This is a genomic window from Shewanella sp. (assembly GCF_047975355.1).
Classification (GTDB): Bacteria; Pseudomonadota; Gammaproteobacteria; order Enterobacterales; family Shewanellaceae; genus Shewanella.
This window is the reverse complement of the sequence record NZ_JBKEDJ010000013.1, coordinates 173,014-230,684: the sequence shown is the minus strand read 5'-3', so window position 1 is coordinate 230,684 and position 57,671 is coordinate 173,014. Positions and strand designations below refer to the sequence as shown.

44 protein-coding genes (2 of these 44 only partly in view) are annotated in these 57,671 nt (G+C 48.2%); 17 read left to right on the top strand and 27 right to left on the bottom strand.

Annotated features, from left to right (window positions below; translation table 11 throughout):
• Positions 1 to 148, top strand: partial view of a class IV adenylate cyclase gene (cyaB, locus tag ACK5NH_RS06215; protein ID WP_416918402.1) — the final stretch only. The gene continues 458 nt to the left of window position 1, outside the view; 148 of the gene's 606 nt are visible here — the last part of the coding sequence; the start codon falls outside the window, past its left edge; the stop codon is at positions 146 to 148.
• A 51-nt stretch (positions 149 to 199) separates the two neighbouring features.
• Here the strand turns inward: cyaB and ACK5NH_RS06210 are convergent, their stop codons facing one another.
• A complete protein-coding gene (locus tag ACK5NH_RS06210; RefSeq protein ID WP_011623867.1) occupies positions 200 to 379 on the bottom strand; it encodes a helix-turn-helix domain-containing protein in 180 nt (59 codons plus the stop codon).
• 95 nt (positions 380 to 474) lie between these two features.
• Positions 475 to 1,209: a DUF599 domain-containing protein gene (locus ACK5NH_RS06205; RefSeq protein WP_416918388.1), complete on the bottom strand. Its 735-nt coding sequence runs from the start codon at positions 1,207 to 1,209 to the stop codon at positions 475 to 477.
• A 711-nt stretch (positions 1,210 to 1,920) separates the two neighbouring features.
• Between ACK5NH_RS06205 and ACK5NH_RS06200 the strand changes: the two genes are divergently transcribed.
• Positions 1,921 to 3,594 carry an AIPR family protein gene (locus ACK5NH_RS06200; RefSeq protein WP_416918386.1) on the top strand — a complete coding sequence of 558 codons (1,674 nt, stop codon included), beginning with the start codon at positions 1,921 to 1,923 and terminating at the stop codon, positions 3,592 to 3,594.
• Between the two features lie 400 nt (positions 3,595 to 3,994).
• Here the strand turns inward: ACK5NH_RS06200 and putA are convergent, their stop codons facing one another.
• The 4 genes from putA to ACK5NH_RS06180 form a co-directional block, all read right to left on the bottom strand.
• Entirely contained in the window at positions 3,995 to 7,189 is a 3,195-nt protein-coding gene (gene putA / locus ACK5NH_RS06195) for a bifunctional proline dehydrogenase/L-glutamate gamma-semialdehyde dehydrogenase PutA (protein WP_416918384.1), read from the bottom strand.
• A 258-nt stretch (positions 7,190 to 7,447) separates the two neighbouring features.
• A complete protein-coding gene (locus tag ACK5NH_RS06190; RefSeq protein ID WP_416918400.1) occupies positions 7,448 to 7,996 on the bottom strand; it encodes a TIGR04211 family SH3 domain-containing protein in 549 nt (182 codons plus the stop codon).
• A gap of 195 nt (positions 7,997 to 8,191) precedes the next feature.
• Entirely contained in the window at positions 8,192 to 9,481 is a 1,290-nt protein-coding gene (locus ACK5NH_RS06185) for an inorganic phosphate transporter (RefSeq protein ID WP_416918382.1), read from the bottom strand.
• 25 nt (positions 9,482 to 9,506) lie between these two features.
• On the bottom strand, positions 9,507 to 10,187 hold the full coding sequence (locus tag ACK5NH_RS06180; RefSeq protein ID WP_011623862.1) for a TIGR00153 family protein: 681 nt from the start codon (positions 10,185 to 10,187) through the stop codon (positions 9,507 to 9,509).
• 231 nt (positions 10,188 to 10,418) lie between these two features.
• Between ACK5NH_RS06180 and ACK5NH_RS06175 the strand changes: the two genes are divergently transcribed.
• A complete protein-coding gene (locus tag ACK5NH_RS06175; RefSeq protein ID WP_416918380.1) occupies positions 10,419 to 11,930 on the top strand; it encodes an inorganic triphosphatase in 1,512 nt (503 codons plus the stop codon).
• A 27-nt stretch (positions 11,931 to 11,957) separates the two neighbouring features.
• Here the strand turns inward: ACK5NH_RS06175 and ACK5NH_RS06170 are convergent, their stop codons facing one another.
• The 8 genes from ACK5NH_RS06170 to ACK5NH_RS06135 form a co-directional block, all read right to left on the bottom strand.
• Positions 11,958 to 12,782, bottom strand: a complete 825-nt coding sequence (locus ACK5NH_RS06170; RefSeq protein WP_416918378.1) for an ion transporter — start codon at positions 12,780 to 12,782, stop codon at positions 11,958 to 11,960.
• Between the two features lie 135 nt (positions 12,783 to 12,917).
• Positions 12,918 to 13,247: a hypothetical protein gene (locus ACK5NH_RS06165; protein WP_011623859.1), complete on the bottom strand. Its 330-nt coding sequence runs from the start codon at positions 13,245 to 13,247 to the stop codon at positions 12,918 to 12,920.
• Between the two features lie 106 nt (positions 13,248 to 13,353).
• Positions 13,354 to 14,007, bottom strand: a complete 654-nt coding sequence (locus ACK5NH_RS06160; RefSeq protein ID WP_416918376.1) for a hypothetical protein — start codon at positions 14,005 to 14,007, stop codon at positions 13,354 to 13,356.
• A 142-nt stretch (positions 14,008 to 14,149) separates the two neighbouring features.
• Positions 14,150 to 14,839 (bottom strand): PspA/IM30 family protein, encoded by a 690-nt coding sequence (locus ACK5NH_RS06155; protein WP_374911325.1) that lies wholly within the window; start codon positions 14,837 to 14,839, stop codon positions 14,150 to 14,152.
• A gap of 12 nt (positions 14,840 to 14,851) precedes the next feature.
• Positions 14,852 to 15,265 carry a YjfI family protein gene (locus ACK5NH_RS06150; RefSeq protein WP_007645549.1) on the bottom strand — a complete coding sequence of 138 codons (414 nt, stop codon included), beginning with the start codon at positions 15,263 to 15,265 and terminating at the stop codon, positions 14,852 to 14,854.
• Positions 15,266 to 15,343: 78 nt separating this feature from the next.
• Positions 15,344 to 17,077: a polyamine aminopropyltransferase gene (locus ACK5NH_RS06145; protein ID WP_416918373.1), complete on the bottom strand. Its 1,734-nt coding sequence runs from the start codon at positions 17,075 to 17,077 to the stop codon at positions 15,344 to 15,346.
• Between the two features lie 4 nt (positions 17,078 to 17,081).
• Complete coding sequence (locus ACK5NH_RS06140; protein WP_011623854.1) at positions 17,082 to 17,981, bottom strand: DUF350 domain-containing protein; 900 nt, start codon at positions 17,979 to 17,981, stop codon at positions 17,082 to 17,084.
• 15 nt (positions 17,982 to 17,996) lie between these two features.
• Positions 17,997 to 18,974, bottom strand: a complete 978-nt coding sequence (locus tag ACK5NH_RS06135) for a hypothetical protein (protein WP_416918371.1) — start codon at positions 18,972 to 18,974, stop codon at positions 17,997 to 17,999.
• A gap of 257 nt (positions 18,975 to 19,231) precedes the next feature.
• Between ACK5NH_RS06135 and glnE the strand changes: the two genes are divergently transcribed.
• Complete coding sequence (glnE, locus tag ACK5NH_RS06130; RefSeq protein WP_416918369.1) at positions 19,232 to 22,096, top strand: bifunctional [glutamate--ammonia ligase]-adenylyl-L-tyrosine phosphorylase/[glutamate--ammonia-ligase] adenylyltransferase; 2,865 nt, start codon at positions 19,232 to 19,234, stop codon at positions 22,094 to 22,096.
• A 59-nt stretch (positions 22,097 to 22,155) separates the two neighbouring features.
• The gene (locus tag ACK5NH_RS06125) at positions 22,156 to 23,130 is read left to right on the top strand and encodes a diguanylate cyclase domain-containing protein (RefSeq protein ID WP_416918367.1); all 975 of its coding nucleotides are present in this window, start codon (positions 22,156 to 22,158) and stop codon (positions 23,128 to 23,130) included.
• A gap of 45 nt (positions 23,131 to 23,175) precedes the next feature.
• On the opposite strand, the gene ACK5NH_RS06120 is transcribed toward ACK5NH_RS06125, so the two are convergent.
• Positions 23,176 to 24,135 (bottom strand): sodium-dependent bicarbonate transport family permease, encoded by a 960-nt coding sequence (locus ACK5NH_RS06120; protein ID WP_416918365.1) that lies wholly within the window; start codon positions 24,133 to 24,135, stop codon positions 23,176 to 23,178.
• A 136-nt stretch (positions 24,136 to 24,271) separates the two neighbouring features.
• Between ACK5NH_RS06120 and ACK5NH_RS06115 the strand changes: the two genes are divergently transcribed.
• Positions 24,272 to 25,249 carry a LysR family transcriptional regulator gene (locus tag ACK5NH_RS06115; protein WP_416918363.1) on the top strand — a complete coding sequence of 326 codons (978 nt, stop codon included), beginning with the start codon at positions 24,272 to 24,274 and terminating at the stop codon, positions 25,247 to 25,249.
• Positions 25,250 to 25,451: 202 nt separating this feature from the next.
• Here ACK5NH_RS06115 and zapE read toward each other — a convergent pair whose 3' ends face one another.
• A complete protein-coding gene (gene zapE, locus ACK5NH_RS06110; RefSeq protein ID WP_416918361.1) occupies positions 25,452 to 26,654 on the bottom strand; it encodes a cell division protein ZapE in 1,203 nt (400 codons plus the stop codon).
• A 229-nt stretch (positions 26,655 to 26,883) separates the two neighbouring features.
• Here zapE and ACK5NH_RS06105 point away from each other — a divergent pair, with 229 nt between their 5' ends.
• Positions 26,884 to 27,723 carry a bactofilin family protein gene (locus ACK5NH_RS06105; RefSeq protein ID WP_416918359.1) on the top strand — a complete coding sequence of 280 codons (840 nt, stop codon included), beginning with the start codon at positions 26,884 to 26,886 and terminating at the stop codon, positions 27,721 to 27,723.
• A gap of 3 nt (positions 27,724 to 27,726) precedes the next feature.
• On the opposite strand, the gene ACK5NH_RS06100 is transcribed toward ACK5NH_RS06105, so the two are convergent.
• Positions 27,727 to 29,265, bottom strand: a complete 1,539-nt coding sequence (locus ACK5NH_RS06100) for a M16 family metallopeptidase (RefSeq protein ID WP_416918357.1) — start codon at positions 29,263 to 29,265, stop codon at positions 27,727 to 27,729.
• Complete coding sequence (locus ACK5NH_RS06095) at positions 29,262 to 30,677, bottom strand: M16 family metallopeptidase (protein WP_416918355.1); 1,416 nt, start codon at positions 30,675 to 30,677, stop codon at positions 29,262 to 29,264. The genes ACK5NH_RS06100 and ACK5NH_RS06095 overlap by 4 nt, the downstream gene beginning before the upstream one ends.
• Positions 30,678 to 30,839: 162 nt before the next feature.
• Here ACK5NH_RS06095 and ACK5NH_RS06090 point away from each other — a divergent pair, with 162 nt between their 5' ends.
• Positions 30,840 to 31,667 (top strand): M14 family metallocarboxypeptidase, encoded by an 828-nt coding sequence (locus ACK5NH_RS06090; RefSeq protein WP_416918353.1) that lies wholly within the window; start codon positions 30,840 to 30,842, stop codon positions 31,665 to 31,667.
• A gap of 98 nt (positions 31,668 to 31,765) precedes the next feature.
• Here the strand turns inward: ACK5NH_RS06090 and ACK5NH_RS06085 are convergent, their stop codons facing one another.
• From ACK5NH_RS06085 to ACK5NH_RS06075, 3 genes are all read right to left on the bottom strand, one after another.
• Positions 31,766 to 32,680: a L,D-transpeptidase family protein gene (locus ACK5NH_RS06085; RefSeq protein ID WP_416918351.1), complete on the bottom strand. Its 915-nt coding sequence runs from the start codon at positions 32,678 to 32,680 to the stop codon at positions 31,766 to 31,768.
• Positions 32,681 to 32,851: 171 nt separating this feature from the next.
• Positions 32,852 to 34,408 (bottom strand): nitric oxide reductase transcriptional regulator NorR, encoded by a 1,557-nt coding sequence (gene norR / locus ACK5NH_RS06080; protein WP_416918349.1) that lies wholly within the window; start codon positions 34,406 to 34,408, stop codon positions 32,852 to 32,854.
• A gap of 198 nt (positions 34,409 to 34,606) precedes the next feature.
• Positions 34,607 to 36,892, bottom strand: a complete 2,286-nt coding sequence (locus ACK5NH_RS06075) for a nitric-oxide reductase large subunit (RefSeq protein WP_416918347.1) — start codon at positions 36,890 to 36,892, stop codon at positions 34,607 to 34,609.
• A 619-nt stretch (positions 36,893 to 37,511) separates the two neighbouring features.
• Here ACK5NH_RS06075 and ACK5NH_RS06070 point away from each other — a divergent pair.
• Complete coding sequence (locus ACK5NH_RS06070; RefSeq protein WP_416918345.1) at positions 37,512 to 39,236, top strand: potassium/proton antiporter; 1,725 nt, start codon at positions 37,512 to 37,514, stop codon at positions 39,234 to 39,236.
• Between the two features lie 179 nt (positions 39,237 to 39,415).
• On the opposite strand, the gene ACK5NH_RS06065 is transcribed toward ACK5NH_RS06070, so the two are convergent.
• A complete protein-coding gene (locus tag ACK5NH_RS06065) occupies positions 39,416 to 40,342 on the bottom strand; it encodes an LpxL/LpxP family Kdo(2)-lipid IV(A) lauroyl/palmitoleoyl acyltransferase (RefSeq protein ID WP_416918343.1) in 927 nt (308 codons plus the stop codon).
• A gap of 102 nt (positions 40,343 to 40,444) precedes the next feature.
• On the opposite strand from ACK5NH_RS06065, the gene hldE reads away from it, so the two are divergent.
• The 3 genes from hldE to ACK5NH_RS06050 all read left to right on the top strand — a co-directional run bounded on the left by hldE (position 40,445) and on the right by ACK5NH_RS06050 (position 43,332).
• Complete coding sequence (hldE, locus tag ACK5NH_RS06060) at positions 40,445 to 41,875, top strand: bifunctional D-glycero-beta-D-manno-heptose-7-phosphate kinase/D-glycero-beta-D-manno-heptose 1-phosphate adenylyltransferase HldE (protein ID WP_416918341.1); 1,431 nt, start codon at positions 40,445 to 40,447, stop codon at positions 41,873 to 41,875.
• Positions 41,872 to 42,699: a hypothetical protein gene (locus ACK5NH_RS06055; RefSeq protein WP_416918339.1), complete on the top strand. Its 828-nt coding sequence runs from the start codon at positions 41,872 to 41,874 to the stop codon at positions 42,697 to 42,699. Before hldE ends, ACK5NH_RS06055 begins: the two co-directional genes overlap by 4 nt.
• Before the next feature lie 153 nt (positions 42,700 to 42,852).
• The gene (locus tag ACK5NH_RS06050; RefSeq protein ID WP_011623828.1) at positions 42,853 to 43,332 is read left to right on the top strand and encodes a TetR family transcriptional regulator; all 480 of its coding nucleotides are present in this window, start codon (positions 42,853 to 42,855) and stop codon (positions 43,330 to 43,332) included.
• Between the two features lie 113 nt (positions 43,333 to 43,445).
• Here ACK5NH_RS06050 and ACK5NH_RS06045 read toward each other — a convergent pair whose 3' ends face one another.
• The 3 genes from ACK5NH_RS06045 to ACK5NH_RS06035 all read right to left on the bottom strand — a co-directional run bounded on the left by ACK5NH_RS06045 (position 43,446) and on the right by ACK5NH_RS06035 (position 47,014).
• A complete protein-coding gene (locus ACK5NH_RS06045) occupies positions 43,446 to 43,835 on the bottom strand; it encodes a hypothetical protein (protein ID WP_416918337.1) in 390 nt (129 codons plus the stop codon).
• Positions 43,836 to 43,991: 156 nt separating this feature from the next.
• Positions 43,992 to 45,476: a Re/Si-specific NAD(P)(+) transhydrogenase subunit beta gene (gene pntB / locus ACK5NH_RS06040; RefSeq protein WP_416918335.1), complete on the bottom strand. Its 1,485-nt coding sequence runs from the start codon at positions 45,474 to 45,476 to the stop codon at positions 43,992 to 43,994.
• Positions 45,477 to 45,487: 11 nt separating this feature from the next.
• Entirely contained in the window at positions 45,488 to 47,014 is a 1,527-nt protein-coding gene (locus ACK5NH_RS06035) for a Re/Si-specific NAD(P)(+) transhydrogenase subunit alpha (protein ID WP_416918333.1), read from the bottom strand.
• A 416-nt stretch (positions 47,015 to 47,430) separates the two neighbouring features.
• On the opposite strand from ACK5NH_RS06035, the gene ACK5NH_RS06030 reads away from it, so the two are divergent.
• The 5 genes from ACK5NH_RS06030 (at position 47,431) to ACK5NH_RS06010 (ending at position 55,358) form a co-directional block, all read left to right on the top strand.
• Positions 47,431 to 49,242, top strand: a complete 1,812-nt coding sequence (locus ACK5NH_RS06030) for an assimilatory sulfite reductase (NADPH) flavoprotein subunit (protein ID WP_416918331.1) — start codon at positions 47,431 to 47,433, stop codon at positions 49,240 to 49,242.
• 74 nt (positions 49,243 to 49,316) lie between these two features.
• Positions 49,317 to 51,014 (top strand): assimilatory sulfite reductase (NADPH) hemoprotein subunit, encoded by a 1,698-nt coding sequence (cysI, locus tag ACK5NH_RS06025; protein WP_416918329.1) that lies wholly within the window; start codon positions 49,317 to 49,319, stop codon positions 51,012 to 51,014.
• Entirely contained in the window at positions 51,007 to 51,792 is a 786-nt protein-coding gene (locus ACK5NH_RS06020; protein ID WP_416918327.1) for a phosphoadenylyl-sulfate reductase, read from the top strand. The genes cysI and ACK5NH_RS06020 overlap by 8 nt, the downstream gene beginning before the upstream one ends.
• A 676-nt stretch (positions 51,793 to 52,468) precedes the next feature.
• Entirely contained in the window at positions 52,469 to 53,254 is a 786-nt protein-coding gene (mtgA, locus tag ACK5NH_RS06015; RefSeq protein WP_416918325.1) for a monofunctional biosynthetic peptidoglycan transglycosylase, read from the top strand.
• Between the two features lie 367 nt (positions 53,255 to 53,621).
• Complete coding sequence (locus ACK5NH_RS06010; protein WP_416918323.1) at positions 53,622 to 55,358, top strand: hypothetical protein; 1,737 nt, start codon at positions 53,622 to 53,624, stop codon at positions 55,356 to 55,358.
• Positions 55,359 to 55,409: 51 nt separating this feature from the next.
• Here ACK5NH_RS06010 and ACK5NH_RS06005 read toward each other — a convergent pair whose 3' ends face one another.
• Positions 55,410 to 56,957 carry a S41 family peptidase gene (locus ACK5NH_RS06005; protein WP_416918321.1) on the bottom strand — a complete coding sequence of 516 codons (1,548 nt, stop codon included), beginning with the start codon at positions 56,955 to 56,957 and terminating at the stop codon, positions 55,410 to 55,412.
• A gap of 187 nt (positions 56,958 to 57,144) precedes the next feature.
• On the bottom strand, positions 57,145 to 57,671 hold the 3' portion of the coding sequence (locus ACK5NH_RS06000) for a phospholipase A (protein WP_416918319.1). Its footprint extends 358 nt past the window's final position; the window shows 527 of its 885 coding nt (coding positions 359–885); its start codon lies off the right edge, out of view; the stop codon is at positions 57,145 to 57,147.

Sequence of the window (57,671 nt, the reverse complement as noted above, 5' to 3'; positions counted from 1 at the left end):
TGCCGAGCTTGCTATTATGACTAATGATGAAGCTAAGCTGCCAATCTATGAGGCGCAGCTCCTCGCTTTAGCCGCAGAGCTTGGGCTAGAGGAATCTCAGCGGGAGTTGTTATCTTACAGACAATTACAGATGGCTATACAAGGATAAGCGAGGCATCCCAAGTCCATTTGGGGATGAATCGATACAAGGCGCGGCGGCTTATCTTCCTAAGCGCTGCGAAAAGGCTAAGTAACGTTTGACCTCTTCTTCGGGGAATCGCAATTCTTCACCGTCTTTCACGCTGCTGAGTAGGTTTTCCCGCGCATAGCGTTTAATCGTTGCCGGACTCTTATCCAGCAACTTGCACACTTCATCCACAGTTAACAGATTATCACTCATGGCTCACTCCCATTATTGATTGGTGATTAACCCAATGAGTATAGAACAAGAATAAGACTGCGCTTTGGCTGGCACAGTCTTAGGTTGGCTGGGGACTACTTGGATTGGCGCTGGGTTTCTCGCACCTGATATTCGCTGCCTAAATGTGCCTTGGCGGCGGTAATGGCTATTACGGCGCGGGATTTAAATTCGCGGCGATACAGGGTGACCACCACAAACAGGCTAGCCAAAATAAACAGTATCGGGTGCACAAACCAGCAGAGCACGGCCATCGAAAAGTAGTACGCCCGCAGACCATAGTTATAGGAATGGGCGGCTTGGTCTTGCACTGTCGCCATTTGCCGCGCGTAGGCTTTGAGGTTGTCGTTGGCGCCTTCGATATCCATGGGGCCTGCGCCTATCATCACATTCACAAAGCCATATTGGCGCATCGACCAGGTAAATTGGAAAAATGCCATCACAAAAATGACCACTAATAACGCTAATTTAACTTGTACCAATGAATGATTTGGTGGCGTCGCATAGGGAATAGTGGCAATCACGGCCTCGAGGCGTTCAACCTGGGCAAATAAGGTTAATACCCCCGCAAGCACGAACAGCGTAGTCGAGGCAAAAAAGGCAATATTGCGTTCAAGGTTCGCTAATAACGCCGCATCGCCAACCCGCACGCCTCGAGTCATCAGCTCGAGCATCCAGTAAATTCGGTGCTTATGCAGGCCACGGGCAATACAGTCGGTATCCTTCGCCTTACGTCGGGCAAAAGCGGTATAGCCAGCCCAAGAAACGATAAACCACGTTAATGCAGAAATATCTAATAGCGAGAATGTCATAGTTGCCTTGAGAAAGTGACTTTGAGAAAGTAAAAAATCGGTTGATTGAATGGCGATTATGAAGGTTTTTATCTCTTAGGCGCAATCCCCTCATATCGCTTTCAAATCTCGCCTATTCACAATTTGAAGCCGCTCACATTGGCTTTGAAACCTCTTACTTAGTGAGACTCAGTTTTGAGGTAAATTCATGTCAGGTAAGTGAGTGAGAAGAATGTGTAGGTGTTGTGTCACGAATTTCGAATCATGGCCTGCGGCTGAGGTGAATCAACGTCGTGGGGCTTCACCCCACACCCGACCAAGGAGGACTGCTCGTCCTATCCTCCTTGGATTCTCCAAGACGCCCCTAACGGAGTTGAAAGCCCCTTGGGCATTTAGCGTTCTTATGCTATCGCGTCAGACGCTCGTCCCTGATTCGACTGACGCTATCTCGGCATCCATGCCTCGCTCACGCAACAAACGCAAATGCCCTGCGGCAACTCCGAGGGGAGGGGGAACTCTGTGATTTCAGTGCCGGACTGTTAGTCCCAAAAGAGTTATGCGTGTCCCATCTTTTGATGTGAAAAATGGCAAACTCGCTTTCCCGGATGGTTTATTTAGACGAAAGCTGATAAGTTCTTTTCAATAAAATTAGTTAACTTTTTGCGTGTGTGTACGTAATAAAATATTGGCACTTTGAAGGCAAATAAGTATCAAATTACTAAGGAATAAAAAATGGCTCAAAAGACAAATGATCAGATAATTCTTGAGCAGATAATCAAGGAACGATGTGCTGAATCTGGTGACGAACTGACCGTTTCAGAGTATTTTGAAATATATTCGGCATCAGAAATATTAAAGAATTATGATCTTAGTTACGATGATATTTCATACGGAATAGTGGGTGACGGTGGGGATGGTGGAATAGATTCAATCTATACATTTATAAATGGTGAGCCATTAAAAGAAGATACGCCAATAAATACCAATCAGAGAAAGAACCACATTGAACTGATTATAATTCAATCGAAGACTTCTGCCTCCTTTAAAGAAGATGCTGTAATCAAATTCAGGGAGTCAGCACAGGATTTATTCAACTTAGCAAATAATCCAGACGATTATGCAGCTCGCTACAACGCTGATTTGATCGATAAGGTTAAGCTTTTTAGAGATTCATATGCAAAGTTAGCAAAGACATTTCCAAAAATTGAAATACGATATTTTTATGCTACTCAAGGTGATGAGGTTCACCATAATGTGTCAGGTAAAGTGCAAAAGCTGCAGGAAGATATTGTCAAAATGTTTGGTGGGGCAGATTTTTCATTTGAGTTTATTGGAGCATCTAAACTTCTTGAGATGACAAGAAATGTGCCGTCTACTTCGAGAATACTTGAGGTTGCGGAATCACCAATTGGCACAACCGCTGGTAGTTATCTATGTCTAGTGAGTCTGTCTAAATACTACGAGTTTATATCTGATTCAGGGGCGTTGGCACGCAGCATATTCGAATCAAATGTTAGAGACTATCAAGGTAGCGTTGTAGTCAATACTGGCATACGGAAGACACTTGAAAATAGGGACTCAGAAAATTTTTGGTATTTGAATAATGGCGTAACTATTATCACTCCTAAAGCAGTAATGGCAGGAAAGCAACTTACAATTGAAGATCCTCAAATTGTTAATGGGCTGCAGACATCACATGAAATATATCAATACTTCTCGCAGTTGGGTAATCACGAGGGTGATGAAAGAGCGGTGCTTGTAAGAGTGATATGTGAAGAGGATGAAGAGGCTAGAGACAGAATCATACGAGCCACAAACAGTCAAACAGCTATTCCACCAGCCTCATTAAGAAGCTCTGATGACATCCATAGAAATATTGAAGACTTTCTTAAGTCAAACGGTTACTACTATGATAGAAAGAAAAACTTTTATAAAAATCAGGGAATGCCAGTTTCCAAGATCATAAGTATTTCTTACATGGCGCAAGCAATGATGGCTATTATGCTGTTAAAGCCAGACAGCGCAAGAGCTCGCCCTTCAACATTAATTAATTCTGATGCCGAATATAGAAGAATATTTAGCTTAGATAAGCCAATTGATATTTATCTCAAAGCAATCCAAATTATGAAGGCTGTTGAAACATATCTGAAGCCGGAAAATTGCGAGATTCAGTTAGAAAGAAAGGTCATTACGAATATCAAATTTTACGTTGCAATGGTAGCAAGTATAAAAATAGCAGGTACTTCACAAGATATTGAGAAAAAAATTTCGGAATTACCAAACGTAGATATATCTAACGAAATACTTAATAACTCACTTAAACAAGTACTTGCAGAGTTTAATGAATTGGGAGCAACTGACCAAGTTGCAAAAGGGTCAGCTCTTGTTGCTAAGATTCTGAGCTAATAAATTGCTAATTTACTGAGACACCCATTATTAAATTTTGCAACGAAAAGGCAAAATTGAGGCATGTTCAAGCTAACAGGATACTCAGTGGTTAGCAGGATTAAGCATTGACATGGAAGTGACCGTCCGTGACATGGATGTCACGGTCGAGCATTGCTGCGTGTCACTGAAATGACGGTGCTTAATCATTGATTAGATAAGTTTATCGATGCATGTATGTAAGCAAAAACGGGGCGTAACTCTTTTCGGATTAACTACCGACACCAAGACCACGAAAGTTTATAGTCGAGCCACTGATTCCTTAGCTCATTTCTCTCATTGAATTTAGGTATAAGCATTCATTACCCAATAAAAAAGCCAGACAGAGTCTGGCTTTCGTTTATCAATAAGTCTTTAGGACTTAGGCGTCGCTATCACCCAGTGACAACAGAGTCGCGTTACCACCGATGGCGGTGATGTTGTTAGTGCGTGTCTTTTCAGTCACGAAACGAGTTAAGTAGTGTGGACCACCGGCTTTTGGACCTGTGCCAGACAGACCTTGGCCGCCGAAAGGTTGTACGCCAACGACTGCGCCGATTTGGTTACGGTTGATGTACACGTTACCTACGTTAACCTTGTCAGCTACTTCGAGGGCATGGCCTTCGTTACGGCTGTGGATACCTAAGGTTAAGCCAAAGCCTGTGCTGTTGATTTCATCGATCACATGGGCAAGTTCAGATGCCTTGTAACGGATCACGTGCAGGATTGGACCAAAGTGTTCTTTTTCAAGCACTTTGATTGAATCGATTTCAACGGCAGTTGGCGACACAAAGTGGCCATTCTCGGTACCCGCTGGCAGAGACATTTGTTTGATCAACTTACCCACTTGCTTGATGTGGTCGATATGGGCGTCAAGGTTAGCCTTCGCGGTCGCATCGATAACTGGGCCCACGTCGGTTTTCACTGAACTTGGATTGCCAATCACTAGCTCATCCATCGCACCTTGGAGTACATCGATTACGCGGTCTGCAATATCTTCCTGCAGGAAGAGTACACGCAGCGCCGAGCAGCGTTGACCCGCACTGGTGAAGGATGATGACACCACATCGTTAACCACTTGTTCTGGCTGAGAAGTAGAGTCAACCACCATAGCATTTTGACCACCGGTTTCGGCGATTAACGGAATGATGGCGCCTTCACGGTTTGCGAGTGTGCGGTTGATGAGTTTGGCGGTGCCAGTTGAACCGGTAAAACATACGCCGCCGATGCGCTCATCAGCCGTCAGCGCGTTACCTACGGTCGCGCCTGTGCCGGGTAGATATTGCAGCACGTCCGTTGGAATACCCGCTTGGTGTGCGAGCTGCACTGCGCGGTAACCAATGATAGAAGTTTGCTCTGCAGGTTTAGCTACGACAGTGTTACCTGCAGCGAGGGCTGCCGATACTTGGCCTAAGAAGATAGCCAATGGGAAGTTCCATGGGCTGATACACACGAACACACCGCGACCTTGAAGGAAGAGTTCGTTTAACTCACCCGTTGGGCCTGGGAGCAGTTCAGGTTTTGACATCAGCTTCTTAGCTTGCACCGCGTAGTAGCGGCAGAAGTCTACGGCTTCACGCACTTCGTCGATACCGTCTTGAATGCTCTTGCCCGCTTCACGGGTACAAAGAGCAATCAGTTCTTCACGGTTTTCTTCTAACAGATCCGCAAGCTTTTGCAGGGCTGAGGCGCGCACTTCAACCGGAGTGCGAGTCCAAGTCGCAAACGCCGCATCGGCAGAGGCGACAGCTTGTTCGATAGCCGCTTTGTCAGCAAAGGCCACTTGACCTACGGTCTGGGTGGTATCGAATGGGCTCACCACGGTTTTGTGCTCGCCAGTTAAGGTTTGACCATTAACCAGAGGGCCCGCTTGCCACTGCGTCGATTTGAATTTGTCTAAGGCCGCGAAGAATGGCTCTGCTTCTGAAATGATGTTCATATTGAGTCCCTTGGAATTTTTGCGATCGCTACCGAAGATGTCGGTAGGTAAAACGATTTTGTTGTTAGCCAGGGTTTTGTAGCCTGTCAGGGTTTTCAGTGGGTGAACCACTAAAGACTCGATAGGGGTTTTAGGGTCGACCAGCTTGTGTACGAAGGAGGTGTTCGCACCGTTTTCCAGTAGGCGACGCACTAAGTAGGGCAGTAGATCTTTATGGGCACCGATAGGGGCGTAGATACGTACCGCTTTCGCGCCCGCTTCCGACAGAATAGTGTCGTACAGCTCTTGTCCCATGCCGTGTAGGCGTTGGAATTCGTGGTTACGATCGCCCGCCATATCAGAAATCGCGGCAACCGTTTGCGCGTTGTGGCTTGCAAATTGTGGGTAAATCGCGCCGCGGGTGGCGTCAGATAACAGGTAACGCGCACAGGCTAAGTAAGATACGTCGGTACCAGCTTTGCGGGTGTAGAGTGGGTATGCAGCTTCACCAGCTTGTTGTGCCCATTTCAGCTCGCTATCCCAGTAAGCGCCTTTCACTAAGCGAACCGGAATTTCATCGCCTTGCTCTTTCGCTAGGCGGGTTAACCATACCAGCACAGGCAGGGCGCGCTTAGAGTAAGCTTGCACTACGATACCGAGTAAGCCCCAACCCTTAGTGGCCTCAGAATTAAACAGTTTTTGGAACAGTTTGAGCGACAGTTCGAGGCGGTCAACTTCTTCGGCGTCGATAGAAATACCGATATTTAAGCCACGGGCTAACTTAATTAAGCGAATAACTGTGTCATACAGCTCGGTCAGTACACGGTCTTCGTTAGCGACTTCGTAACGTGGGTGCAGTGCCGACAGCTTGATAGAAATCGTTGGGCGTGGAGATTCGTTTTCGTTATAGCTTTGTGCTCCTAACTCGGTAATCGCATTGGCATAATCGTTAAAGTATTTTTCGGCATCTTTACGCGTCAACGCGGCTTCACCCAGCATGTCGTAGGAGTGGGTGTAACCTAATTTACGCTTGTCTTCGCTGTTCTTGAGTGCTTCTTTCATGGTGCGGCCGAGAACGAACTGCTTACCCATGATCTTCATCGCCGCCATCATGGCTTGGCGGATCACAGGCTCACCTAAACGATTCACTAAACGGCTTAACAGGTTGCTTGGCGTACCATCGATTTTTTTATCGAGTTTGACGATTTTGCCAGTGAGCATTAGGCCCCAAGTGGAGGCGTTAACCAGTACCGAATCGCTCTTGCTTAAGTGTTCATCCCACTTCGCGCCTGAGAGCTTATCTTCAATCAAGGCGTCGGCAGTGGCCGCATCGGGAATACGCAGCAGGGCTTCGGCTAAACACATCAGGATAATCCCTTCCTGTGTTTCTAAGCTGTATTGCTGCAGGAAGGCGTCGATGCCAACCATTAAACCTTTCTTATCGAATTGACGAACTTTGTTGACTAGTTCGTGGGCACGACGAGTGACGCGCTCGATGGCTTCATCACTGGAGGGCACTAGTTTGATTAGCTCTGACAAGTATTGTTCTTCATCGACAATGTAGTTGTCGGTGACGGCTTTGAACAGTTCGTCGAGATTGGCAGAATCGTAGCGGCCTGCCAGCACTTCACTCGCTTTGAACATAGTACTCGCTTCCATCTTGGCCAGTTGTTTTCGGCTCTATTGTTGAAACAAAAATGGGGGGCGCGAAACGCATTTGATATTTTGTATACAATATGAAGCTTTGCGCGCGCAGATTATACAACCAAAATGTGACGGACAACACTATAGCGTGAAAGAATGTGAAGATTGTTTGATTAGCTTGTTACGCGCCAGATGTAACGCTCAATTGACAAAAAAGCCAGTGTTTGAAAACACTGGCTTTTGATTTTACTTTCAGGTGATTGGCGTAAAAATTTACATCCAACGCTTTTTATTGCGGCGCTGCGGTCTCGGCAGATACACCAAAATCACCCCCACCACTAAACCGGCTGCGGCTATCAAACCACCTTCACGCCATAGGGCGAATTGCGCTTCTTGAGCGCTGCGATCCACGGCCACTTTCAAACTGTCACGTTCTTGGGTGGTTTTGTTAAGCATAGCTTCGGCTTCAGTCAGCTTGGCTTTAAGCTCGGCCACTTCATCGGCATGGTTATCGGTTGAACTCATCACTTCGTCCAGTTTAGCTTTGGCTTCAGTTAGTTCACTAGTGAGTGACGATACTTGCTCGCGAAAACTGGTGGTAGAACTAATCATGTTAGTCGGTACCCAGCCTTCGCGACCCTTGTGGTCGACAATTTTCGAGTAATCGCCTTGGGTTTCGCCCAGTAACGTAATAGGTTGTCCCGCTTCAATTGAGCCTAAGATACGGTAGTCTGTACTCGGGCCATTGAGAATATAAAGAAACACGTTATCCGAGATATAGCGGGGTTGGCCTTCGGCCAGCAGGTTGGGGGAGAGTAACATCATTCCCACCAGAGTCAGCATTCTTAACACTTTTGTATTCTCATCAACGAAATAGTGACCACATGCTAGGGATTTGAGGCCTGCAATGCAAGAGGGAAGTCATAGACTTCCCTCAACTTTGCCGCATCCATGCTAGCGATTCCTGTGTGTTTTGTGCGTTTCTACGGCAAGCTTGCCATAGTCACCTTGGGCTTCTTAGTTAAAGATACCTTTAATCATAAAGAAGAAGATGATCGACAGACCCGCACCCGCAGGTAAGGTTACCACCCAAGACACAACGATGTTACGCACTACACCAATATTGATTGCCGCAATACCTCGGGCCATACCCACACCTAATACCGCACCGACTAAGGTTTGGGTAGTAGAGATAGGTAAACCAGTACCAGAAGCAATAACTACAGTAGAGGCTGCGGCTAATTCGGCAGCAAAACCACGGCTTGGGGTTAAGTGAGTGATGTTTTTTCCAATGGTTTGCATCACACGCTGACCGAAAATCGCCAGACCCATCACGATACCCACGGCACCTAAAGGCAGGATCCACCAAACTAACGCTGACTTAGATGCAATTTGACCACCACTGTTAACCACAGACACGACCGCAGCTAATGGACCAATCGCGTTAGCTACGTCGTTTGAACCGTGGGCGAACGCCATACAACAGGCGGTCAGCACCATCAGGATGGCAAACACTTTTTCAACGTTAGCGTACATTGTTTTGTGTGTGGCATTCTCATCCATTTTTAAACGAGAAATAAATACTTTACCTATGATACCCACAATCAGTGCAATCACACCCGCCAGCATATAAGCTTCGGCGCCTTTTAAATGAATGCCAACGTGTGATAAACCCTTAAGGATCGTTACTAATGACATCATAAAGCCCGCAAATGCCATGTAGAAAGGCACATAGCGTTTCGCGTTAGCGAGTGGGTTATCAGTGTTGAAAATCAGTTTTTGTGTGCTTTGGAACAGAATGAAAGCCATAAAGCCAGAGATTGCAGGGGTAATGACCCAAGAGCCAACGATACCACCTACTTTTTCCCAAGCGACAGACTCAGTGCCTACACCCACAGCCGCAAAGCCGATAATCGCGCCCACGATAGAGTGAGTGGTCGATACTGGCCAGCCTAAGGCTGATGCGACAACTAACCAAATCCCTGCGGCTAACAGCGAGCCAATCATGCCGTATACCAGCAATTCCGGGGTTTGGGTAAAATAACTTGAATCAATAATACCGTTACGGATTGTACTGGTCACTTCGCCGCCGGCCAAAAAAGCACCTGCAAATTCGAAGATCATAGCGATAATAATCGCTTGCTTAATCGTAATGGCGTTAGAACCAACAGAGGTACCCATCGCATTGGCCACATCGTTTGCACCAATGCCCCACGCCATTAGAAAACCAAACACAGCCGCAATGGCAATAAGCCACGGCCCATTAGTGGCTAAGACGTTAGCCACCTCCATACCTGCATCAACCATATTGATACCTTGATAACCTTATTTATTAAACGCGAGCCAGCATAAGCTCAAGACGCGAACCGACTCGTTCGGCAAGATCTGCAAGACCGCCGACCCATTCAATCGTTTTATAGAGGAACATCACATCGACAGGATTCAATTCTGATTCCAATGCAAATAGTTGACGACGTAATTGAATTTGCAGATCGTCAGTATCTTCTTCGATGATATCGAGTTCGTTGATCATTTTAGCCACTAAGTCGACTTCACGACCGCGGAAACCTGCTTCAAGCAAATCTTCGAGTTCGTTAATGACTTGTTTTGCAAGACCTACTGCGTCGATACAACGTTGTAGATACGCAATGAAAGGCACTTGCATGACCTGAGGGATTAATAATTGACGGCCGATAACACGACCAGAGATATCTTTTGCTTTGTTAGCGATTTTGTCTTGTTGAGTGAGGAGTTCCAATAGATCTGTACGCTCAACTGGCATAAACAAACCGCTTGGCAGAGTGAGGCGAATTTCACGCTTGAGTGAGTCACCTTGCTTTTCCGCTAAACTGATTTGCTTGCGTAGTTGAACTGCGCCATCCCAGTTACCTGTGATGGTGGCTTCGAAAAAGGGGACCAGTAACGATGCGCAATCGTAGACTTTGTCCATGTGCTCTTGAAGAGGCTTGATTGGCGATTTTGCAAACACGCCCAAAATAGAGTTTACTGGCATTGCCGTTTACCTATTTAGATTGTTCCATGATTGGAAAAAGCGGGCGCATGTTACCCTATGCGTCCGCGTATTGAAACTGTGTTTTTTGAGAAAAAATCACAGCTTTATTCTAACGGGTTATATACCAACTTCAAAACCAAATCCTACGGGATTTTTATGACACATTTGTGACATTATGAACTAAAAGTGACGCATCAATGAATCTTTGATGACAAAATGAGCGGTGCCGCAATGAATGCAGAGATAGAATTAAAACTGTTTTTCCTCCCTAAGTTTCAAGAATCCTTGATAAATAAGTTAGATAGCCTGCCAAACGCCACTCCGCAGGGAAAGCGTCGCTTAAGCAACGGTTACTTTGATACACCCAGATTACAATTACGCCAATGGGACATGGGGTTAAGGGTGCGCGGGTTTGATGGTCACAAAGAGCAGACAATTAAGACGGCGGGGCAAGTGGTGGGCGGGATCCATTCTCGTCCCGAATATAATGTCACCATTGAAGCCGATAGCCCTGATTTAAGCCTCTTTCCCGCTAGTATTTGGCCTGTAAATGCCAATTTAGCTGCAGTGCAGGCGGAGCTCGGCTGCGTATTTCACACCGACTTTTATCGCCGCGCCTGGCATGTGAGCCTAGGGGATAGCCTTATCGAGGTTGCCTTGGATACGGGAGAAATTACCGCCAATGGCGAGCATGAAACACTCTGCGAACTCGAATTTGAGCTATTAACAGGAGATGCCTGCGCATTATTAACACTGGCGGCTCAGGTGGCGAGTACGATTCCGGTGCGCTTAGGCAAAGCCAGTAAGGCGCAGCGAGGCTATCGACTCGCTGGGCAATCTAAGCCGTTAACCTTAAGTGCACTCGAGTTTTTGCCACTGCCCGTACCAGAGGATCTCAACCTTCATCAGCCTCACCAACAGGACTTAACCGCCACTTGCCAAGTATTACTGGAAACGGCGCTCGAACGTTGGCAGTTGCTCGAAGCCATGATTGCCGAAGAGCAAGATAGCGAAACCGTGATTGCCCTTTGGTGGCGTATGCGCGCCTGTATACGTTTACTACGTATGACTCTGAGCCAGTTTGGTCTCGCCAATGCTACTTTGATGCGGCACTTTAATTTGATTGAATCGCAACTTACGTTTATCGAAGAGGCACAGGCCCTCGCAGCCTTGCTCGGTAGTCAAAAGGGCTTATTGGCTCGGCACGACGCCCGTCAAGCTTTGATGCAACAACTACAGCTGCAATTTGAGGCCATGGATATCTCTGGGCGATTAGACTCACTCTGGCAAAGTATTGAATACGGTCAAGTGCAGTTAGCGATTGTCGAGATCCTATTGGCGCTCAGCGCGGGAAACATCGAACTGCCCGCAGAGCTTGGGTTATCCCAGCATGCTGATCATGCGCAGGAAGCCTCATGGCAGGCGGTACTCTCGGCCATGCCTAGCGATAAGACCATGACAGCCGAGGATTATTTACAGTGCGCGGCGTTACTGGATGAGAGTATTCAAGTAGGACAAGCGTATGGGCTTTTGTATGAGGCAAAATCCCGCGATGCCTTTAGGGCACCTTGGCAGGATTTAGTGTTAGGGATTAGAACCTTAGCTTGTTATCAGCAATTGACGCTGGCGGTGCAAACCCTTGGCATCGACTTAAGCGACTGGCTTGAGGCGAAGCAGCAAAGCTTACTCTTTGCGATGGAGGCGTCGAGACAAAACGCGATGACGCAAACGACCTATTGGTAACACTGAATGGAGGTTAGGAGGTAGCTCCTAACCTTTTTTCGCTTCTATAGCTTGTTTTAACTCGGTAATTTTTGCCAACATCTGCGCCTGATTTTGTTCCATCTGCCGCTGATTTTCTTCCATTCTGGCAAGTGCCATTTCAAGTTCGGTTTTAATTTCAGCCTTATGGGCGTCCTGTCGTTCTTGGCGCTCGCTCTCATCGGGGGTGACAAATACTGATGCCATATAACCCGAAATCACCCCGAAAAAGCTCACGCCACTGACAATGACGATCCCACCCACAATATGTCCTGCGGTGCTGACGGGATAGTAATCCCCATAACCCACGGTCGAAATCGTCACTAAGGCCCACCAAATAGCCTGCTCGGCGGTTTGAATGTTAGCACCTTCGGTACCGCTTTCGACGATCAGAATGATGATAGAAGCGAAGGTTAAAATGGTCACCATAGCCACAAGCAAGCTAGCGAGAGTGGCTTGTTTGCGCTGCTTTATCAACGGGATAAGGAAAGAACGGCTCATGCGGATTAAACGGATCACCCGCAGAATTTGGAACACCCTCGCGATACGCAGTGCCTCGATGGCGGGAATACTGGCGATGAAATCGATCCAATGATGGCGCAGATAAAAGAGTCTATCCCGCGATCGGAACAAGCCAACGAAAAAGTTGACCATAAAAATCATGCAAATCGTGGTATCGATAAAAAAAAGTAAACGATAGGTTTCTTTGTCGAGGCGGCCAAAGGTCATCACCAGCACTATGATGACCGACAATAACGATAGCAGCATCATAGCGAATTCGAAGGGAGATGGATTCCCCAGAGAACGGAGCGACCAAGGGGTTTTATCTGTCATGCCTAACATGATCCCTGTGTTTTAAGGCGAATGTCTAAGGTAAAAGAGTTTACGCTATGAGTAAATTAACTTTGTGATAAATCGCCCGACTTAGGTGTGTCAGGCGCTTTAATGGCTTAAATGGGAGTCGACCGATTAATCTTCAGCGACAAAGCGTACTAGATCTTCTAGCACTCGACGTTTAATTTCAAGCTGTGCATCTGCACTAAGACCATATTTTTCAGCGAGTTGTACATAATCATCGGCGTTAAGTGAGACGGTTAAGCGGGGGCGAGTCGGACGTTTTGAAACACTTAGGCCTAAAATGGTACGGATCTGATCGGAAGGGCTGACACCCGCATCGAGCGCGGCTTTACGAATAGAATATTGAAACTTTTCATCGAGATCGAAGGCCACTTGCGTCGCTTTTGCGGCTTGCTGGTTCTTTTGCCATTGCTCTGGGAGAGGGTGTTTCGTTTTACTCATTAGGCGTTACCTGTTGCTATCAACCGTACATTTCGAGCGAATTTAATTGGGATTGTAATGGCTTAGCGATAAAGTGCGAGTCGCACACTTTATCGTATGCCAACGCTTACTGACCGGGCCAGTAGTCGCGAATGTCCGACAAGGGGCGGTATAAGGTCAGTACCACATCGGTATCGCCACCCTCATACACTTCGACTTCTACCGCGCGGCTTTCGTCATCATCGAGCAGTAAATAATATTCGAAGGGCTCGCCGGTTGCACCATTGGCATCCTGCGGTGGTTTTAGGCCGCGGTAGTCTTCGCGGTGAAAATAGCCAAACAGCGCAAAGGTCACTTGATGGTATTGCTTACCCAGCCATTGTTCGAGTTGCTCGGCTAGCAGTGGCGATAACTCTTGGGTGGTGAGTTCGGCGTGGCCTGGTTCATCGAACAGGGTACTGAATTGCTCTAAATCGAATAACTGTTCCACCTGTGCGCGGGTAATTTTAAGGGAGAAGGCGAGGTAAGTTTCATCGTCTTCTTCAAGACTCAAAAATAGCGTCTCGCTACCATGACCTTTTAGCACCCACTCGGTTTGCTGATTGCGTTCATACTCATAGGTATTCACCGCTTCGACTTTCAGTTGTTGACCGCGCAATTGTGGCGGCAGAGCAAAACTATTGTCGATGGAGATCATATCGCCGATCTTGAGCGCAGAGGGATGATTGAGTTCACGCGCTGGCGGCGCCTTTTTACCAAAAATACTGTTAAAAAATCCCATATTCGCTCCTAAACAGTGCGCACCATGCCAAAGCTCACCCCATGAGTGGCTGATTGGACATATCCGCGTGTCTAAAACAAAAAAGCCGAGCACAATAGGGGGTGATGGTCCCATCGGTGCTCGGCGTTTGGTCAATCATGAATTAGCTTTTACGTGCCTTGATACGTTCTAGCACGGCGTTAGCATTCGATTTTTGTTCACCAATGCCTGCCTCGGCTAATTTGGCCTGCAATGATTTATCGCTGCCTTCTTCGGCTAAGGTTTCTGCGGCTTTCAATCTGTCGTCAAACTGTTGTTGACGCGCCTTGATACGCTCTAATGAATCTTTGGCATTGAGCAGCTTAGAGTTGCTTGAGGCAAAAGAGTCGGTAATGGTCGCCGTCGCCTTTTGTACGCTTTCGGTGGTTTTAACCATGCTTAACTGGCGTTGATAATCAGACAGTTGACGCTCGGTTTTCTTCACTAAATCTTTCAGACGTACTGCATGGGCGCTGAAGCTATCATTGGCGCTTTGCTGCTCAGCTAGCTCTTGTTCTAATTGAGCAATTTTTTCAGCCACTTCAATGGCTAAGGCTTCGTTGCCTTTATCTAAAGCTTGCGTTGCATAGCCTTCGTGTTCGGCAATTGAGCGCTTTAAGCGGTCAACTTCACGGCTGGCTTGCATTTCTTTTGCCATCACGTCGGTCAGTTCGCGCTTAGCGTTGGTTAAGTGTTTCTCGGCATCACGGATTTCCTGTTCGAAAATACGGGTTGAGTTTGCGTCTACGATGCTTTGGCCAACTTCGGTGGCTCCACCGCGAAACGCTGTTAAAATTTTGTTCAGAATGCCCATAATTGTGGCTCCTTATTTCAGATAGTCGACCATTTCATCGATAACTTCTAAGCAGTTATCGGATAAGACTGCTAACTCTTGCTCGATTTCGAGCATGCTAGATTGCAGAGAGAGCGCGCCGTAAACCACGTATTTGTCATCAATTTTGGCAAAGGCTGACAGTGGCATTGGAATGTTTAATTCGAGCATGGTTTCAAACATTTCGCTGCGACGTTCTTGGTTTACTTCGTTCTCGCCCCACAGGTAACTGATGCAGAGAATTTGGTTGTCCGTAACCGATACGAATACCGGGATTTCTTCACGGCCGACCACATTTACTTGCAACACTTCGACTTCACCATCAATTGGATAGCAATCGAATTGGAAGCCGGTCTGGCTGTTATTGCCAAGGCTGTTGAGGTGATTAGCAAGAGTATGGATATTCATATTTGTCCTTATTGACATATTATGTCTGTGTTCAAAGATAGCACCGAGACATAATATGTCAAGCACTATCTTTATCCGTTAAAAAAGATCCAGTCCTTGGGTTTCGGACCATGCCTGTTGATGATAATGGTACAACTGTAACGAACCCAGTTCGTTAGGCTTAATACTTGCGGCGTCCTGATAAAAATTGGCTGGAAATTCAAAGGCTCCTTTGACTAAACCTAAGGTTAACCAGTCATCCGCTATCGGTAGTGTTGTCAGCTCGCCTAGGCGATGCTGAGCATCCTTTCCAGATAGAGTGGCAATGCTCCAGCCCCATTCTCCAAAGCTTGGGACATTATGGTGATACTGTTTCACGTCAAATCCCGCTAATACCAAGGTTTTTGCTACCGAGATAAAGGCCTTTTGCGCGTGATAGGGCGAGGTTGACTGTACTGTCAGAGCGCCATCACCGCTCATTAGTTCCTTGAGCTTGCGATAGAAATAATCCGAGTAAAGCTTATTTAAATCGGGATGGCTAGGATCGGGCAAGTCCACAATAATCGCATCGTATTTGTCCCCTGCGGCAATCAGTTTATCGACACCATTAAAGGCATCGTCGTGGATCACCTTAACGCGAGGATCGTTAAAGGCATTGCCATTGAGGGCTAACAGGGCTTGGCTTAGACGCTTAGGCATATCCGTATCGGGCGTTTTAAAGAGTTGCACCAATGCGGCATCAAGATCGAGCAAGGTCACTTGCTCAGGCTCCCAACGCAGCACTTGCTTTAGGCCCAGTCCATCACCACCACCAATGATTAATACCTTGTTGTGGCGAGCGCTGGCCGCAAGCGTTGGGTGAACTAAAAACGCATGGTAGATATGCTCATCGATACTCGAAAACTGTAATCGGCCATTGATATACAAAGAGTATATGGGGGAGAGGCCATTGCCACGTAAGCGCTCGGTAAAGGTGAGTTGTTGAAAACGCGTGGCCTTAGCGTAAACCACTTTGTCTTTATAGAGCAGATTGTTGAACTGCTTCTCCCAACTCGGCCCCTGAATGGCGAGCAATAATAATACACCCGTGACCACAAAATGCCCTGCGAGCAATAATTTTGCTCTTTGGATCTTGGGCCAAAAACGCCAGATAAACACAAAGCCTGCTAGCAAGTTAAAGCTGGCGGTCAGCGCGGCGGCGAGTTGAATATCGATGGCCAGCATAAAGCCGACCCAAATGGCCGCACCAATGCCTGCGCCAATGTAGTCGGCGCCATAAATGGTGCCGGCATTATGCAGTAAGTGTTCATCAGACAGGGATTGCCTAACTCTCGCGATTAGCGGAATTTCCATCCCGATCATCAAGCCGAGCAAAACGCCCCAGACATAGGGCAGATGTTCGCTCAGCTTTTGCAGCGAGCCAATCATGCCACCTTCGGGCAGTTGATCCGGTGGTAAACCTAAGGTGGAGGCGATAAGCATCGGTAGTTGCTGACCAAAACCTATCACGGCAGCTGTAATTAAAATCGCCAGTGAACCGCAGAGTGCGACCGTGAGTTCGAGCACCACAAAGCCGGTAAACGCATCTTTAATTTTGCGTGCGGCAAAGGCACCAAGGCCCATGGAGACGATCATCAGGCCAATCATAGTGTAAATGGCGGCCTCTAGGGCGCCTAAGATCCGGCCAGCGTAGTGGGACAACAGGTATTCGTAGATCAGGCCGCACCCAGCAAGTACGGCCATAATGCCCAATAGTAGGACATCATCGAACCAGCTCAGGCGACTCGTTTTTACCGTTTGAGTCGCCGAGCTGGTTTTTTGGGATTCGTGCATTGGATTACGCCATTAGGGCCGTGAGAATAAGTGCGATAGCAATACTGATGGCCATTTCTACGGCAGCGATACCAATGTTGTGCTGTCTTTCAACTTCATCCGCTAAATCGATTCGTGCCAGCACTAGCTTTTTGATCACAAACAGCAGCAGTGTCAGTACCACCAACATGATGATGGAGAAGACTAACCAGCCGATGATGTTAGTCACATAGGCGGTTGGGTTGAACAAGATAAAATGACTCGCGGCATTAAAGCTTAACGCCATGGCGATCATAAAGCCTGCGTGGCGAATGGCTAATGCCGTGTGGCCTTGGGCGAGTGCTTGCTGCATGGAAGAGTCTTGATTACGACTCGCGAAGCGTTTTTCGCGTAGACGGGTGAGTAGCACTAGCATCAACTGCGAAATCGCAAAGGCGCTGAAGATGGCAATAAAGGTGTCGAGTGTTAAATCCTCGGCCCATAGCAGGACGGCTCGAATAATGATCGCGGTAGCGATGGCAGCGCTCGCATCCACAATGGCGACAGACACGTTGCCTTTAAGGATTTGCTGGTTCTTATCTAATTCATTTAGCGCGATTTTGTCGTGTAAAAAACGTCCGAGTTTAATCAGCACTAAACCAAATAACCCGTAGGCGCTCATGCCGATAGCTTCGGTTAAATAGGAGGGGGCAGCAGCGCCAGTAATAGCACCGGTCAGCACTATGCCGAGTGCGGCAACAGCGCCGGCGGTGCTGATCCCAAAGGCAAAGTTATCGCGTTCGGCCAGCTCTTTACTGCTGTTGACTCTTACGCTCCAACCCTGCAAATAACGCATTAATGTCAATAAGATAACCGCAATAGTGAGGTCAATTGCCAGTATAGTGACTAGCTCTGGTGTGATACCGAAATCCTGAAATAATGTCATGGGAGATCCTTTAGTTTACTTGCCTCGGCGCACACTGCGGGTCGTGCGGTTGCTGGAATTACGGAAGCTACTGTCTTTAGAATAATTTGAGCGGAATTTACTGCCAGACTGCGCGCTCGACTTATTCGCTGTGGTATTGGTTTTAGGCGCGCTGCTGCTCTCACGGGAGAGAGCCGTGGCACCCGTGCGCGATTTTGAATAGGGGCTGTCGAAGCGTTTCCCTTGAGAATCGAAACGTTTTTTAGTCTGCTCGAAGGTTTTTTCCTGCGCCTGTGCTTGTTTTGGCGAAGTGTAGCGATAGCGACCTACGTCGTTGTAATAGCTGTACCCACGGTTACCCGACCAACGGTCGTAATAAATGGGACGCTGGAAAATATTGGAAAACATCGAATACATGCCGTACCAAGCCCAGAAAGACATGCCACTAGAGTCCGTTTGCCAGCTACCATAGGCAGGGTTACCCACTAGTTGGCTACCAGGGCCAAAATCTTCGGCATTATTGGCAAGGGCCGCCGCTTCACGGCTAATCGCATTGACGCGAGCAAGCTTACCCTCCGACATATCGGCAATCACGTTCACCGGATCGGAAAGCATGTCGTTATACAGGCTGGGATCGGCCGCTTGATAAAGGTTCTCAACCTCGGCGAGTTGCTGGTCGAGATCGGTAAAGTTGGCCGAGTTTTTGGCATCAGCTAAGCGGCGCTTCAGCGAGGTATACATTGGCCCTTCGGCGGTTGCATCCTTGGCTAATTCATCCACTAATGGCGCGAAATCGGGCTTTTGTTGTTTGAGCAAACTGCTGTATTGCTTGAGCAGATTGGCGTTACGTATCTGACCGTCCTCGAGCATGGTATTGAGTGTCGAGAGGCGCTGCTGCGTGAGCTGTTGATACTTCTCAATTTTCTCAGGCCTGTCATCGCCACAACCCGTAAGCGATAGGGTCGCTGCCAAAATGAGCATCGACGTGAGAACCCGCATTAGCATTCCTGCCATGTTTTCTCCAAAAGTGTTGAAATAAAACTCAAATATGGGCGGACAATAATAATCTATTTGCCCAATATGTTTGCCTCACAGGTTATAGTACCCTAAACAGCCAAGAAAGAGGGGATCACCTTCTTTTGGGTTGAGTTTGCGTTTGCCATGGCGGGAAATTTGCCTTGAGGCATGGCAAAGGCATCAAACCTGATCTGACTTCATTCTATATCATTTGCGACATAATATGTCGACGTTTAAATTTGTTAGGGATTATTATGGCCGTACAAAAAGACAGTAATAAGTCATTGTCTCCCCTCATCAATCAAGCCGCAGAGCGGCATTGGGCGCGCCTCGCCGAAGTATGGTCAGAAGGTCTTGCAAATTTAACGCCTGCGCAGCAGCAGGAACTAAAAAACGTTTTAGGATTAAGCGATTATATCGCAGCGCAGTTAACTCGGTCACCCGAGTGGATTAACACTTTATTCGCGGGTGAATTGCAGCAAGTGGAGCGGCAAACCTTTGATGCCCAATTACACGAGCAGCTAAGCAATGCGGCGACTGAAGAGCTGGCAAAACGCGAGTTACGCCGATTCCGCAATTATCAAATGGTGCGTTTAGCCTGGCGTGACTTTTTAGATTACGCCAGCTTAGAAGAATCACTGTTAGACCTCTCGGCACTCGCCGAAGCGTTAGTGATAGGTGCAAGGGATTGGCTCTATAAAGAAATGTGTGCCCAATATGGCACGCCAATGGATAAGGCGGGCAATCCGCAGCCTTTGCTTATTTTGGGCATGGGCAAGCTCGGTGGGCGTGAGCTTAACTTTTCCTCCGATATCGACCTTATTTTTACCTTCCCTGAACATGGCGAAACCGTGGGTGGGCGCCGAAGCCTCGATAATCAACAGTTTTTCATCCGTATGGGGCAGCGGCTAGTTAATTTACTCGACCAAATTACCGTCGATGGGTTTGTGTTCCGCGTCGATATGCGCCTGCGTCCCTACGGCGAGAGCGGTCCATTGGTGGTGAGTTTTAGTGGCCTTGAAGATTATTACCAAGAGCAAGGGCGCGACTGGGAACGCTATGCCATGGTCAAAGCCCGTTCGCTTGGGCCTTGGAACCATTTTTCCGACGAATTACACAGCTTACTGCGCCCCTTTGTTTATCGCCGCTATATCGACTTTTCGGCGATTGAATCCCTGCGTAAAATGAAACAACTCATTGCCCAAGAGGTGCGTCGCCGTCAGTTAACCGACAATATTAAACTCGGTGCTGGCGGGATACGTGAGGTAGAGTTCGTGGTGCAAAGCTTCCAGCTGATCCGCGGCGGTCGTGAGCCAGCCCTGCGCCAGCAGAGCCTATTCGGTGCAATGGATACCCTTTACAGCCTTGGACAGTTTGAATACTTAGCGGTCGATGAGCTAAAACACAGCTACTTATTACTGCGCCGGGTCGAGAACCTGTTACAGGCGATTGATGATAAGCAAACCCAAACTCTGCCAAATAATCCCCTCGATTGGGCAAGACTTTGCGCAGTGTTGGATATGACCAACGAAACCGATCTCCGCTTTCATATCGAGGCGGCGATGGCGAAAATTCATCGTCATTTTAAAGCCACCGTTGGCGGTGAAGAGGGCGAAGAAAAAGCAGAACATTGGACTGCGCAGCTGTGGAATGTGCAGCAGGACGACCACGCGATTAACCTCCTAGCCGAGCAGCAGATTGACGACGATAAACTCTGGCCTATGCTCAGTAGCTGGCGCGACACAGTGACGAAACGCTCGATTGGTCCCCGTGGCCGTGAGACCCTGGATAAATTAATGCCAAGGTTGCTCGACGAGTTACTCAATCAGCCGAGCCCTTCAGCGGCCTTCGAGCCCGTCTCAAAGGTGCTGGAGCAAATTCTCACGCGCACGACCTATCTTGAGTTATTGTGCGAAAATCCCGGCGCACGGCAACAGCTCGTGAGCCTGTGCTGCGCCAGTCCCTGGATTGCGGCGCAGCTCGCTAAATTCCCTATGTTGCTCGATGAGCTTATCGACCCTGCGCATCTGTACGATACAACCTCGCTCGATGATTATCCCAGTGAGTTGCGCCAATATCTGCTGCGAGTACCTGAGGATGATATGGAGCAGCAAATGGAGGCGCTGCGCCAGTTTAAGTTGTCACAACAACTGAAAATTGCCGCCGCAGATGTGACAGGCGTTTTACCTGTGATGCAGGTGAGCGATCACTTAACCTTCTTGGCTGAAGCCATTATCGAGCAAGTGGTGATGCAGGCGTGGCAGCAAGTGGCAGTGCGCCATGGTGTGCCCAGTTATCTTGAAGAAGGCAACGACACAGGCTTTGCAGTCATAGGCTACGGCAAATTAGGCGGCATCGAACTCGGGTATGGTTCGGATCTGGATTTGGTCTTCCTCTATGAAGCGCCCGAAAACATGGCCAATAGCTTAACCAATGGTGATAGACCAATAGAAATAGGTCATTTTTATTTGAAACTGGCCCAACGTATTCTGCACTTATTCTCGACCCGAACCACCTCGGGTGAGTTGTATGAAGTGGACATGCGCCTGCGTCCGTCTGGCGCATCGGGCTTAATGGTGAGTGAGATTGCGCGCTTTGGTGAGTATCAAGCGCAGGAGGCGTGGACCTGGGAACATCAAGCCTTAGTGCGTTCACGTTTTGTATTTGGCGATAATAGTTTAGCCGCCAAATTTAGTCAGATCCGCGCATCAGTGCTTGAGCAGCCAAGGGACAAGGACGAGCTGAAAAAGGCCGTACGTGAAATGCGCCAGAAGATGCGCGACCATTTACTCAAGGTCAGCGAAGGCGAATTTGACCTAAAACAGAGCCCTGGCGGGATCACGGACATTGAGTTTATCGCCCAATATTTAGTGCTTGCCAATGCCCATGAGTATCCCGAGTTGTCAATTTGGTCTGATAACGTGCGTATCTTTGGTGTGCTGGCCGAGCTTGAGCTTTTGCCGCTGATGAGCGCGCAGCATTTAACCCAAAGTTATTGTTGGTTAAGGGATGAAAATCACCGTCTAACCCTACAGCAAAAATCAGGTAAGTTAGCCTACGATGAGGTGGCAGCTCATGCCGAAAGGATACTAACTATCTATCAGACCATACTTGAGTAGGACCGCGTGAGCTTTGCAGTTAGTCTAAGCTTGTTAGAGAGCCATTGGCGGAGTGTACTATGCAACTACCTCCTATTCCTGAGAATGAGTTACAACGTTTAGCCACCCTAAGGGCGTTGAATATACTCGATACCGATGCCGAGGAAAGGTTTGATCGTATCACTCGTCTTACTCGGCGGATCTTTGCGCTTCCCATTTGTCTTGTGACTTTAGTAGACGCCAATCGCCAGTGGTTTAAATCCCGTCAAGGTTTAGAAGTAGTAGAACAAACGCCTAGGGATATTTCCCTCTGCGCCCATGCAATTAATCACAACGGTATTTTTATTGTTAACGATGCCTTGAAGGATTCACGCTTCCACGATAATCCATTAGTTACTGAACAGCCACATATTCGTTTTTATGCGGGTTATCCCTTAACTATTCATGGGGAGTATCGAGTCGGGACACTGTGCTTAATCGGCAATGAGCCTCGGGAATTTAGCGGTGATGATATTGAAACCTTAACGGATCTCGGCCAGATGGTTGAGGCTGAGTTGCTCTCTATCGCGCAAAATACCTTAGATCCACTGACCATGATCTCCAATCGCCGTGGGTTTGAGTTGCTTGCTTATCAATCGTTGGCAAGTTGCCATCGTACGAATGCCGAGGCGGCCTTAGTGTTTTTTGATCTCGACTTTTTTAAGGAGGTTAATGATGGTTTTGGCCACCGCAAGGGCGATCAATTGCTCTATGATTTTGCCCATATTTTGATGGCGGCTTTTAGGGAGTCCGATGTTATTGCACGACTCGGCGGTGATGAGTTTGTGGTGCTGTTAAGCTTTGTACATCGTGACACTGTTAATTTTGCCATTGAGCGTTTTAAACTATTACTTACCCAATATAATCAACAGCATCCTGAGCTGCGTCCTCTAGCAACTAGTATCGGCATTGCCCATTGGTCGCCTGAGTCTGATATCAATCTCGATGATTTACTTGATATGGCTGACCGAGCCATGTATCGAGAGAAAGCAGTCCATCACTCGCATAAGCCTTAGCTTTTAATATAAAAAAGGGAGACATGAGTCTCCCTTATAAAAGCTTTATCCCGTAATTTGCATTACCCAGTGTTGGTACAAAGGCAAGCCAATTAACACGTTTACAGGGAAGGTAATGCCAAGTGATGCCAGCATAGCAAGTCCAATATTCGCCTCGGGAATAGCGGCGCGTATCGCCGCAGGTGCGGCAATATAAGAGGCGCTGGCACTTAAGGCCGCAAGCACTAGGATACTTCCAGCAGGTAGTGCTAACCATAAACCCACAGCAATGCCTAACCAGGCCAAGATAAAAGGTGTCGCTGCGGCAAACACTAATAAGCGCCATTGCTGGAGTGGCAAAGGCAAACAAACTTTTGCAGTAACTAAGCCCATCTCTAGTAAAAACAGCGCCAATAGGGTTTTAAAGCCACCAATCAAGACGGGTGTGATTGGGGCAAGTCCTGTCGGACCATAGAGCCAACCTATAATGACACCGCCGACTAATAGCACCACGCCACGGCTGGTTAAGGCTTCGTGCAGTATGCTCGATTGATGGGCATTAGGCTTGGCATCTTGCCCCGATTGTTTTGCACTTAAGTATCTGTGCAGCCAAAGCATAATCACAATCGCGGGCAGCTCGAGCAGCACAAGATACAAGGTCGTTTCGGGCCTTAATGCCATCCCTGATTTTTCTACCATGGCGAGGACAACGGCGAAGGTACCCGCGCTCACCGAACCATAATGGGCGGCGATACTAATAGCATCGGTTCGACCGAGTTGCACTAAGCGCGTCAGCACAGGGTAAAGCACTAAGGGGATCAGTAAGCCTAAGGCGACCACAGCAACCAATTCAGTGATCACTAGGTTTTGGGTATGACCGTGCAGCGCCATACCGCCCTTGAGCCCTAAGGTCAGCATTAACAAAATCGATAGGGTTTCGTAGATGGCGGGGGGAACCTTAAGGTCGGATTTGACTAAACCGGCGAGTAAACCTAAGGCGAAAAACGCAATGACAATATCTGGCATAAGTATCTCATTAATAACGACATCAACAGAATAATGCGCCGAGAAAGTTCCACGGGCATCGATGGCTGGAGATTCTGAACCCAATTCGCTATATTGAAAAATAAATTGTTTGCAGATTAGGTATAGATAAAAATCTATGGATAAATCATCCCAAGGCCAACTTAAACTTCGGCACTTAAGCTTTCGTTTGCTCGAGGTGTATGTGCAGGTGGTTAGGCTTGGCAATATCTCGGCCGCCGCGCGCGCCTTGCATCTCACCCAGCCGACGGTCTCGCTACAACTGAAGAAATTGGCGGATATTTTGAGTGAACCTCTGTTGGTAAGCGCAGAGGGGCGAATGCAGCCGACCTTAGTCGGGCAAGAGCTCTATCGGGTCGCCTGCGATACCTTGAGTCGTTTTGAAGACTTTGATGCCTTTATCCAGCAGGCGAGGGGCGGCAGTGTGGGCCATATCAATATCGGTCTAGTGACTACGGCAAAATACGTGATGCCTCGGATTCTAGGGGCCTTCTATCGCCAATTTCCGCAGGTCAAAGTCACCCTAAATATTGGCAATCGTGCGCATATTTTGGGGCGATTCGAGCGCCAAGAAGATGATTTATATCTCTTTAGTCATCCGCCAAGTGGTGAGCATGTGTTATCGGCGCGGATCATTAAAAATCCGCTGCAACTGATAGCCCCTAAGGATCATTGGGCGGTTAAGTGCCAACATCTCAACTTTAGCGAGTTGAAACAAGAGCGCTTTATCATGCGCGAGCCGGGCTCAGCCACACGGCTGATGTTTGAGTCTTGGTGTAGCGCCCAAGGGATAGCCTTGAGCGACACTATGCAAATTGAGAGCAACGAGGCGATTCGTTTAAGCGTGGCGTCGGGCTTAGGTTTATCGGTGATTTCGGCCCACACTTTGCAGGAAGGCCGTGAAAAACCAGCAGTATTATCGGTGAACGGATTTCCACTGGAGAGTAACTGGTATCTGGTGGGGCGCAGAGACAGGCGTTTACCCTATGCCGCTATGCAGTTGGTGTCGTTTATGGCAAGCCAACTTGCCGACTGTATTGAACCTGAGTGGGTTGCCGCGGATATTCAGCAGTTAAGTCAGCGATTTAATGGATGAAACGAGGCATCTTGGTGCTTCACTGAAGATAGGGCAGTTTAGACAAAATAAGTCGGCACTGGCCTTTAATATTGTGAAATGGCTCGGTGCGGCTTGAATCGGATCCACGACGCCGCAAGCCTAGTCTTTTGGGATAATTCACCAATATTCATCTTGATATCGCTTTCTTCGTGATGTTAACCATGGTCATTGGTGTGATGATTCACTCAATACTATGCTGGCTCATCTCAATGAGCCGACTATAGGTGCGGCGAAACTCAAAACTGAGGGCACCGCCTTGGTAGAGTTCACTCAGTGGCACGTCGCAACTTAAATATAAGCTCACCCTTTGATCGTATAACTCATCGATAAGGCTGATAAAACGCCGTGCGGGGTCATCGTTGGCGGCGTAGGACAGTTGCCGCTCTCCCGTAGCGGCCGCTTGATTGTCGCCTGTGCCATCTTCAGTGCCGCGGGCGCGGATCCAACCTTTTACTTCGCCCCCGAGTCTGGGCACATTGCTCAGCATTAACACCTTAAATCGGCTCGCAATTTCAATATAGTCGAGTTGCGAGCGCGGGCCATCGCACAGGGCATGAAAATCAAACCAGGCGACCGAAGGCTGCTGGCCTTCAGCAGTGGTGCGCACGACAGGGATATCCCGCTGACAAACGCGCAGCGTGCTGGTTTCAAACGCGGGGGCGCCATGCGTCAGCGCCGTAAAAATAGCCTCGAAATCCAGTGTGCCAGTCAGGCCAATATTCTTTGAGGTGGCGGCAATAGCCTCTGCCGACGGTTCGTTATTCAAGGCGTGCAACCTGTGGTCTTGCTCGCCATTCAGATGCAGCATTTGGGTATGGGCTTGGAGCAGGGCAATGCAGGGTAAAAATCTGTGTCTGGCGAGGCCATTTTCATATAAGCGTTCGATGGGAATGTTGGATGTGGCAACTAGTACCACCCCTTGGGCAAACAAGGTTTCAAACAAACCGGCGAGGATCATGGCATCCCCTATGTCTGAGACAAAAAACTCATCGAAACAGAGTACCTTGCACTCCTGCGCTAAATTTTTTGCGATCAGCTTGAGGGGATCGCGCTGCCCGGCATGTTCTTTTAAGGCTTGGTGTACCCGCGCCATAAAGCGATGAAAGTGCAGTCTAAGCTTTCCCTGTTGTGGCAGGGCATCGAAGAACAAATCCATAAGAAAGGTTTTACCCCGGCCGACATCACCCCACAGATATAAGCCTTTGATTGGCTGAGCGTCTGTTTGGCCAATAATCTGCTGATACAGCTTATCTAAGGCGAGTACCGCCTGTGTCTGTGCGGGATCCTCAATTAGCTCGGCGCCGATCTTGGCCTGATAAATGGCCAGAGGTGATTGAGGGGCGGTTACCGTTGTGAGCGGGTTTAAGACCATGGAATTTGTCATCAATTGAGTCAGTGTTATCTCTTTGCGGCAGCAAGCTTTGGCTTATTTCGTGTGAGGTGTTAAGCCTAAATCTGCTGAAAAACCTTGCCAGCCTAACACAGTTAATCAGCGGACTAAAATCTTACCTAAAACCGACTCAAGTCAAATATCAAAGGAATCCAATGCTTTATTCTTCAGGTATTTTCACTTAACATCTTTTTCACAAAAATAATGATATGGAATTAAACCTATGGGTAGCAAAGGTAATGGTGTCACTTTTATCAGTGCCTCAACCTCCATTGAGGGCGAGATGCAACTGGCGGGCACGGCATTAGTTGCGGGGAAATTAGCGGGGAATATCCGCTGCGCCGGACAGATTAAGATCGAGCTTGGTGGTGAAGTTTCGGGTGAGCTCTGCTGTGATGAACTGAAAGTCTGCGGAGTTTTTCGCGGCAAGGTGCGTTGCAATAAATTAGTGATTGTCAGCTCTGGCACGGTCGAAGGCGAAGTGCTTAGCCACCAATTAGAAATTTATGAAGGCGGGCAATTTATCGGTCAGCGCATCATCGGCCAAGAGCTGGAACATCTACCCGAGCTATTGCAAACCTTAGCGCCAGAAGGTAGCGCCAAAAATACCAAAACCGCTCAGACCAATGCCTTGTATGCTCGGGATAATCAGCCGGGTGCGCGCAAATGGTTGCCCTATGGCGCCGCGGCCGCCGTTATTGTGCTGGTCAGTGTCATAACACCAGCAAAGTTAACTACTTGGCTAAGCACCTTTGGTCAACCAGCGGCCATTACAGCAAATACTGCGCAGGGCGATGCTCTGAATAGTGAATCTCTGCTGCAATCCCCCGTGAAAGATGACTCGCTCGCCAAGGATAGCGGTGTAGCAAGCGATAACGACACGCAAACGGCTTCAGCCATAGCATTGGATTACCACGATGGCAGCAATCCAGAACACCCAAGCGAAGGGCATCCTAATATGGAGCCTGGCGCCGCCATGGAAGACTTAGCGCAAATGGAGCAAGGCCATGCCCAGATGTTACAACAGGGCACGGCGAGCGATGTACCTAGCGGTAAACTCTAAAAATTAATCGTTTACTTTGACCACCTCTAGCTGCCAGCCCGGCAGCTTGTGGGTGAGATCGGCCGTTATCCTATCGACATCCCCCCGTAAAATCACCAGAGGTTCACCGCTAAAGGCTTGCTGAGTTAATTGCTGCAACTGTGCGGGCGTGAGGTCCTGCAGCTTAGCGTTCATCGCTTGGTTCGACTGGGGATCTAATCCCAACACGAGTTGATGAATAAACTGGGTTTCACGTTGGCTGGGATTGTCTTGGGTTAACAGCGCTTCGCCAATCAGATAGGTTTTAAGGGCGGCAATTTCCCCATCGCTCGCGGGCGTCGAGGCTAGCAGCTTGAGATGATCTAAGATCCCCACCACAAAGGCGCCCGTGTGCTCTATCGCCGTACTGCCATAAAACTTGATGCTGGTGGCGAGCGGCGCATTAGCACATTGGCCGTAAATGCCATAGGTTAAGCCCCGCTGTTCACGTAAGTCGTAATAGAGCCGGCCCGAAAAGCTGCGCCCCAAGATGGCGGCTAAACTGCGGCAAGCGAGTGGAATATCTTGTGCTGATAAGTGTTTATCGTCGAGGGCATAACCGATCCGTACCTGAGTTTGTACACTCCCCGACGCATCAATCAGATAGATAGTGTGGGACTGCTTTATCGACGACGTCGCTCTGTTAAGGGATTTTGCTTTAGTTGGCACTGTGGACAAGCTTAAGTTTGTATCACCCGGCCACAGGGCGAGGCTTTGCTTGAGATCAAACTCGGCTTCTTCAGCCTCTGTGCCTTCTAAAAACAGGTGCCACTTTGCTTGGGCAAACGTGCGCTGCTGCAATTGCGACAGTTCACTTAAGGTGAGTGAGTCGTACAGAGCCTGATTATTGATGCTCTGATTATAGGGATGTGCCACCCCGAGGAGTTTATCGCGCCAGACTTTATCAATTTCGGCGCCACTAAAGGCATTCAAGTGCTTATTGAGTTTTAATTGGCGGCGGATATTGTCGATATCGACCGCTGCCACTCCATGTTCGCTAAACGCATCGGCTTGCCAAAACTGTATCAATAGGCGGTAGAGATGATTAACCGGCATGGGGCAGGCTAGGCTCAGATTGATACTGTGCAGGGTAACGCGAGTCTCGAAGGTTTCAAGGCAGGCATCGGGTTGGTTGAGCGCCAGACTACGGGCTTTCTCCTGCAGGGCGAACTGTAAAATATCCGGATTTTCGAAGGGCATGCTGGGGCTGATGGCGACGAGGCTCACCCTGTTACTCAGCCCTTGGCTGCTGTTTGCTGTGTGGAGCTGGTAGGGGAGTGTTAGGCCATCGGGCACCACATCGATAAAAGCCGATTCTGTGGGTAGGCGGATCAGCCCCACCTCCGGTAGTTGATTATGGGTATCGAAACTTGCCAAACTGGACGCTTGAGTGGCGGTAAAGTTAAGTTGGGTCTGTTGGCAGGCCATTAGCGTGATACCGACAAGGCCAAGGCTCATGGCTTTTAGGCCTTTAAGGAGAGTTGGCGCTATTGCCAATCTACTGAATGGAATCGTTTTTATCATAGTACCGCGTCCTCAAGGCTATCGCTCACACCCGATGGCAGCCACTCCAGCAAAGTCTTGCCAACGCGGATATACCAAGGCGGTAACAGGTCGACCCTGACCATGTTGGTGCTAAAGTATCGCGTGGCAACCCGTTGAAGATCTTCTGTCGTCACTGAGTTAATCCGTTGCCATTGGGCCGTTAAGGGATGCATTTGGTCTTGTTTCGCCGTGGCGGATAGCAGGGTGGCGAGTGATTGAGTGTTATCGAGCTGCGCTAACTGATTGTTCAGCCAAGTTTGTTTCAGTTGGCACAGTTCAGTGTCGTTCAATGGTGCCTGCTGCACTTTGGCAACCACGCCTAAAACCTTTTCCGTTAAGTCGTCGAGGGAGGTTTTGGCCCTAGGCACTAAGATCAGATTGGTTATGCCATGATTTTCCAACTCAAAAGGCAGTGAATAACTCAACATTTGCGCCGGATCGTGCTGGCTGATTTGCGCTATGGCGCTGCGGGTATTTTGGAATAAATAGCCTTCGAGCAGGCGAATAGCAGCAGCGTCGGGATGATTTTTACCCACTGTATGCCAGGCGAGCAGTAAGCCGGGCCAAGGACCTCGCTCATCGATAAGCTCTGCATGCACGGGTTTAGGCGTGATTGTCAGTTCATCAAATTCGGCTATGGGCTGATTAGGCGTGGGCCAAGCATTAAAGTGTTGTGCTATAAGCGACTTGATGTCGGAGGGTAGTTTGCCGACCAGGGATAACTGCATCGCATCGGGACGATAATGGGCGCGGTGAAAAGCGGTTAAACGCTCGGGACTCGCCTCGGTAATATCCTCACGACTGCCAATAATACCGTGGCCGTAGGGCGTATCCTTCACCTGCTCCAGCAGAAATTCCATCGCACTGCGCACATATGGCTGGTTATCTATGGTTTGCGCCATTTCTTGGAGCACGGTTTCCTGCTGATTCTTCACCGTAGTCTCGTTCAAATCAGGGCGAATAAAACGATCGGCCTCGAGGAACAACCCCAAACCTAGAGCTTGGCTGGGTAGAGTGACGTAATAATTGGTGTAATCGAAGTGGGTGCTGGCGTTAAAACGCGCCCCAAGGGCACTTAACTGCTGGGCATAGCTGTCACCGGTCGCTTGTTCGCTGCCCTTGAAGAGCATGTGTTCGAATAAGTGCGCATAGCCAGTTTGGCCCTTGGCCTCATTGCGCGCGCCGACATTAAATTGGCTGGCAATGGTCAAGGTATGTTTATCCGCTTGCGGCAAGAGGTGCACAGTGAGGCCATTGGCTAAAGTGTAAGTCTCAATTTGCGACTCGAGTTGATACAGGCGCTCGGCGCCCGTTATCTGGCACTGCGCCTTAAGCGAAGGGCTAAGCAACGCGATAACTAGGCCGAAATAACCGCTAAGGTATGGTCTCATTTAGCATCCTATCTAAATTACCCTCTGAAGGCTTTCATCCGTGTGCTTGTGTGAGCAGCTTAACCCACTCCTCTGATTTCATCTAAATCAGTTGAATAGCATTCAGTTTTTTAAAAGAACTGCTATGATGGCACAGTTCTTTTTCTGGCATAAGTACAAGATATGGTAAGCAGATCTCCGTTCGAATCCTTTCAGTGGAAAAGCGATATTTTTAACTGTGAAAGCACTGATATCGATAATTTTTATCTACAGCTTGAGCAGGAAATGTCCCGTTTGGGAATGGTTGAGAAAAAACTCGGTGAAGTCGGTAAGTACAGTGTCAGTCTGTATCAATCTCCCGCCGCTAAGTCTGGCTTACCTTCGTTATTGATCAGCGCTGGGTTTCATGGTGAAGAATCCGCAGGTCCTTGGGGATTGCTGCATTTTTTAAGTGAAGCGTCAGCGGATTTATTTGAACGGGTGAACTTGAGTATTCTGCCTTTGGTGAATCCAACGGGCTTTAAGCGTGGCCATAGATTTAACAAGTTTGGCGAAAATCCCAACCGTGGCTTTGTGTTTGAAAACGGTAAACCTAAGGCGAACGAGAGTACGTCTGTTGAAGGTAAGCTGCTGTTAGAACACGCGCAATTACTCATTGGTGCGAGCCGAGACGGTATTTTAACTTGCCACGAGGACGTTCTGAGCCGTGATGCCTATGTGTATTCCTTCGAACCAAGCCAAGTGCCGGGACGTTTTAGTCTCGATTTACGCGATACCTTAGGCGGTTATTTTCCTATCGCGGCCGATGGTGAAATTGATGGTTGCCCAGTTAAAGATGGCTTGATTTTTAACCACTTTGATACCTCATTTGAGGCGTGTTTAGTGCGTAGTGGCGCGCGTGTCGGTGCCTGTACCGAAACCCCAGCATTGCAAAACTTCGACCAACGCGTCTTGGCAAATAGCGCGGCAATGACCCATTTCTTAGCCCTTTGCGCACCGTTATGCGATTGATTCGATAAGTTTTATTTCGATTGAAAAAATACCCGCCTAGGCGGGTATTTTTATGGGCGCAGCGGCATCAACCGCTGCAGTCTATTACTGGTTGCCGATTACTGATTAATAATCGTTGGCACGCCAGTACGTTCATCGAGCAGCTTTTTAATCACCGCTGAATCGGTATCGGCCTTGGCAATAAACTTGGCAATATCTTTCGGTAAGGTCAGAGAAACTGGCTCTTCTGATTCAAACTCTGCAATGGTGCGAGACAGTGGCTGATGCACGGCTAAGTAGCGCTTACCATCGGGCTCTTCGGTCGCTTTAATCGGTTGGTTCACAAATTGTACTCGGGTACCCACTGGAACCGTTTTGAATAAGTGTTCAATGTCATCGTGGCGTAAACGTACACAGCCTTGGCTGACACGTAAACCAATACCGAAGCTGGCGTTGGTACCATGGATGGCATACAAGTTACCTATGTAGAGCGCGTAGAGTCCCATAGGGTTATCGGGACCCGCTGGCCATACCGCAGGCAGAATTTCGCCCTTTGCGGCATATTCTTTACGAATACGTGGGGTTGGTGTCCAAGTCGGATTAGCGCGTTTACGTTGCACGCTGGTGACCCAGTTTTCTGGGGTATCTTTACCAATCTGACCAATACCGATAGGCAGCACTTCAACTGTGTTTTTGCCTTTTGGATAGTAATATAGGCGCATTTCGGCGACGTTGATCACTATGCCTTCACGCGGCGCATTTGGCAAAATGAGCTGTTGAGGAATTAATAGCTTGCTGCCTGGTGTTGGTAGGAAAGGGTCCACGCCAGGGTTTGCTTCCAGCAAGTTGCTTAGACCGAGTTGGAATTTAGCGGCAATATCTTCGAGGGTATGTTTACCCTCTGGCACTGTGTAATACAGGTTTTCGCCAACTAACCGACTCTTCGAAGACGGTAAAGGGTATTCCGTTGCTAAAGCGGAGAGACTCGGAAAAACCAGAGTCAATAATAAAGCTGTGGTGCGGAGCATACTCATAAGCGGATACTACGATTCCTGTTAATAAAATAACCTGTTTTACGCGGCTTTTTCTCCCCAAAACAGGGAGGCAAATTGTCGAGCAAAGTGCACTGGCGCGCGAAGCTCGCATCCTTCCTTATTTTGGCCATTATTTCAACTGAAATATGATCCGTACGGCGTATTTATCACTTATTTTAGCGTTAAGCGTTTAGCAAGGCGATGTAGATTGCCCGGGTCGAGTCCTAAGGCTCTGGCCGAGGCGGCCCAATTGCCATTATGCGCCGTGAGCACGTGCTTGATGAAGTCACGCTGAAAGGCGTCGGTCGCTTGGGCTAAACTGGCTCCTTCTAACGGGCGATGCTGTGTTTCGTTTACGCTTAAGCTTGCCGATGCGTTTGTCTCTACAGGGTTTTGTTTAAAGGGTAAATCAAAATGTTGTGGCGCTATGGTACAGCAGCCATCCTGCGCCGATACTCGCGCCAGTACGGTCGCCCTATGGATGGCGTGTTCGAGTTCGCGCACATTGCCCGGCCACGCGTATTGATTGAGCAGCATTAAACTACTGGGGCTGAAATTAAGCTGTTTCATCCCGAGTTTTTGTCGGTATCGCTCGGCAAAGAATCCACTCAATAAGGTGATGTCCTGCTCGCGCTCCCGCAGTGGAGGCACCAGCAGGGGAAACACACTCAATCTATGGTAGAGATCGGCCCTAAAACGGCCTGCGAGCACTTCTGTCTTCAGATCCTTATTGGTGGCAGCAATGATGCGCACATCGACTTTAAGGCTGCGATCATCACCCACTTTTTGAATGTCGCCATATTGCAAAACCCGCAGCAACTTGGCCTGTAGCGTGAGGGGCAGTTCGCCAATCTCATCTAGAAAGAGTGTGCCCTTGTCGGCCATTTCAAACTTGCCACTGCGATGGCTAATGGCGCCAGTAAATGCGCCTTTGATATGACCAAAGAGTTCACTTTCGGCAACCGATTCAGGGAGCGCAGCGCAATTGAGATAAACCAAGGGTTTGTGCTTTCTCGCCGACTTTTGATGGATTGCCTGGGCGACTAATTCTTTGCCTGTTCCTGTCTCCCCTAAAATCAGTACGTTAAGGTCGCTATGGGCAACGACCTCTATTTCCCGATTTAAGCTTTGCATCTGGGGCGAATTGCCAATGATTTCGGCCTCATGGTTAAGCTTAGGGCTATTTTCCTGCACATGGGTCAAGTGGCTATTGAGTGCCATGCGCTCCAGTTTTTCAACCAGCAGGGCGTTGCTTAAGGATGCGGCGGCAATCGCGCTTAAGTTGCGCAGCTCGGTATTACTGAATTGATCGAACTGCAGGGGATTAAAGGCATCGATAGTCACGGCGCCGATAAGCTGCTCATCGGCAAACAAGGGCAGCCCAATACAGGCATGGACCTTCAATGCCCCGATTTGATTGGGGATCTGTCCATCGTAAGGATCGGCAAGTTCACTATCGGCAGGGAAGCGCACTATATCTCCCGCACGGGCGATGGCTTCAAGCCTTGGATGTTCATTCAGGATAAAGCGTCTACCGAGCACATCCTCGTTCAAACCGTCGATGGCCAGTGGGGTAAAATAGTGTCCATGGAAGGTGAGTAACGCTGCCGCGTCACAGTGTAGGTTGGCTCTCACAGTATCGAGCAAGCGTGAGAAGCGGTCCCTGTGGGCTAAACTTGAGGTGATATCGAGGGCGATACGGGTAAGGTCGGTTTGACTAAGGGCCATAAAAACTCCTGCTGCGAGGCTCCTATGATTTATAGCATTGATTGTTATATTGACACAGGTTGTTTAGACACTGCTAACCGTTAATGCGGTATGACTATAAGAGCGAGGCAAACGACAAACGGCGCAGGCCGTAAAACTAAGCAACCAAGGTGCCTAAACGACACCTTGATATGGGCTAAAACGATTTAATCGCTGTGATTAGTGGTCGGTTTGTAAGAGTTCCTCTTGCACTTTTGCAGGTTTATTCAGGGCTTTTCTGAGCAAATCGAGCAAGAAGGCGCCCATTAAAAGACCACCTACGCTGAAGATGATATCCCCAAACATACGCATCCAAACCAGTCTCTCAACCAGTGGACTATGGATCACCTCTGGTGAACGGGCGAACCAATATCCATGGTCGATGACAGCAAAAAACTGTGTAATACCAACGGGTAATAGTGACATAAATACCATAGCCGCTAGGCCAATATTGAGGCTCCAGAATGCGCCTTTGAGCATTTTGTCATTCCATTGCATATTGCCGGTGAGGCCCCTTAGGCAGAAGAGCATCAAGCCCATGCCGAGCATACCGTAAACGCCCATAAAGGCAGCGTGACCGTGGGTGGCTGTGGTGTTCAGCCCTTGAATATAATAGAGCGAGATAGGTGGATTGATTAAAAACCCCAGTATACCCGCACCGACTAAGTTCCAAAACGCGGTCGCCACAAAGAACATAATCGCCCAGTGATAACGCTGCATCCAGCCACTGGCTTTACGCAGGCGGTAGGTTTCCATCGCTTCAAAACCAATAATGGCGAGGGGGACGACTTCTAAGGCTGAGAAGATGGCGCCCCAGGCGATCACCGAGGTGGGTGTGCCAGTAAAGTAGAGGTGGTGTAAGGTTCCAATCAAACCACCTGTTAAGAAAATCACTGTCGTAAATAACACCGCACCATTGGCACTGCGGCCGCGGATTAAGCCTAAACGTACCAACATCAAGGCAATAACGGCGGTGGCAAAGGTTTCGAAGAAGCCTTCAACCCACAAGTGTACTACCCACCAACGCCAGTATTCGGCGATGGCTAAATTGGAGTGTTTGCCCATAAAGAGGCCGGCGCCATAGAACAAACCAATCGCCACGCAGGAGGCGTAGAGCACCCAGATGACGGGGCGCATCTCGCCTTGAACCTTGAGTGCAGGTTTGATGGCGGCAGTGACCAGGGCAAGCCAAATCAATAATCCGACGAGGAGTAAGATTTGCCATACTCGACCGAGATCTATGTATTCATATCCTTGATGGCCAAAGAGGAAATTCATATCGAGGTCAAAATACTGCTGTACTCCAATCCATTCGCCCGCCATGGAGCCAAGCACTACGACCACTAAGGCAACCCACAGCACGTTAACGCCGAGACGTTGATATTTGGGTTCATAACCCGATAAGGCGGGAGCGATATACAGCCCTGTGCCTAACCAAGCCGTGGCTATCCAAAATACGGCTAATTGGGTGTGCCAGGTACGAGTGACTGAGTAGGGGAGTATTTCTGAAATCGGAAAACCGTAAAACTCTTGGCCTTCTACAGCATAGTGTGCCGTGATCCCGCCGAGTAAAATTTGCAGTAAAAACAAACCAATCGCCGTGATGAAGTATTTGCCAACAGCTTTTTGTGAGGCGGTTGGCTTAGTGTGAAACAGCGGATCTTGTTCCGAAGGCTTGGGCAGGCTTTCATGTTTGCCGCTTGCATGTTGCCAGATCAATCCGCCAATCCCAGCAATTAAGGTCACAATACTGAGTATCGACCAGACGATATTATCCGAGGTCGGTGTATTGCCTAGTTGGGGATCGAAGGGCCAGTTATTGGTGTAGGTATAGGGGGCATCTGGGCGTTCGGTGATTGCCGCCCAAGCTCCCCAAAAGAGGAACGCATTGAGTTGTTCGCGACGGGCGAGATCGGGCACTGTGCCCTCTTTCATGGCGTATTGTTCACGAAGGCTGCTGAGCTCTGGATCGCTCCCAAACAGAGATAAATAATGCTGCTCGGCCTTATTTATCGCCTTGATACGAGTGTCGGACAAGCGGATCAGTACAGTGCCATCGGCCTGTGGCTCGACGCTGTTATGGCGTAAATCTTCCCTTAAGGCTTGTTCAAGCCCAGCTTTTTGTTGGGAGTTTAATTGGGCAAACTGCGTTTGATATTGCTGCTCAGCGCGAATATCGAGCCAAGCTTCGGCTTCTCTGTGTAACCAGTCGGCAGTCCAATCCGGGGCAACATAAGAACCATGCCCCCAAACCGACCCCAGTTGATGACCGCCCATGGAGCGCCAGACCAATTGGCCTTGTTCGATATCATTTTCGCTAAACACAACCTGACCATTTACATCCGTAAATGCATTGGGTATTGGCGGTTTTTCCCGATAAATTTCACTGCCTATGCTTAGCAGTACAGTGAATGAAGCGATCAGCACAATAAACAGTGCGATAGCGGTGAGTTTTTGTTTGCTCATAAGTCTCCTTGATGCAACGTCATTTTGATACGTTTCACTTGCTATTGCGCAATACGTGCCAAATATTTTTGTTGTTGAAAATAAAGGAGAATATGTTTTTTATCTGTGATTTATTGTCTTTATGATACTGATTTTGGTTGTATATATGACAATTATTGTCTTTGTGACAATATTCGGTATTTGAATGTCGATATCACAATGAAAAAGGTGATTTTATCTGTGCTTTCAAGTTATTGCGGAGTTTAATTGGATTTAAGATGGCTTTGAGTAGATACAGTGCATTTTCATATGGTTATCCTCATTATTTTTGGCGTAGAGAGTAAGTTTTTATGGAATGTTTTTTTTAAAAATATTGATAAATAAGAGTTTTCTATTTGTTATGGTGTGAGTTACGCATTCGGATTGTGTTTGTGTTTGTACTGGATTTTATATGAAAATTAGTCAAAATGGCCTAATGATGGGGATTTCAATGTAGATGATTGAAATTTAATATTTAAAACTCCATTAATTTGCATTTTTTATGCTAGTATAAAAAAACAAAAATTTTAGTTGAGTCATTTTTAATCTAGGTGATTTCTTTATCGTTTAACTAAACACTCTTGTATTTAAGGAGGCATGTGTGGATGCAGATTCCATCAATAGTTTTTTTCTGATCGGTGCCTTGCTTACCGCAGTGAGTGTTTTGTTAAGTCCCGTGTCTTCACGCTTGGGTATTCCTATCTTATTAATTTTCCTCGCAGTAGGGATTTTAGCGGGGGAGGATGGTCCCGGCGGCATTCTGTTTGACGATTACTCAACCGCTTATCTTGTCAGTAACTTAGCCTTAGCCATTATCTTGCTCGATGGTGGTATGCGTACCCGGGTAGCGAGCTTTAGGGTGGCCCTGTGGCCGGCATTATCGCTGGCGACCTTTGGGGTCGCGATCACCACCAGTATCACAGGTGTGATGGCTGCATGGTTGTTTGATTTACACTGGCTGCAGGGCTTGCTGGTGGGGGCCATTGTCGGCTCCACCGATGCGGCGGCGGTATTCTCGCTATTAAAGGGGCGCAGCCTAAACGAACGTGTCGGCGCGACGCTGGAAATCGAATCGGGCAGTAACGATCCTATGGCGGTATTTTTAACTGTGACCCTGATTGCCATCCTCGGCAATGTGGACGCCGAGTTATCCGTGAGCTTTATGCTGATAAGCTTTATCAAGCAGTTTGGCTTAGGCATTTTCCTCGGCCTCGGTGGCGGTTGGTTGTTGTGGAAGTTGGTGAATCTAAGCAAGCTTGCAGAAGGCTTGTATTCGATTTTAGTGCTTAGTGGCGGTCTGATGATTTATGCCGCCTCGAACAAGCTAGGTGGAAGTGGCATTCTGTCGATTTATCTAGTCGGTCTATTCCTCGGCAATAAGCCTACCCGTGGTCGCCATTCAATCTTAAACGTATTGGATGGTATGACCTGGGTCAGCCAAATCGGTATGTTCCTCGTATTAGGGCTGCTACTTACACCGTCTGATTTGCTGGATATATGGCTCCCAGGCTTAGCACTGGCCTTTGGAATGATCCTGTTTGCCAGACCGTTAGCGGTATGGCTTAGCTTGTTGCCCTTTAAGAGTTTTAGCAGTCGTGACCGCTGGTTTATTTCTTGGGTTGGATTACGTGGCGCGGTGCCGATTATTTTAGCTGTATTCCCTATGATGGCGGGTTTACCGGGCGCTCAGTTGTACTTTAACTTGGCCTTTTTCGTGGTGTTAGTATCACTGCTAGTGCAAGGGGCGTCACTGACCACGGCGGCGCGTTTAGCTAAGGTCGAGTTACCGCCTAAACCATTACCTATTTCACGCTCAGGGGTCGAAATCTACCCGAGCAGTGAATGGGAAGTGTTTGTTTATCGTTTGAGTGAAAACAAATGGTGCATCGGCGAGCCGCTTAAACGCCTCTCTATGCCGGATGGGACACGGATTGCGGCGGTATTTCGCGATAACACGCTGTTGCACCCATCGGGTAGTACTTGCCTCGAAGCGGGGGATATTTTGTGTGTGCTCGGGCAAGAGAAGAGCCTAGAGGCTTTGAGTAACCTCTTTAGTCAGGCGCCTGAAACCAAAGAAGTGCCACGTTTTTTCGGTGACTTCTTTATCGATACCCAAGTCAAACTAGTCGACCTAGCACCGATTTATGGCCTGGAATTAGACGAAGCAACCGGCGATATGACTGTCGCGGATTTAGTCGCCGCAGAATTAGGGTCACATCCGGTACTTGGGGATCAGTTCCTGTGGCAGTCACTGCATTGGGTCGTCGCAGGGCTTTATGAAGGCAAAGTTACCAATGTGGGTATTCGCTTACCGGCAGAGGCCTAAAAAGTGTTGAAGTGCCAACTATGTATTTATGATCTTTAGCGTTTCAAGCCTTAAAAGATGCGTTAAACAACAAGACCTAGATAAAGAAACATAGATAAAAATATAAAAAAATGCCAAGCGGTTGCTTGGCATTTTTTATTCTCTCTTAAACGTTTATCACGAACAGACTGAACGAAAGCTTACTTATATAATGACTTGTCCGTCGGGTCAGGACGAGTCTTAAAGCGGCGGTGAAGCCACATATATTGGGCGCGATTTCTATCGATAATCCCTTCGATAATCTTGTTGCCGCGAATGGCATCGGCCAGTTCATCTTCGCCAGGGAAGTTATCCAATGGCGGCATAATCTCAATATGGTACCCCTTATCGCCTTCGGTGCGTTCCACAAAGAAGGGCAGCACTTTGGCTTTGCCGAGTTTCGCCAGCGTGGTGGCTCCCGTAATAGTGGCTGCATCGGGCACGGCATAGAAGGGAATAAATACCGCACTCGAACGCCCAAAATCCTGGTCGGCAGTATACCAAATCACATCGGGATTGCGTAAACAACGCACCATCTGGCGTAGATCTCGCTTAGGTACTAAGGCTTTATTCGAGCGCAGGCGACCTTTGACCTGTAGATATTCCATCACCGGATTGTTGTGTGGGCGGTATACCCCGACACCGGGTTGAAATTGACCAAAAATACGCGCGCCCATTTCCAGTGGTAAACAGTGCACAGCAAACAAAATCACCCCATGGCCGGCATTCAAGGTGTCTTGAACGTATTCTTTGCCGCTGATATGCATATGTTGTTGGATTTTTTCATCGGACCACCACCAAGCATTGATGGTATCGAAAATTGCTTTACCCGTTTCTTCAAAGTTGCGGGTCAGCAGGGCTTCGCGCTCAGATTCGGGCATATCGGGGAAGCAGAGAGTTAAATTGCGGCGCGCGGTATGGGTTCGACTGCCTGCAATGGCCTTCACTAATCGGCCTATGCCTTTGCCTAACTTCATCTGCCACGAGAGAGGCAACACTTGGGTAATCCGCATCACCAACACCCCAAACCACATGGGCCAGTGCTTCGGATGATATAAAGAAGATGAAAACTCAGCTTTCTCGACCACAAAAATACTCACTACTTTTGAAAATTACTGCTTATTCTAACTCATATTTTGTCGAAAATTAGGTACAATCACGGTTTAATTTCTGCAATAGATAAGAGCGCTATGAAGGTTTCTCTGCCAGCATTTGAAAAAGCCAAAGTGTTAGTTGTCGGCGATGTGATGTTAGATCGCTACTGGGTTGGGCCGACGGGACGTATCTCGCCCGAAGCGCCAGTGCCCGTGGTGAAGATTAACCAAGTCGAAGACAGACCGGGTGGAGCGGCCAACGTAGCGCTAAATATCGCGACCCTAGGCGGCCAAGTACAATTAGCGGGGTTAGTGGGCGAGGATGATACCGCTAAGGCCTTAACTCTTGGGGTGCAAGCTCTGGGTGTTGAACCACAATGGCTAAAAATTGCCGACAAACCGACCATTACCAAACTGAGGGTACTGTCACGTAACCAACAGCTTATCCGCCTCGATTTTGAGGAGTCCTTCGATAAGCAGGATAGTGCGCGCTTACTCAAACAGTCAGAAGCCTTACTCGATTCGGTCGATGTGGTGGTGCTGTCGGATTATGCGAAAGGCGCTATCGATAAGCCGCAGGATTTTATTGCGCTGGCTCGCGCTAAAGGCGTAAAAGTGCTTGTCGATCCAAAGGGGGCCGATTTTAGCCGTTACCATGGCGCCTCGCTCATCACACCTAATATGAGTGAATTTGAAGCCGTAGTTGGTGCTGTCACCTCTGAGGCGGATCTGCTGGAAAAAGCCCGAGGCTTACTCAAACAACATAATTTTGATGCCATTTTGGTGACTCGCTCTGAAAAGGGCATGACCTTAGTGACAGCCAATGCCCCTGAATTACATATCCCAACAGTGGCCCGTGAGGTCTATGACGTGACGGGTGCTGGCGATACAGTGATTTCTGCTCTAGCGACCTCACTCGCCGCGGGCGCCGATTTACCACAAGCTTGTGCGATAGCCAATACCGCTGCAGGGGTTGTGGTCGGTAAATTAGGCACTTCGACCGTGTCTCGTATCGAGCTGATTGAAGCCTTAGCACTGCACCACGGTGAGTCGGGTTTTGGGGTGGTGAGTGAAGATCAACTTGCCTATGCCCTAGAGCAAGCCAAATTGCGCGGAGAGCGAGTGGTGATGACTAACGGCTGCTTCGATATTCTGCACGCGGGGCACGTCAGTTACCTCAAGCAAGCCAAAGCGTTAGGTGATAGATTGATTGTGGCCGTGAATGACGACGCCTCGGTCAAACGCTTAAAAGGAGAAGGGCGCCCAGTCAATCAAGTCGATAGACGTATGGCGGTTTTAGCGGGATTAGCCGCAGTCGATTGGGTCGTGCCTTTTACTGAAGATACACCACAGCGGATCATCGCCAGATTGCTCCCCGATCTTCTGGTAAAAGGTGGCGATTATAAGATTGAAGATATTGCTGGCGGCGCCGAAGTGATTGCCGCGGGCGGTCAAGTCCAAGTGCTGGGCTTTGAAGATGGCATATCAACGACGGCCATTATCCAAAATATCATGGCAAAACAGTGAGTTTAATTGCCCTTACACTGATTTCAAGCCTGACATGGATACCTATCGGTGACAAGCAGGCGTTAATTTGCCCGTTAGCGCAATTGAGTCAGTGTCTGGCAACATTTCCTACTCAGGTTCGTGAACAACTCCCTCGCAGCGAAGCCCAGTTTAAAACCGAACTTGGGTTTCGTAGTGCCATGGTGTTACCCGTCGACGACAGTCATTTCTCCGGTCTAATCCTCGTAAATGAGCGAGAAACACCAGAGTTTCAACTGCTCAATATCGATGGCATAACCTACCAATACAACCTCAAAGAACAGGCACAATTAACCCTGTGGCATGAGCTAGGACACCTTGAAAACCTAGCACTGCAGGGTAGTTTATTACCTAAAGAATTAACAGCTTATCAGCACGAGTGGTTGGCGGATCTCTACCTGATTTGGCGTGTCGCTAAGGCCAAAGGCAATCTTGATTTAGCTTGGCAGCAATATCACAGACGCAACCTCGCGGCGTTAACAAGTTCGCAGAATATGTCTCACTGGACCAGCCCCATGATGATACAAGTGTTAAAAAAGTATCAAGTGAGCCAGATTGTCCACTACAGCCAATATCGTGATTTTGTAGCCGATTTTTATCCTAAAATAGTACAAATTGAACCACAGGTGTTACGTGAGTATTCGAGTTTAATGCAGCGCACTTTTGGTGAGACAGTGCTGCAACCCCTGCCAGCATATCTATTTTGGCGTAAGCCGGATCTTGGGCGTTATCTCACACCTACGTTGACATTGTTAATGGGTGAGGCAAAAGCACGCGACTGGTTAGTACAAAATTTAATGTTGTGAATGTGTTAAAAAAATCAATAAATCTCCCTGTTTCAAACTGAACCCTAGCTGAACAAAAGCGAAATACACTTGTTTGGCGTTTCCAAACAGCAGTAATCCCTTAAAGGCTTTGGTAAGCTCTACCCCAGAAAAAGAACAACGGGAGACTTCACTATGGCTAAGCGCTCGCGAGTACAGACTGAGCAAACCATAAATCAGATTATGGATGAAGCGTTAAGACAAATTTTGACTATTGGCTTTGAGACTATGTCTTATACCACGTTATCTGAAGCAACGGGGATTAGCCGCACCGGTATTAGTCATCACTTTCCGCGTAAGAACGACTTTTTAATTCGTTTAGATAGTCGTATTGGCAATTTATTTGTTGCCGCGCTCGACTTTTCTAGCCAAGAAGCCTTAGAAGCCTCTTGGATGAAAGCGATGCAAGAAGAGCATTACCGTGCAGTGTTAAGATTATTCTTCAGCCTCTGTGGTGGCGCGAATAACGAAATCACCCTCTTCAGAGCGGTCAGTACAGCACGTCAGCAAGCCATTGCTGAATTAGGATTGGTCGGCGATCGCACCATCAATCATCTACTAGGCCGTACTGCAGTTATGTTGCTGTCTAATTTTGATGTTGCCAAAGCGGCATAATCTTAAGCATCACCACAAAAAAGGAGCCCTAGGCTCCTTTTTTGTTTCTATGGTTTGGCGAATAGCGGTTGGTTTTATCCGCCGTGGAGCTAGTGCTTTTGCGCATCCTTAAGCTAGTTAAGCTGCAATGGGGGAGCCAGAACCGCTTGCTTTAACTTTTGCTGGGTGAGGTAAATTCCGATTGCCATAAAGGTAAGCGTCGCGGCTATCAGGGCGCAAAGCGCATGATGGAATACTAAGTGACTGATCAAGAAGGCGGGAATACCCTCTAGGCTATCGATAAGGAAGAGTTTAACGATAAGGCCAAGATACAAGAGCAAGTGCAATATCGCCCCTGTTATAAAGAGGCGCTTAAACTTTTGAACCAAGCGTGCCGCAAGATTGATGGGGTAATAGCGGCAAAACAGATAACCGCCGATGCCAATGCCGATTGAGACCCCGCCAAGCCCTAACAACGAGGTTTTGATCAATATTGCCGACAGCAGAAATAATCCAAGCAGCATCAAGGTGTCCTTTCAATTAATGGTGGCAACCACAAACAAGTTGCGCAGAGACTAGCTGAGCAGGCTTAAAAACGTGTGAAAACACATCGTTAAACTGGGTGAAAAGATAAAGGGAGCCGAGTGGCTCCCTTTATGATTGATATGCTAACTTAAGTATTACAGCGCTTTTAAAATTGCTTCTACGCTGGCCTTGGCATCGCCGAACAGCATTTGGGTATTGTCCTTAAAGAACAGTGGGTTTTGTACACCCGCATAACCAGTGTTCATTGAGCGTTTAAAACCAATCACGTTCTGCGCTTTCCATACTTCGAGCACTGGCATGCCCGCAATTGGGCTACCCGGATCTTCCATCGCCGCTGGGTTAACCGTATCGTTGGCACCAATCACCAATACCACGTCGGTATCGCTAAAGTCTTCGTTGATCTCGTCCATTTCGAGCACGATATCGTAGGGGACTTTAGCTTCAGCCAAGAGCACGTTCATATGGCCTGGCAGACGACCCGCAACAGGGTGAATACCAAAACGCACCTTCACGCCGCGATCACGCAGTTTTTGGGTGATTTCAGCCACAGGATATTGCGCCTGTGCTACTGCCATGCCATAGCCAGGGGTGATGATGACTGAAGTGGCGTTTTTCAGCATATCCGCCACATCTTCGGCGTTAGTTTCACGGTATTCGCCCATTTCTTCATCGCCAGTTGACGCAGCACCATCGGTACCAAATCCGCCCGCGATAACAGAGATAAACGAACGGTTCATCGCCTTACACATGATGTAAGACAGAATCGCACCCGATGAACCCACGAGCGCGCCAGTGACGATCAGCAGATCGTTTGACAACATAAAGCCCGCAGCTGCTGCCGCCCAACCTGAGTAGGAGTTCAGCATCGAGACCACAACTGGCATGTCCGCACCGCCGATTGAAGCCACTAAATGCCAACCAAAGGCGAAGGCGATAAGTGTCATCAACAGTAGGGCAGGCATAGTGCCGCCGGTTTTGACGAAGTACACCAACAGAGCTAAGGATACCAATACTGCAACAAGGTTAAGCTTGTGGCGATGTGGCAACATCAAAGGCTTTGAGGAGATTAATCCGCGTAATTTACCAAAGGCCACGATAGAACCCGTGAAGGTTACCGCACCGATAAAGATCCCGAGGAAGACTTCGACTAAGTGAATGTTGAGCATAGCGCCAGTGAGATGCGCTTTCTCGGCGGCTTTAGCCGCTTCGCTCAATGCATCCTGAACTGCGGCGAGCGTGGTATTAATATCACCACCTACGGCCACAACCACTTGCGATACTTGTTCTGGATGTAAGTCGATAAAGCTGTTAAAGCCCACTAACACCGCCGCCAGACCCACAAAGCTGTGGAGTACCGCGACCAGTTCGGGCATTTCTGTCATTTCGACTTTAAGTGCTAAACGCACGCCGATGGCACCACCAATCACCATGGCGACAATAATCCAGGCGACACCGCTAGTGTCAGGATTAAAAATGGTCGCCAGTAGGGCGATGGCCATACCTGTGATACCAAATAAATTGCCGTGTTTGGCCGTTTCTTGCTTCGACAATCCTGCGAGACTGAAGATAAAGAGCACGGCGGCAATAATGTAAGCTGCTGTTACCAGTCCTTGAGACACGTTATACCCCCTTAATCCTTACGGAACATCTTCAGCATGCGCTGAGTGACGGTGAAGCCGCCGAAGATGTTAATACTGGCGATCAGCACGGCGATAAACGCCAGCACAGTGACCAAGGTTGAGCCTTGACCAATTTGCAGCAAGGCGCCGACCACGATAATGCCTGAAATCGCGTTAGTCACTGACATTAAAGGCGTATGTAGTGAGTGGGATACGTTCCACACCACGTAATAGCCCACCACGCAGGACAGAACAAATACCGTAAAGTGGGATAAGAACTCGGCTGGCGCGACCGAGGCGACGGCGGCAAATCCCGCAACACCCAGGGCGGCGAGAATATACTTAAGCTTGGACGGCGCTTTGGCCTCTGCCGCTTTGGCTTCTACCTTAGTCGCAGGTTTTGCGGGCGCGGCCGACACCGAAATTGGCGGTGGCGGGAAGGTTAGTTCACCAGCTTTGACCACTGTCATATTGCGCATTACCACATCATCGAAGTTGATGGTGGCGACGCCATTTTTCTCTTTACACATTAACTTCATCAGGTTGACTAAGTTAGTGCCATAAAGCTGAGAAGACTGAGCGGGCAGACGGCCGGGAAGATCGGTAAAGCCGATGACTTTGACGCCATTCTCGGTCACGAATAGCTCGCTTTGCTGAGTGTATTCACAGTTACCCCCCGCTTGCGCCGCCATATCGACAATTACAGAGCCGGGTTTCATGCTGTCGACCATTGCCTTGGTAATAAGCTTAGGTGCAGGACGGCCTGGGATCAGCGCTGTGGTGATGATGATATCGACTTCTTTGGCTTGCTCGGCAAACAGCGCCATTTCTGCGGCGATAAACTCGTCCGACATGGTTTTGGCGTAACCGTCCGATGAGCTGCCGTCCTCATTGGTGAAGTCCAGCTTGAGGAACTGGCCACCCATAGATTCGATTTGTTCGGCCACTTCTAAGCGTGTGTCGAAGGCACGTACTATGGCACCTAACGAACCTGCGGTACCAATGGCCGCAAGACCAGCCACACCGGCGCCGATTACCAGCACTTTTGCTGGTGGCACTTTGCCCGCGGCGGTTATTTGTCCGGTAAAGAAACGGCCAAAGTGGTGCGCGGCTTCAACAACGGCGCGATAACCGCCGATATTGGCCATAGAAGAGAGAGCATCGAGGGATTGGGCACGGGAAATACGTGGCACCATGTCCATCGCCATCACATTGATGTTGCGTTTAGACAGTTTCTCGACCAGCTCAGCATTTTGAGCGGGCCAGATAAAGCTGATTAAGGTTGCGCCTTCTTTAATTTGCGCAATTTCAGCATCGGTCGGTGCATTGACTTTAAAAATCAGATCCGCTTGCCATACCTCTGCCGTGATCTTCGCCCCTGCGGCTTCAAAAGCGGCATCGTCAAAGCTAGACAGTAAGCCAGCATTGGCCTCAACAACAACTTCAAAGCCGAGCTTTTTAAGTTGTTCGACGGTGGCAGGGGTCGCGGCGACCCGAGTCTCACCGGCGAGACTCTCTCTCGGTATTCCAATCTGCATGATTACTCCCTGGTGGTTTATATAATCGTTCCGCCTGAGTGCTTCCTGAGCTAAACCTAGGTAGGGCTAGGCCGCGATAAGAATGAACTCGTTTATTCAGTTGTGGCAGTTAGCACATTCAATCTTGGTATGAAATTTGTGCTTGAAAACAAACTTCTTTGCGAGCAACAGAAGGTCACTGTACAGCAGGCTCGTCACCATTGTGGCAATACTTTGGTTTGACACAAGCGCATATTGCTCAAGCTGGTCGTTTCTGAACTGGTCGTATCAAAAAGTTTTAACCAGTGCACACTTTTGTAGCTTAAATTTTGCACTTTGTATATTCCAAAATGGAATTAAAAATCAAATATTATTCTTTTTTGCTTTTCTAAAACCACGCTACTCTGCTGGACAATACATTGTCATAGGGCCGTCTCATGTTGTTAAAAGAACTTTCATCACTGGCTTCACCCCTGTCGCAACCGCAGGTCGAAAAGCTGAAACAACTCATCGCTGAATTAAATGCCGTGCAACTTGCCTGGGTGAGCGGTTATTTAGCCGCAACGGCCAATGCGGGGGGCAATCAAGCCCAGCTCGCGCCCGTGTCTGATGCGCAGGCGGTGACCATTCTCTATGGCAGCCAAACTGGCAATGGCCGTGGGATTGCAAAAGCCTTAGCTGAGAAGGCGAAGGCACAGGGCTATGGCGTGAATTTAGCTTCTATGGGTGAATACAATGTGCGCCAGCTTAAGCAAGAAACCTTGCTATTGCTGGTGGTCAGTACCCATGGTGAAGGTGAAGCGCCGGATGATGCGATTGAATTACATAAGTTTTTAGCATCGAAACGTGCTCCTCAATTAAACAACTTACATTACTCAGTGTTGGCGCTTGGCGATTCGAGCTATGAGTTTTTCTGCCAGACAGGTAAAGACTTCGATGCCCGTCTGTCGGCATTAGGTGCCAAAGCGTTGTTGCCACTGGTTGAGTGTGATGTGGACTATGAGGCTGCGGCCGGACAGTGGCACGCCGATGTGCTGATTGCAGTTAAGCCATTAATCCAAACAACGGCTAACGTGGTGGCGCTGAATGAAATTAATTCAAGTTCGACGCAAGTTGCCAGCGAGAGCGAATTTACTAAGCAAAACCCTTACAGTGCCGAAGTGTTGGTGAGCCAGAAGATCACCGGACGTGGTTCAGACCGAGACGTGCGCCACGTTGAAATCGATTTAGGCGAGTCAGGACTGCGTTACGAAGTCGGTGATGCCCTGGGAGTGTGGTTTAGCAACAATGAAACTTTGGTCGATGAGATTTTAGCGGGCTTAGGGTTAGCGGCCGATACCAAGGTGACTGTCGCTAATGAATCCATCAGTCTCAAACAAGCCTTAATCGAGAAGAAAGAGCTGACACAGTTATATCCTGGTTTAGTCAAAGCGTGGGCCGAGTTGTCCGCAAGCCCAGAGCTGCTTGCCATTAGCGAAGATAAAGAGCAGGTTCGTCAGTTTATCTTACATCATCAATTTGCAGACTTAGTGGCTAATTACAAGCTCAAGCCTGACGCTAATCTCGATGCAAACAAGTTAGTGGAGTTATTACGCCCATTAACGCCAAGACTCTACTCCATCGCTTCGAGCCAGAGTGAAGTCGATACCGAAGTGCATCTCACCGTGGCCTTGGTGGAGGATGAGCATCAAGGGCAAGCCCGTTTTGGCGGTGCATCGCATTTCTTAGCCTCGGCACAGGAAGGCGCCGAAGTAAAAGTGTATGTTGAACCGAACAAGCATTTCCGTTTACCTGAAGATCCACAAACGCCTGTCATCATGATTGGCCCAGGCACTGGTGTTGCGCCGTTTCGCGCCTTTATGCAGGAGCGCGTGGCGCAAGGCGCTGAGGGCGATAGCTGGTTATTCTTCGGTAATCCTCACTTTGAACAGGACTTCCTGTATCAAACCGAGTGGCAACAGTATCTGAAAAACGGCGATTTAACCCGTATCGATGTGGCATTTTCGCGGGATCAGGCCCATAAGATTTACGTGCAGCACCGCATTAAAGAGCAGGGACAAACCCTGTGGCAATGGCTGCAAAATGGCGCGCATCTCTATATCTGTGGTGATGCAGAACGTATGGCCAAAGACGTACATCAAGCATTGTTAGAGGTCGCGGTAGAATTTGGCGGACTGTCTAGCGAGGCGGCCGAAGAATACTTCGAGACCCTGCGCAGTCATAAACGTTACCAAAAAGACGTGTACTAATTAATCGATCCCAAAGATAGAGAGCAGTATCCACTGAGATACTGCCGCCGAACGAATTTTAAGAGGCAGTTGCCATGAGTGAGCAAAAGTTAGCATTAAACGAATACCTAAAGACCGACAGTGATTATCTGCGTGGCACCATCAAAGAGGGATTAGATTCCTCGGTGACGGGCAGTTTTAGCGACGGCGATCAGCAATTGATCAAATTCCACGGCTTTTATCAGCAGGATGACCGCGATTTACGTAACGAACGTAAAGAGCAAAAACTCGAGCCCTTATATAGCTTTATGTTGCGTGCCCGTGTACCTGGCGGTATCTGTACTCCGCAGCAGTGGTTAGGTGTGGACAAAATTGCCTCGACCTTAACCAGCTCGAACAGCATTCGTTTAACGACGCGCCAGACGTTCCAATACCACGGCATTCCAAAGCGTAACCTTAAGACCATTATTCAAGGTTTGGACCGTGAGGCGCTCGATTCGATCGCCGCCTGTGGTGACGTAAACCGTAACGTGATGTGTAACCCGAATCCGGTGGAATCTAAGTTGCATGCGCAGGCCTATGAAGTCGCGAAGAAGCTGTCTGATCACCTGCTGCCGCACACTCGTGCCTACGCCGAGATTTGGTTAGATGAAGAGAAGTTACTGACCACAGAAGACGAAACCGTTGAACCTGTGTATGGCAAAACCTACTTGCCACGTAAGTTTAAGATGGCCGTTGCCGTACCGCCGGATAACGATGTTGATGTCTACACTAACGACTTAGGCTTTATTGCTGTGGCCGAAAATGACGAATTAGTCGGTTTTAACCTGACAGCAGGTGGCGGCATGGGCTCGACCCATGGCGAAGTAGAAACTTTCCCACGCCTGGCGGACGACTTTGGTTTTATCAAAACTGAAGATGTGATGAAGTTTGCCGAAGCCGTGATGACAGTGCAACGCGACTGGGGAAATCGCTCTAACCGTAAACGTTCACGCCTTAAGTACACTATCGTCGACCATGGCTATGAGAAGTTTAAAGCCGAAGTCGAACTGCGCGCTGGGGTGAAGTTTGAACCTAAGCGTGAGGTCGTGATCGGCGATCGCGGCGATCGTTATGGTTGGGTCGAAGGCGTTGACGGTAAGTGGCATTTAACCTTATTTATCGAAAGCGGTCGCATTAAAGATCTACCGGGGCAAACCTTGCAAACCGGGCTGCGTGAAATTGCTAAGATCCACAAAGGCGATTTCCGCATGACCTCGAATCAAAACATGATCATCGCAGGTGTCGCGGCAGAAGATAAAGCCACGATTGAAGGCTTAGCCCGTAAACACGGGTTACTTGGTCAAGTGCTGACCCAAACCCGCGGTCATTCGATTGCCTGTGTGGCCTTGCCAACCTGTCCATTGGCGATGGCGGAAGCTGAGCGTTATTTCCCTGAGTTTATCGACCATATCGATGCGCTGCAGGCTAAAAATGGCATTAGCGATCAAGCAATCGTGGTGCGTATGACCGGCTGTCCAAACGGTTGCGCCCGTCCATTTGCCGCCGAAATCGGCTTAGTGGGTAAGGCGCCGGGTCGCTATAACCTGTACCTCGGGGCGAACTTCGAAGGCACTCGTCTGAATAAGATGTACAGAGAGAATATCCAAGAGGCTGAGATCCTTGCTGAATTGGATGCATTATTTGCCCGCTACGCGGTTGAGCGAAATGCAGGCGAAACCTTTGGTAACTTCACCGTCCGCACGGGCGTAGTGAAGGCGGTAATCGATGCCGCTAAGGATTTCCATGGCTGATCTTGATTCTGGGGTAACGGGTTTTGGCTTGCAGAGCGTCGTGAGCAGCAGCGAACTTAAGGCGCTGCTGACAGCTCCTAAGGCCGAGCAGCAAGCGGAACTGGAGCGCATTAATCGCTTCTTGGCCGGCTTGACTGCTCAAGAACGAGTGCTCTGGGGGTTGGCCTATCTGCCGGGTAATCACGCGCTGTCATCCAGTTTTGGGATCCAAGCGGCGGTGATGCTGCATATGGTGAGTCAGGTGCAATCGGATATTCCGGTGATCTTAACGGATACTGGCTATCTCTTTCCTGAGACATATCAGTTTATTGACCAGCTTACCGAGCGTTTATCCTTAAACCTCAAGGTTTACCAAGCGCCAATGACCTCGGCATGGCAGGAAGCGCGTTTTGGCAAGTTGTGGGAGCAGGGCTTAGATGGGCTCGAGCGTTACAATCGACTGAATAAAGTAGAGCCGATGCAACGTGCTTTGACGGAACTTGAAGTTGGTACTTGGTTTGCGGGACTACGCCGCAGTCAGTCGAGCACACGCGAAGAGTTACCGATATTGGCTATCCATGGCACTCGCTTTAAGTTGTTGCCGATTATCGAATGGTCGAACAAAGATGTGCACCTGTATCTGACACAATTTGACTTGCCTTACCATCCTCTATGGGAGCAAGGGTATGTTTCTGTTGGGGATACCCATTCGAGTAAACCCTTAGAATTAGGGATGACTGAAGAAGAAACCCGCTTTAATGGCTTAAAACGCGAATGCGGTTTGCATTACGAAATATAGTCATCTATTTGATTTAATAGATAAATGCCGCAGTATTCCCTGTGGCATTTTTTATTTTATGCCGCCAAAAGAATGTTTTGCTTAATTTTTCAGCGATTTGGCCGTTAAAGTATTTTGAGTGTCATTCTGGCGTCATTAAAGTCAGATAAAGTTTATTTTCATAGAGTTAGTTAAGGCTTGTTCACCAGCAATAAAATTTTTGTACATTTTTACTCACAGAGTTATGCACATTAGAATGTTCTGAGCTATATTACAAAGTTCCCGTAGATGGTTTTGAGGGAGTTTACTGTGTAGATATGCTTTAGTCGGTATTTTGCCAAGTTAAGTTGTTGAATATCGTTATTTATGGGCTTAGTTTGCTGTGTAACGATTTAACGAGACCCAAAACAGTAAAGCTTCCAAAAGACCTTGCTCGCCGCCGCGAGTATCAAGCAGCTTGATTGACTTGCTAGCCCTCGTTAATCTGCCACCTTCACCTCGGTCAGCTGTGGTCAAAGCTGCCGAGGTTGAGCCAACATAGTTAACATCGTTTATTTCTCCGAAACATGAATTCAGCTCGGTTTTTGGCGCTGTTTATGACAATATTATCATCAACTTACACTGTGCTATTTTTTGCTGACTGGTTAATGCTGCCGCAAACGGCACCTTTGGTGAAATTATTGATGAGGATAACTGGATGACCGCCCCTATGTATGCCATGCGCGATCATGTCAATCGTCCCCAAGGGAATAAATCTAATCGCCCTGCGCCCAGACCCAAGTCGCGCGGCCTTAAGCGCATAGTCGCTTGGCACGTTAAACTCATCTTTGGCTTATTACTCGCCTCCATTCTAAGTGTGGTGCTACTGCGTTTTATTGACCCGCCGATGTGGACTTGGCGGATTGAACGCGCAATATTCCCGCCCGCGCCGATTACTGAGGTTAGGCATCAATGGCGTCCACTCCAGCAAATCTCCCCTGAATTACAATTAGCCGTGATTGCCGCGGAAGACCAAAAGTTTGCCAACCACACGGGTTTTGATTTAGCCGCCATCAGTTCGGCCATCGAATACAATCAAAAGGGGAAGAAGGTTCGTGGTGCCAGTACCTTAAGTCAGCAAGCGGCGAAAAATCTGTTTATGTGGTCGAGTCGCAGTTTTATCCGTAAGGGAATTGAAGCTTGGTTTACCCTGTTAATGGAATTGACTTGGGATAAGTCGCGAATTCTCGAAGTGTATCTCAACATCGTCGAATTTGGCCCCGGAATATATGGCGCCGAAGCCGCATCGAAACATTATTTTGGTAAGAGTGCTGCCAAATTAACCCGTTATGAGGCGTCATTATTGGCTGCGGTGTTGCCCAATCCTTGGCGTTATAAAGTCTCACCACCTTCGCCCTATGTTGAGCAGCGATCCGCCTGGATACGTAAGCAAATGCGCCAGTTAGGTGAGGTGACACTAAACCGAGTGCACAATGCTGATTGAAGGGGATTAAGTTGTTGAAGATTGTTTAACGTCATCAATTACAGTCTTATTAATATGTCATGCGCTTTATCGTTAATATGAAATCGGCACTGAATGTGAAATCTATTTAGCTTGGTAAGCGAAATCTTATTAATAGCGCAGCTTCATTCGCATCCGAAGTTAATTAATGGTAAATTACCGAACGTATTTCCCCTTCAAATACACTCAGTCCTAGGGCAATTCCCTGCGCAAATTCTTGGCTTGTGTCGGATGTTTGTTTGCCGTGATGTGTGTAATAAGGAATGACAACAGGTCAGTATTTAAATACCGAAGGTGAGTGCTTTCGGTATTATTTTGTCACTTTGACGGTAATTAAATGGAGTTTTAGATGAAGAAGATTGTTATTGCTGCGGCGATTATTGCAGCGGGTGCGGGGGCTTATTGGTACACTCAACACGGAAGTAGCTCGAGTGCTTCAGCCAATCCTTTGCTAGAGTATGTCCCTGCCGATACCCCAGTGTTTTCGGGCCAGTTAAAACCTTTCCCCCTGAAAAACTACCTGCAATCCATTTCTGGCAATTACCAGCAATATTCAACAGATTCTTTGGCCGAGTTAGGCGATTTAGACAGCCCAATGGCCAAGTTTTTTGTGAGTATTTATAAGCAATATATGGATGGGATGAAAGATCCGGCAGTATTGCTCAAGACTTTCGGTTTACCGAATGAGGTCAAGCCTTATTTCTATACCTTAGGCGTAGTGCCTGTATTTAAAACCGATATTAGTCAAATTGATGCATTTTGGGCTGTATTGGATAAAGCTGAGCAAGAGAGCGGTTTTACCCATGAGAAGCGTAATTTAGCTGGAATTGACTACCGCGCTTATTCCTTGGCGGAAGAAGGCTCAACCGATAAAGCAGATCTGTTATTTGCCCATAAAGATGGCATTTTAACCGTCACATTCTCGGCCTCAGTGATTAAGCCTGAAATCCTAGAAATGGCCTTAGGATTAAAGAAACCGACCCAATCCTTAGCCGCTTCTGGCATGTTGCAAGATATCATTAAAACCCATGGTTTTATGGAAGATAGCGTCAGCTTTATCAACCACGTTGAGATTGTCAAAGCGATAACGTCTCCCGATGGCAATATGTTAGCTAAACAGCTGACTAAGTTGCTAACCGAAGAAAACCATGGCGAAGATCCTTTTGCTGAGATCCGTACTCCAGAATGCAAAACTGAGTTAACGGCAATCGCTGCCAACTGGCCGCGCACTGTGGGCGGCTTAACTGCATTTACGTCGACTGAAAAAGAAAGCCATATGGCGGCTTCTTTTGTGGTTGAAAGTAAAAACCAAGTAATCTTAACGGCGCTACAAAAAATGCGTGGCTATATTCCTACCCACTTAGCCGACATTAACAGCACTATCTTCTCGATGGGACTGGGGATTGATGTCAATGAAGTCGCGCCTTCTCTCACCGCGATTTGGGACGATCTGCAAAAGCCGCAGTTAACCTGCGCGCCTCTGGCCGAGCTACAGGCTGAGTTAAGCCAACTAAGCCCTGCCATGCTGGGTATGTTTACCGGCATGGCTAACGGCGTTAAGGGTGTGAGCCTGTCATTGCTTGATTATAAGATGAGCTCACAGGACCAAGAACCAAAGCTTGAAAGCTTAGATGCCTTAATCAGTTTAACGGCTGATAATCCTTCCATGCTGTTCAATATGGTGAAACCTTTTGCACCTATGTTGGCTGAGCTGCAAGTGTCGGATAATGGTGAACCTACCGATTTATCACCACTGTTAATGTTGCCTCCAGAGATGAACATCAAGCCGATGCTGGCCATTAAGGGCCAACACTTAGTGGTTTATTCTGGCGATAAAGGCTTAGCCTTAGCCAACAAACTGGCGAGCGAAAAACCATCTGCAAATGGTCTGTACAGCATGTCGGCCGACTACGGTAAGATGTTTACCCCAGTGCTGACGCTATTAGAACTAACTGGCGAGCCAATCCCTGAAGAGCTGCAAGCGCTGAAAGATTACAATATGCGTGTACAAATGAGCTTCGATGTGAATAAACAGGGCATCGTTTTTGGCTCAGTGATGAATTCGAAGGCGAGCGATAACAAGTAAGCTCAATTCTCTTGAAGTTAATCAAAAAGCCAGCAATATGCTGGCTTTTTGTTAATTGGCTTGCGCTAACTTAAGTTGAGAACTTAGGGGCGTTTCAGCGGGTTTGGGTTTAGCACTGCGTACTAAACTAACTAGCCCCTGCCATTCAATATCGTTATTCTGCGGCAGCCAAATATCTGGCTCTGTGCCTTTCCCCGACAATAGCTCGCCTGCGGCATCATAGGTGAGTGAGCTGCTAAAACGAACATCCAAGTCACTGTTAGGTAAGGTAAATTTATACTGTCTGGCAAAATCCCCCGAGGTTTTCTCACCAATCAAATTCACCCTAGACCAAGCTTTAGTACGGTAGGCTATCCACTCACATTCCTGCTTACACAGTGGGCTCACGAGTAGGGCGAGGCGATTATCGCCTTCGGCAACGACTTCGGGTTTTGTGCGGACAAACCAAGGGCTAAATCGGTTTTCATCTATGCTCGGCAGACGCCTCGTTAACAGCTTAAGCCGTGGTGAACTGAGTTCAAGCGCATTGAGCGGCCTAAAATTTAATGGCTTTAAATAATCATTCCTAAGCTCGGGGGAGCGGCGATAATGGGCAAATCCCATGATGTGTTCTACCGTCGAATGATATTGGCTACTCTTGGGCTGCATATCTTGATAGCGCGACAGCATAGTCAATAGCTTAGGGCTAAAGCCCCTCGCTTGCCTTAAATCGATAATCAGTAATGGCTGCTGCATTCCCTGTCGTAGGGCGTCCTGCTGGTTTTTATCGAGTTCAAAGGCATAGAGATCATCAATCTTGAGCCTCGCTGTGGTTGGATTGATTTGCTCCAAAGCATAGTAGGGTGTCGATGGTGCCGTCGGGGCTAAATTATCGAGTTGGGTGATCAGGCTTTCAAAACTCAGCTCTGTCTCATCCTCAATCGGTTTGACTATGGTTTTCGACTCTTGTGGTAGGGCGATAGTGACCTGCGTGGTCTGCAAGTCATCATTTATCAAGCTGATAAGTACATAGGGCTTGATGCTCAGACCTAAATCTTCCCGCAGCAGATTGAGTCGCTTGAGCCAAATTAGCTGCATTTCTTGGCTGTTTTTCGCGGGTTCCGACAAATAGGCTTGGCTGGCCGAGATCCACTTGCTTAAGGGAATGCCATCAATATGGGTGATAAAGGGAAAATCAGCGCTGATGGGGTTATTTTTGCTATCCAAGGCGAGCCATTGCTCGTTGACAGGTCTGAGTGTTAGGGGCAACTCACCGCTGCTATTTTCCACCTTCGCGACCTGAGTCCCAGGATCTTTTAAGGCATTGAGTAGCTTAGTGAGTTCGGCGGCGAAACGCTCTTTAGGGATGACATCTTGATATTGCTCTGTGATTAGCCCTGCTAGTCGTTTGAGCTGCGGAGCATTTGCCTGTGGGTTTAGTGCGTAAAAAGCGGAGTGTTGTTCTATTTGGTCGAACAGAATATAGAGATCTTGGCGAATATCTTTAGTCGTTAGTGTGGGTTGCGCCTTTTCAGGAATAGCGAAAAACGCGAGCCTGATGAGGCTCGCGCAGATGATTAAGCTCAGTAAAGTAACGACAGTGCGATAGCTAAAATTCATATTCCTCCGTGACCACTTTACTTTTACTGCTAAAAAGGTGTGCGACTATCGATGTAAATGCCTATTTTGGCAATAAAAATCATCATTCGGTCCCTTTCGCTCGAGTCCATTTGAGCAATTTACCAGCAGCTTTTATAAGTCCGCATAGAATTATGGCTATTTTTTGTGCTCTGTCACGGTTAAATCGCTAGAGAATATCGTTGAGCGATACGCCGATACCAATGCGTTGGTTATGGTAATTGTAGTCAATAAGACTCTCGCCATAGCCGTTAAAGTATTGAGTATAAAGGCGTAAATTACCGACGATGGGGTAGCTCCACGTAAACTCCGCTGAGCCTCGGTCAATATCTTTAAAGTTGGTTTTCAAGGTGAGGGTGAATCTATGGTCATCAATGCCATAAACCCCAACAAACTCTGCCTTGCCAATGTATTCATCAATATCGGGGTTGTCGTCACCACGGGGTTGATGAATATCGGTTTTTTCATCCTCAGGGATCCGCCACCACACCTTAGTTGAAAACGCCAGTGGGCCAGCATCGAAGATCATAGTGCCATAGATGCGGTTCCAGCTACGGGATAATAACCCTGACTTACCGTTAGATTGATGAACAGCACCAAAGCCCCAGAAGGAGTTGGTCACGCTACCGATTTTCCAATCGTTGTTAAACAGCATGAAGATTTCGGGTTCGTGGTTTGTTTCACGGAAGGGGGAAG

Coding starts and splice junctions, on each gene's coding strand:
- ACK5NH_RS06050 (WP_011623828.1), top strand. CDS start 42,853: ATGGCTAAGCGCTCGCGAGTACAGACTGAGCAAACCATAAATCAGATT.
- ACK5NH_RS06135 (WP_416918371.1), bottom strand. CDS start 18,974: ATGGCAGGAATGCTAATGCGGGTTCTCACGTCGATGCTCATTTTGGCA.
- glnE (WP_416918369.1), top strand. CDS start 19,232: ATGGCCGTACAAAAAGACAGTAATAAGTCATTGTCTCCCCTCATCAAT.
- ACK5NH_RS06030 (WP_416918331.1), top strand. CDS start 47,431: ATGTTGTTAAAAGAACTTTCATCACTGGCTTCACCCCTGTCGCAACCG.
- ACK5NH_RS06075 (WP_416918347.1), bottom strand. CDS start 36,892: ATGAGCAAACAAAAACTCACCGCTATCGCACTGTTTATTGTGCTGATC.
- ACK5NH_RS06190 (WP_416918400.1), bottom strand. CDS start 7,996: ATGTTACTCTCCCCCAACCTGCTGGCCGAAGGCCAACCCCGCTATATC.
- cysI (WP_416918329.1), top strand. CDS start 49,317: ATGAGTGAGCAAAAGTTAGCATTAAACGAATACCTAAAGACCGACAGT.
- ACK5NH_RS06005 (WP_416918321.1), bottom strand. CDS start 56,957: ATGAATTTTAGCTATCGCACTGTCGTTACTTTACTGAGCTTAATCATC.
- ACK5NH_RS06120 (WP_416918365.1), bottom strand. CDS start 24,135: ATGCCAGATATTGTCATTGCGTTTTTCGCCTTAGGTTTACTCGCCGGT.
- ACK5NH_RS06170 (WP_416918378.1), bottom strand. CDS start 12,782: ATGACAGATAAAACCCCTTGGTCGCTCCGTTCTCTGGGGAATCCATCT.
- ACK5NH_RS06035 (WP_416918333.1), bottom strand. CDS start 47,014: ATGCAGATTGGAATACCGAGAGAGAGTCTCGCCGGTGAGACTCGGGTC.
- ACK5NH_RS06045 (WP_416918337.1), bottom strand. CDS start 43,835: ATGCTGCTTGGATTATTTCTGCTGTCGGCAATATTGATCAAAACCTCG.
- hldE (WP_416918341.1), top strand. CDS start 40,445: ATGAAGGTTTCTCTGCCAGCATTTGAAAAAGCCAAAGTGTTAGTTGTC.
- ACK5NH_RS06125 (WP_416918367.1), top strand. CDS start 22,156: ATGCAACTACCTCCTATTCCTGAGAATGAGTTACAACGTTTAGCCACC.
- zapE (WP_416918361.1), bottom strand. CDS start 26,654: ATGACAAATTCCATGGTCTTAAACCCGCTCACAACGGTAACCGCCCCT.
- ACK5NH_RS06095 (WP_416918355.1), bottom strand. CDS start 30,677: ATGAGACCATACCTTAGCGGTTATTTCGGCCTAGTTATCGCGTTGCTT.
- norR (WP_416918349.1), bottom strand. CDS start 34,408: ATGGCCCTTAGTCAAACCGACCTTACCCGTATCGCCCTCGATATCACC.
- mtgA (WP_416918325.1), top strand. CDS start 52,469: ATGACCGCCCCTATGTATGCCATGCGCGATCATGTCAATCGTCCCCAA.
- ACK5NH_RS06200 (WP_416918386.1), top strand. CDS start 1,921: ATGGCTCAAAAGACAAATGATCAGATAATTCTTGAGCAGATAATCAAG.
- ACK5NH_RS06205 (WP_416918388.1), bottom strand. CDS start 1,209: ATGACATTCTCGCTATTAGATATTTCTGCATTAACGTGGTTTATCGTT.
- ACK5NH_RS06085 (WP_416918351.1), bottom strand. CDS start 32,680: ATGAGTATGCTCCGCACCACAGCTTTATTATTGACTCTGGTTTTTCCG.
- ACK5NH_RS06145 (WP_416918373.1), bottom strand. CDS start 17,077: ATGCACGAATCCCAAAAAACCAGCTCGGCGACTCAAACGGTAAAAACG.
- ACK5NH_RS06105 (WP_416918359.1), top strand. CDS start 26,884: ATGGGTAGCAAAGGTAATGGTGTCACTTTTATCAGTGCCTCAACCTCC.
- ACK5NH_RS06140 (WP_011623854.1), bottom strand. CDS start 17,981: ATGACATTATTTCAGGATTTCGGTATCACACCAGAGCTAGTCACTATA.
- ACK5NH_RS06180 (WP_011623862.1), bottom strand. CDS start 10,187: ATGCCAGTAAACTCTATTTTGGGCGTGTTTGCAAAATCGCCAATCAAG.
- ACK5NH_RS06165 (WP_011623859.1), bottom strand. CDS start 13,247: ATGAGTAAAACGAAACACCCTCTCCCAGAGCAATGGCAAAAGAACCAG.
- ACK5NH_RS06090 (WP_416918353.1), top strand. CDS start 30,840: ATGGTAAGCAGATCTCCGTTCGAATCCTTTCAGTGGAAAAGCGATATT.
- ACK5NH_RS06150 (WP_007645549.1), bottom strand. CDS start 15,265: ATGAATATCCATACTCTTGCTAATCACCTCAACAGCCTTGGCAATAAC.
- ACK5NH_RS06115 (WP_416918363.1), top strand. CDS start 24,272: ATGGATAAATCATCCCAAGGCCAACTTAAACTTCGGCACTTAAGCTTT.
- ACK5NH_RS06210 (WP_011623867.1), bottom strand. CDS start 379: ATGAGTGATAATCTGTTAACTGTGGATGAAGTGTGCAAGTTGCTGGAT.
- ACK5NH_RS06010 (WP_416918323.1), top strand. CDS start 53,622: ATGAAGAAGATTGTTATTGCTGCGGCGATTATTGCAGCGGGTGCGGGG.
- ACK5NH_RS06155 (WP_374911325.1), bottom strand. CDS start 14,839: ATGGGCATTCTGAACAAAATTTTAACAGCGTTTCGCGGTGGAGCCACC.
- ACK5NH_RS06160 (WP_416918376.1), bottom strand. CDS start 14,007: ATGGGATTTTTTAACAGTATTTTTGGTAAAAAGGCGCCGCCAGCGCGT.
- ACK5NH_RS06185 (WP_416918382.1), bottom strand. CDS start 9,481: ATGGTTGATGCAGGTATGGAGGTGGCTAACGTCTTAGCCACTAATGGG.
- ACK5NH_RS06020 (WP_416918327.1), top strand. CDS start 51,007: ATGGCTGATCTTGATTCTGGGGTAACGGGTTTTGGCTTGCAGAGCGTC.
- putA (WP_416918384.1), bottom strand. CDS start 7,189: ATGGAAGCGAGTACTATGTTCAAAGCGAGTGAAGTGCTGGCAGGCCGC.
- ACK5NH_RS06175 (WP_416918380.1), top strand. CDS start 10,419: ATGAATGCAGAGATAGAATTAAAACTGTTTTTCCTCCCTAAGTTTCAA.
- ACK5NH_RS06100 (WP_416918357.1), bottom strand. CDS start 29,265: ATGATAAAAACGATTCCATTCAGTAGATTGGCAATAGCGCCAACTCTC.